Genomic DNA, 48,412 nt, shown 5'->3' with positions numbered 1-48,412 from the left:
CATCATGCTGAACCTCGCCGAGCAGTTCAACTCCTGGGACTACCGCCAGGGCGAGTACTACTGATCCGGTGAGGGATCGGATCGACGGCCGGGCCGGGGCGCGCCCCCGGCCCGGCCGTCGTCGTTGCACCGCCAGGACTCCAGCAGGCCGTGAGGGGTCGTCGACCCCTCGCTTCACCGGCGGCCGACGCTCGCCGGCCCCCTCGAGGACCTCGTGATCGACGTCTCCGATGGCGCGGAGCCACGCGCGCTGCGCGTTCTCGGGTGGGCCGCAGCCGTCTCCCTCCTCCCGGTCGGCGTGACGGCGGCGCTGGCGGGACTCGGAGCGCTCGTGGAACCCGGCTTCGCCTCCCTCCTCCTCTTCCTCGCGGCGGTCGGGCTCCTTCCTGGAGCGCTCGTCTTCGTCCTCCCGTGTGCGGCGCTGGCACTTCGGCGATCGACGTAGACACCGTCGCTCGCTCCGGCCCTCGTCCTGGTTCCAGCGTGGCTGGCAGCCCTAATCGTCGTGTCGCCGTCGATAGCGCTCGTGGTCGGCGTGGCCGACGGGCAGCCGAGCGCGAGCAGTGTCCTGCAGGCGGTCGCTCCGGGCCCGGCGCTCCTCGTCGCCGTCCCGCCGAGCATCCTCGCTCTGGGCCTCTCCCTGCTGCTTCTCGCGCTCGGGCGACGGCGGCTCCGCCGGTCCGGTGAGCCACGGCACGAGGAGCGGGCGCCCGGATGGTACGAGTGATCGCGGGCGAGTCCCGCCGTCAGAGCTCCAGCACGTCGCCCGGCTCGAGGGCGTGGTACTCGCCGCCGCCCTCGCGCACCGCCCAGCCGAGCCGGTCGTGGCCGAGCGAGCGCCCCGCCTCCGAGAGCACCTGCTCGTGGGTCGCGAAGGCGTGCCGCGGGGCGAGCTCGAGCACGTAGTCCATCGCCTCGGCGATCTTCATCCACGGTGCTCCCGAGGGAGCAGCGAGGATCTCGACATCGACGCCCTCCGGCACTGTGAACGAGTCGCCGGCGTAGTAGACCCGGCCGTTCACCAGGACGCCCACGTTGTCGATCACGGGGATGCTGCGGTGGATCACCGCGTGACGGGAGCCGAAGAAGCGCAGCTCGAACGGGCCCACCGTCACGACATCGCCGTCGGCGACCGTCTCGACGTCGAAGCCCTCGGCGGCGGCGGCGACCCCGGCCGGGCCGAGGATCCGCAGCGACGGGGCCGCGTCGCGCAGGCGCTGCAGCTGCTCCGGGGTCCAGTGGTCGGCGTGCTCGTGGGTGAGCACCACGGCGACGGTGTCGGTCGTCCCCTCGACGGGCCGGGTGAAGGACCCCGGATCGATCACCAGCCGGGCGCCGTCCTCCTCGATCAGGACGGCGGCGTGCTCGAGTTTCGTCAGTCTCATGCCCCGAGCCAACCGCCTCGGCGGGCGGCGGGCAAGGCCGGGGCCGAGCGGAGACCGGATGGGCCGGGCGCTCGATTTGCGTCGATGCGGATCCGTGTGCAACACTCTTCGAGTTGCAAAAACGCGGCCCCATCGTTTAGCGGCCTAGGACGTCGCCCTCTCACGGCGGTAACGCGGGTTCAAATCCCGCTGGGGTCACCACGGCAACACGAGAAGAACCCCCGGTCTGACCGGGGGTTCTTCTCGTTTAACACCCGGGTGCTCGCCACGCGGCACCCGCTCGACGCATCGCGCCGATCGCCTCGTTCCCGCTCCGCCTCCCCGGGGCCGCATCCCGCCGGATCGGCGCTAGGATCGCATCCGCGAAGGGGAGTATCCCGCCTTTCCGCTCCCGTCAGTACGCACCGCCCCTGCGCGGCGCCGGGGGCGGGACGGGTGACGCGGACCGGCACGGCCGTCCGCTCCCCGGGGAGAGACTTTCGGCCCCCACCCACTCGGAAGGCCCTCATGCTCGATCTGCCCGTCTGGTTCGTGATCGGCTCGTTCGTCGTCCTGAGCCTGATCCTCGCCGCCGACCTGCTGCTGGTCTACAAGCGCCCGCACGTGCCGAGCCTGAAGGAGTCGGGGCTGTGGGTCGGCTTCTACGTGTCGCTGGCGCTCGTGTTCGCGCTGCTGATGCTGATCCTCGGCGGCGGCGAGCTGGCCGGCCAGTTCGTCGCAGGCTGGCTGACCGAGTACAGCCTCTCGGTCGACAACCTGTTCGTCTTCGTCATCATCATGGGCCGCTTCGCGGTGCCGGCGAAGCTCCAGCAGGAGGTGCTGATGGTGGGCATCATCATCGCGCTGGTCTTCCGCGGCGTCTTCATCCTGCTCGGCGCGCAGCTCATCGAGAGCTTCAGCTGGATCTTCTACCTCTTCGGCGCGTTCCTGGTCTACACGGCCTGGAACCAGGCGTTCGGCGCGGAGGACGAGGACGAGGGCACCGACAACCTGCTCATCCGGCTCCTGCGCCGCCGCGTCAAGATCTCGGACTCGTTCGACGGCTCCAGGATCCGCACCACGATCGACGGCACGCGCCACTTCACGCCGATGCTGATCGTGTTCCTCGCGATCGGCTCGACCGACCTGCTCTTCGCGCTCGACTCGATCCCGGCGATCTTCGGCATCACCGAGAGCCCCTTCATCGTGTTCACCGCGAACGTCTTCGCGCTGATGGGGCTCCGCCAGCTCTACTTCCTGCTCGGCGGGCTGATCGACAAGCTCGAGTACCTCAAGTACGGGATCGCGTTCATCCTCGCCTTCATCGGCGTGAAGCTCGTCCTGCACGCCCTGCACGAGAACGACCTGCCCTTCCTCAACGGGGGCGAGCCGGTGCCGGTGTGGGACATCGACACGATCACCTCGCTCGTGGTCATCGTGCTGAGCATGACCGTGGCGACGCTGGCGAGCCTGGCGAAGATGCGCCGCGAGCACCGCCACATCCAGCTGCACGACGGGCACCCCGAGGTCGTCGCGGACGACGCCCGGTCCTCCGCCGAGGAGAAGTGATCCCGCGATGACGACGACCACGGTCGACCTGCCCCAGGGGGCGCTGCGGCTCGCCGTCAGCAGCAGCACCGACGTCGGCGCCGTCCGCCGCGTCAACGAGGACGCCCTCCTCGCCGACGAGCTGCTCCTGGCAGTCGCGGACGGGATGGGCGGGCACGCACGAGGGGACCTCGCGAGCGCAGCCGCCGTCGAGGCGCTGCGCGAGAACCGGCCGACGAGCCTGGGTCCGGTGGACGCGGTGTTCGACCTGGTGGAGGGCGCCAACACGGCCGTGCGCGCGCTCGACGTGGGCGGTGCGCTCTGCGGCACGACGCTGACCGGGCTGATGCTCGTGCTCCCCGAGCCCGCGGGCCCGGCCCGCTGGGCGCTGTTCAACGTCGGGGACTCCCGCGTCTACCGCTGGGACGGTGCCGAACTCCAGCAGCTGACGGTGGACCACTCCGCCGTGCAGGAGCTCGTCTCGGCCGGCCTGCTCACCCCCGAGTCGGCGGAGTCGCATCCCGACCGCAACATCGTCACCCGCGCCCTCGGCGCCGACGAAGAGGTCGAGACGGACGTCTGGACGCTGCCCGTCGTGCCGCGCGCCAGCTACCTGCTCTGCTCCGACGGGCTGACGAAGGAGCTCTCTGACCAGCGGATCGCCGCCCTGTTCGCCCGCCGCGACTCCGGCGACCCTGCCGACCTCGCTCAGGCGCTCGTGCGTGCGGCGGTCGAGGCCGGCGGACGGGACAACGTCACCGTCGTCGTCGTCGACGCCGTGCTCGACGCCCGCGCCTGAGCCGGGCGACTCCGTGCCGCGCCCGCCCGGGAGGCGGGGGAGCGCGGTGCTATTCTCGGTCCATGCTGAGTGGCCCGCACCTCCTTCCGTGCCGCGACGAGACCTCGAACTGACGGCCTCCCTCGTCGCGGTGCCTCGCCCGGCCGAGCAGCGACTCCAGGAGGAGAAGGAACCGTCATGATCGAGACCACACCCGGCACAGCCGCGCCCGCGTCGAGTGGAGCAGGGACCGGCAGGAGAGCCGAGAAGCCGCGCACCCTCGCCGAGAAGGTCTGGGACGACCACGTCGTCGTCGCGGGCGAGAACGGCGCTCCCGACCTGCTCTACATCGACCTGCACCTGCTGCACGAGGTGACCAGCCCGCAGCCGTTCGACGGCCTGCGTGCCGCGGGGCGCCCGCTGCGCCGGCCGGACCTCACCATCGCCACCGAGGACCACAACACGCCGACCCTCGAGATCGGACGCCCCATCGAGGATCCGATCAGCCGCACCCAGATCGACGCGCTGCGCCGCAACGCCGGCGAGTTCGGCGTCCGCCTGCACTCCCTGGGCGACGTCGAGCAGGGCATCGTGCATGTCGTCGGCCCCCAGTTGGGCCTGACGATGCCCGGCGTCACGGTGGTCTGCGGCGACTCGCACACCTCCACGCACGGCGCGTTCGGCGCGATCGCCTTCGGCATCGGCACGAGCGAGGTCGAGCACGTGATGGCGACGCAGACGCTGCCGCTGCAACCCTTCAAGACGATGGCGATCACGGTCGAGGGCACGCTGAAGGAGGGGGTGACGGCCAAGGACATCATCCTCGCGGTCATCGCCCGCATCGGCACCGGCGGCGGCCAGGGCTACATCCTCGAGTACCGCGGCTCCGCGATCCGCGCGCTCTCGATGGAGGGCCGGATGACGATCTGCAACATGTCGATCGAGGCGGGTGCGCGGGCCGGCATGGTCGCGCCGGACGAGACGACCTTCGCCTACCTGCACGGCCGCCCGCACGCTCCGGCGGGCGAGGACTGGGACGCCGCGGTCGCCTACTGGCGGACGCTGCCGAGCGACGAGGGCGCCGTGTTCGACGCCGAGGTCGTGATCGACGCCGACGCGCTCGAGCCGTTCGTCACCTGGGGCACGAACCCCGGCCAGGGCGTCTCGCTCTCGCAGGCGGTACCGGACCCTGACGTCCTCGACGATCCGAACGAGCGCGCCAGCGCTCTGCGAGCGCTGGAGTACATGGCGCTGGAGCCCGGCACGCCGATGAAGGAGATCCCGGTCGACGTGGTCTTCATGGGCTCCTGCACCAACTCGCGGATCGAGGACCTGCGGGCCTTCGCTGCCGTCGTCGAGGGGCGCACCAAGGCCCCCGGCGTCCGCGTGATGGTCGTCCCCGGCTCCGCCCGGGTGCGGCTCGAGGCCGAGGCCGAGGGGATCGACCGGATCGTCACCGCGTTCGGCGCGGAGTGGCGCTTCGCCGGCTGCTCGATGTGCCTCGGGATGAACACCGACCAGCTCGTCCTGGGGGAGCGCGTGGCCTCCACGTCCAACCGCAACTTCGAGGGTCGTCAGGGCAAGGGGGCGAAGACCCACCTCGTCTCGCCCCTCGTCGCCGCGGCCACGGCCGTGCGCGGCACCCTCTCCAGTCCCTCCGATCTGGAGCCGGTCCGCGAGAGAGCAGGAGTCTGACCGTGCAGAAGTTCGAGACCGTCACCGCGATCGCCGCGCCCCTGAAGCGCGCCAACGTCGACACCGACCAGATCCTCCCCGGCATCTACCTCCGCCGCATCACGAAGACCGGCTTCGAGGACGCGCTCTTCCACGGCTGGCGGCAGGACGCGGACTTCGTCCTCAACCAGGAGCGCTACCGCGGCGCCGGCATCCTCGTCGCCGGCCCCGACTTCGCCATCGGCTCCAGCCGCGAGCACGCCGTCTGGGCGCTGCGCGACTTCGGCTTCCGGGTCGTCATCTCCCCCCGCTTCGGCGACATCTTCCGGGGCAACGCCGGCAAGCAGGGACTGCTCGCGGCCGTCGTCTCGGAGCCCGACGTCGAGCGGCTGTGGGAGATCATCGAGGGCACCCCGGGAATAGAACCGACGGTGGATCTGGTTGCGCGTACGGTCACCGCCGGTGGCGAGACCTTCGACTTCGAGATCGACGACTACACTCGATGGCGCCTGATCGAGGGCCTGGACGACATCGGCCTGACCCTGCGCGACGAAGCGCTCATTTCCGAATTCGAAACCCGCCGCGAGAGCTGGCGGCCCAAGACATTGCCGGTGAAATAGCGTGAACACACTTCTTCAGGACGCCAAGGCCCTGCAGGACGCCAAGGCGTCGGGAGCACGGGTGGGAATGACGACCGAGCGGATCACCATCAACGGCGGGCGACCGCTGGTGGGCCGGATCGAGCTCAAGGGGGCCAAGAACCTGGTCACCAAGGCGATGGTCGCGGCGCTGCTCGGCGAGACCGCCTCCACCCTCCGCGACGTGCCCGACATCAGCGACGTCCGCGTCGTGAAGGGCCTGCTCGAAGTCCACGGCGTCAAGGTGAAGCAGGGCGCCGAGGTGGGCGAGCTGATCCTCGACCCCTCCAACGTCGAGTCCGCGCACTTCGCCGACATCGACGCGCACGCCGGCTCCAGCCGCATCCCGATCCTCTTCTGCGGCCCGCTGCTGCACCGCCTGGGCGAGGCGTTCATCCCCGACCTCGGCGGCTGCCGCATCGGCGACCGCCCGATCGACTACCACCTCGAGGTGCTGCGCAACTTCGGCGCCGTCGTCGAGAAGCTGCCCTCGGGCATCCGGATGTCGGCACCCGAGGGCCTGCACGGCGCCAAGGTGTCGCTGCCCTACCCGAGCGTCGGAGCGACCGAGCAGGTCCTCCTGACCGCGGTGCGCGCCTCCGGCATCACCGAGCTCTCGGGCGCGGCGATCGAGCCCGAGATCATGGACCTGATCAACATCCTGCAGAAGATGGGCGCCATCATCTCGGTCGACACCGACCGCGTGATCCGCATCGAGGGCGTGGACCGGCTCACCGGCTACTCCCACCGCGCGCTCTTCGACCGCAACGAGGCGGCCTCCTGGGCGGCCGCGGCCCTCGCGACCGACGGCGACATCTTCGTCGGCGGCGCCCGCCAGCAGGAGATGACCACCTTCCTCAACGTCTTCCGCAAGGTCGGCGGCGCGTTCGAGATCGCCGAGGACGGCATCCGCTTCTACCACCCGGGCGGCGAGCTCAAGCCGGTCATCATCGAGACCGACGTGCACCCCGGCTTCATGACCGACTGGCAGCAGCCGCTGGTCGTGGCGCTCACGAAGGCCAAGGGCGTCTCGATCGTGCACGAGACCGTCTACGAGCAGCGCTTCGGCTTCGTCGACGCGCTCGTCGAGATGGGCGCGACCATCCAGATCCACCGCGAGTGCCTCGGCGGGCAGGCCTGCCGCTTCGGGCAGCGCAACTTCATGCACTCGGCCGTGATCTCGGGACCCTCGAAGCTGCACGGCGCCGACATCGTCGTGCCGGATCTGCGCGGCGGCTTCTCGCACCTGATCGCGGCGCTCTCGGCCGAGGGCACCTCGACGGTCTCGAACGTCGGCATCATCAGCCGCGGCTACGAGAACTTCCTCACCAAGCTCGAGCTGCTGGGCGCCGACTTCTCGCTCGACGCGTAGCCGCCCACCGGGACCCCGGGCCGCTGAGGACGACCGTCCTCAGCGGCCCGGGGTCCTGTCGCGCCAGGGCGCGCCCCACGCGGGCGGTTCCGCGTCCTCCTCCAGGCGTCCCCGGATCCGCTTCTCGAGGAGCGCGAGCGTCGTCTCCGGCGCGGGCCGGAGGCTCAGCGGTCCGGGCGACTCGACCAGGACCAGCGTGAGGCGTCCGCGCCGCGTGCCGGCCAGGACGACCTCGAGGGCCTCGCGCGGACGCAGGCCCACCAGCACCCACCGCCGCTCCAGCCGCGCGATCCGCGCCCAGGGCACGACGACGCCCCAGTCGCCGAAGGAGACGGTCAGTCCCCGGCGGCGCGGCACGACCACCGCGTAGGGCCGCAGCGTCGGCAGCGGGAACCGCGGCTCGACACGACGGAGGCCCGCTCCGAGCCGGCCGCGTCCGAGGACCGCGACGCCGCCGGTCGCCTCCGCCTCGACGTGGGCGAGCGGTGCCACCGCCACGCGCCAGAGGGCGTCGACCCCGCCGATCACGAGGGCGACGGCCGCCGAGCCGCCGACGAGGACCGCGAGCGTCAGCAGGAGGCCGTCGCCGAGCGCGGCCGCGTCGCGTCCGGCCTGCGTGGCGAGCAGCACGACTCCCCACACGAGCAGGAGCACCAGGCCGGACTGCGCGATCGGCGAGTCGGCGAGGCGGCCGAGCGCTCGGCCGACGGCGTCCCACGGCGACGGGCGGCGACGCGGACGGGGCGTGCCGGTACCGTACCCGGCGGCCGGGCCGCTCCTCCCACCGCGGGGCCCCGCTGCTCCCGGGCGTGGGGACGCGGCCCCTCCGATGCGGGATGCGAGGATGGGCGGGTGTCTGAGCGAAGCCGTCCGTCCATCTTCTGGTTCCTCGCGGCGGCGGTGATCCCCGTGATGACCGCCTCGGTCGACCTGCGGATCCGGAACGGCGACAAGATCCCGAGCACCGGAGCCTTCGTGTTCGCGCCGAACCACTACAGCGAGATCGACCCGATCATCACGGGCTGGACCCTGTGGCGCGCCGGCCGCGCACCGCGCTTCCTCGCCAAGGCCTCGCTGTTCTCGGTGCCCGTGCTCGGCTCGATCCTGCGCGGCTCCGGGCAGATCCCCGTCGAGCGCTCGGGCTCGGTCCGCGGCAGCGAGCCGCTGAAGACCGCCAAGGCTCTCGTGGACGAGGGCCGCTCGGTCATCATCTACCCCGAGGGCACCCTCACCCGCGACCCCGAGCTCTGGCCGATGCGCGGCAAGACGGGAGCGGTGCGGATGGCGCTGCAGTACGGCCTGCCTGTCGTCCCGGTCGCGCACTGGGGCGCGCAGCAGCTGATGGGCCGCTACTCCAAGCGGATCACCCTCTTCCGCCGCAAGCGCGTCGACGTGATCGTCGGCGACCCCGTCGACCTGTCCGCCTTCCGCGGACGCAGCCTCGACTCCGCCACACTCAACGAGGCCTCCGCGGTCGTGATGGCGGCGATCACCGCCCTGCTCGAGGAGCTGCGCGGCGAGGCGGCGCCCGAGAAGCGCTGGAACCCCTCCGAGCACAACCAGAAGGGCACGGGTCGCTTTGAGTCCGAGCAGTAGGAAGGCGCCCATCCCCGTGCCCCGCCGCGTCGCCGTCCTCGGCGCCGGCAGCTGGGGCACCACGTTCGCGAAGATCCTCGCCGACGGCGGCTCCGACGTCGTGATGTGGGCGCGCCGCGCCGAGCTGGCCCGCGAGATCACCGAGGCCAAGCGCAACAGCGACTACCTCCCCGGCATCAACCTCCCGCGCAACATCCGGGCCACGCCGCGCATCGAGGAGGCGCTGGAGGGCGCGGACCACGTCTACCTCTCCATCCCGTCGCAGTCGCTGCGGAGCAACCTCGAGGCGATCACGCCGTTTCTCACCGAGCGCACGGTGCTGGTGAGCCTGATGAAGGGCGTCGAGAAGGGCACCGGCCAGCGGATGAGCGAGGTGATCGCGCAGATGCTGCCGGTCTCCCTCGACCGGATCGCCGTCGCCTCCGGGCCCAACCTCGCCCTCGAGATCGCCAAGGAGCAGCCGACCGCGGCGGTCATCGCCTCCGAGAGCCTCGTCACCGCGCAGGAGGTGGCTCTCGCGGCGACCAACCGCTACTTCCGCTCCTACGTCAACACCGACGTGATCGGCACCGAGTTCGGCGGCGTGCTGAAGAACCTCATCGCCGTGGCGATCGGCATCGTCGACGGCGTCGGCTACGGCGAGAACACGAAGGCGTCGATCATCACGCGCGGTCTCGCCGAGATGACGGACTTCGCGGTCGCGTACGGCGGACGGGCCGAGACGATGGCCGGACTCGCGGGGCTCGGCGACCTCATCGCGACGTCGAGCTCGTCCCTCTCGCGCAACAACACGGCCGGGCGCCTGCTCGGCCAGGGCTACAGCTTCACCGACGTGGTGAAGTCGATGCAGCAGACGGCGGAGGGGCTCGCCTCCGTCGCGCCGGTCCTCGAGCTGGCGCGCGCCAGGGGAGTCGACATGCCCATCGTCGAGCAGGTGTCGCAGGTGCTCGCCGGTACGCTCGATCCGAAGGACATCGCGCCGCACCTGACCACGGATTCGGACGAGCCACAGGGTGAGAGGAACCTCGATGACCAGCAAGCTCCGCGTGGCCGTTCTGTTCGGGGGGCGCTCCAGCGAGCACTCGATCAGCTGCGCAACGGCGGCCGGGGTGCTGCGGGCGATCGACCGTGACCGCTTCGAGGTGATCCCCGTCGGGATCACCTCCGACGGCGCCTTCGTGCTCGAGGAGGACCGTCCCGAGAAGTTCGCTCTCGACGCCGCGTCGCTGCCCCGGGTCGAGGACGACGGCTCCCGTGTGCGCTGGCCGGAGTCCGCCCTCTCGCGAGAGCTCACCGTGACGACCGAGGACGGCGCGACGTGCTCGCTCGGCGAGGTCGACGTGGTGCTGCCGATCCTGCACGGCCCGTGGGGCGAGGACGGCACCGTCCAGGGGATGCTCGAGCTCGTCGGGCTGCCCTACGTCGGCTCGGGCGTGCTCGCGTCGGCTCTCGGCATGGACAAGCACTTCACCAAGACGGTGCTGCGGGCCGCGGGCCTCGCGGTGGCGCCCTGGTACCTCGTGACCGAGGCGGAGTGGCGCGCCGACCCGGGCGACGCCTCCTCGGCCCTCGACGAGCTGGGCCTGCCCGCGTTCGTGAAGCCGGCGCGGGCCGGCTCGAGCGTGGGCGTCAGCCGGATCGACGAGCGCGAGCAGCTCGAGGCCGCGCTGGAGGAGGCGTTCGCGCACGACTCGCGGGTACTGATCGAGTCGGGCATCGTCGGCCGCGAGGTAGAGATCGGCGTGCTCGGCGGCCGCCGCGGTGCTCCGGCCCGCGCCTCCGTCGCCGGCGAGGTGGTCGTCACCGGCCGCGGCTTCTACGACTTCGAGGCGAAGTACCTCGGGGCGTCCGGCATCGAGCTGGTCTGCCCGGCCGATCTCACCGACGGCGAGCTCTCCGAGATGCGGTCACTCGCGATCCGCGCCTTCGACGCGATCGGAGCCGAGGGCCTCGCCCGGGTCGACTTCTTCCTCACCGCCGACGGCTTCGTCGTCAACGAGATCAACACCATGCCCGGCTTCACGCCGGTCTCGATGTTCCCGCGCATGTGGGGCGCGAGCGGCGTGGACTACCCGGACCTGATCAGCGAGCTGCTCGACTCGGCGCTCGACCGCGTCCCGGTCGCCGCCCGATGACGCCGGCGCTCGCGCTCCGCGTCGAGGCGGGCGCGGCCGCGGCGCCCTTCGAGCAGATCCGCGAGCAGATCACCGCTCTGATCGCCGCGGGCGAGCTGCCGGTCGGGATGCGGCTGCCGCCGGTGCGCGCGCTGGCCGAGACGCTGGGCGTCGCCGCGGGGACGGTCGCCCGCTCCTACCGGGAGCTGGAGTCGGCGGGCCTGGTCGAGACGCGCGGCCGGGCGGGCACGGTCGTCGCGGGAGGCGTGGATGCGCTGGAGCGTGAGCTGCAGGCTGCGGCCGCCGTGTTCGCGTCGCGCGCGCGTGAGCTGGGGGCGACCGCCGATGGTGCGCTCACCGCAGCGAGTCGAGCCCTCGGCGTCTGACCGCTGAGACTCAGCCGGTGGGCGTGTCCGTCGGATCGAGGGTGTCGGCGTCCGAGACGTCGGTGCACTCGCGCGTCTGCGGGACGTAGGAGACGGCGTTCGCCAGGTCGAGCGCCGCGGAGGATCCGGACGCGCGGCTCTGGTCGACGGTGATCTCCACCGCGGGATCGCGCCCGTAGGTGGTCAGCGTGTAGATGTCCTCGTCCTTCTGCGTCTCGTCGATGATCCAGTCGACTCCGCTGACGTTCACGCAGAGGTCCGTCGTCGGGCCGGGCACCTCGACTCCGCAGTGGAGGATGACGGCGGCCGGGGTGCCCCAGGCGGCGGTGCCCTGAGCGTTCGTCTCGCGCTCGGGCTGCTCCGCGACCACGTCGGGCAGGCGCACCGAGACCTCGGCGCAGCCGGTGCTCGTCGCATCGGCGGCGGGCTCGAGTGCGACGCTGGCCGAGCAGCCCGAGAGCAGCAGGACGGCGGCGGCGGCGAGGAGGGGGGAGCGGAGTCGGCGGGGGGACATCGCCGTCAACGCTAGCGTGTGAACCATGGCAGAGGATCGGAGTCCCACCCTGGCCGAGCTCAGCGAGGGCGAGGTGCTCGCGAGGGTGCTGGCCCGGCTCGGCGGCCCGGGCGCGGAGACCCTGGTCGGGCCCGGCGACGACTGCGCGGTGCTGCGGGCTCCCGACGGCCGCTTCGTGGTGACCACGGACATGATGGTGCACGGCCCCGACTTCCGGCTGGCCTGGTCGAGCCCGGCGGACCTGGGCTGGAAGGCGGCGGCCTCGAACCTCGCCGACGTCGCGGCGATGGGGGCCCGTCCCACCGGGCTCGTCGTCGCGCTCGCGGCGCCCCAGTCGCTGGGCGTCGACGTGCTGGAGGGGATCGCGGGCGGACTCGCCGCCGGCTGCGCCGCGATGGCGCCGGGATGCGGAGTCGTCGGGGGAGACCTGTCCGCCTCCGCGACACTGACGCTCTCGATCACGGCGTTCGGCTCGCTCGACGGACGACCGCCGGTGCTCCGCAGCGGTGCGAGGCCGGGGGACGTGCTCGCCGTGGCCGGCCCGCTGGGACGAGCGGGGCTCGGGCTGCGCCTGCTGTTCGAGCAGGCGCGGCGGGACGGGGAGCCGTCGGCCGACCTCGCCGACCGGCTCCGCGAGCGGCATCCGTCCCTCCTCGAGGCGCAGCTGCGCCCGACCGCGCCGATCTCCGCGGGCGAGGCCGCGGGCGGGACCGCCACCGCGATGATGGACGTCTCGGACGGCGTGGTGCTCGACGCCCGTCGGATGGCGCGTGCGAGCGGAGTGGCGATCGACCTCGATGCCGCGGCGGTCGACGTGCACGCGCGCGGGCTCACGGGGGTGGAGGGCGTGGACCTCGACCTGGCGAGGGCGCTGGTGCTGGGAGGTGGCGAGGACCACGCGATGCTCGCGTGCTTCCCGCCCGCCGCGGCGCTGCCGGAGGGCTTCGTCCCGCTCGGGGTCGTCCGCGAGGGGGGCCCGGAGGTGCGCCTGGGCGGGGTCGCGCTCGAGGGGCGCGGGGGCTGGGACCCGTACCTCGGCTGGGACGGCGCGGCGGGCTGAGGCCGGTCAGCCGGCCGGGGAGGAAGCGGGCGAGGCGGCCGGCGCGGGCGACGCAGGCGAAGCCCACCAGATCGTGGTCTCGCCGTAGTCCTTCCTCCGCTCCCGCTCCAGACCCGCGGGCCAGCGCGGCTCCGGGCTGCGGGAGCTCCGCTCCACGACGACCACCGCGTCCTCGCGCAGCAGCGGCAGGACGCCGGCGAGGTCGGCGGCGAGGTCGTCCTCGCCGAGGTCGTAGGGCGGGTCGAGGAACACCGTGTCCGTGTTGAGGGCCGGGGAGCCGTCGAGGAAGGAGCGGACCGAGCCGGTCACCACCTCGATCCGCGGGGCGGGCCGCTTGTTCTTGGCAGCCGCGGTCGCGATCGCCCGTGCGTTCTCGCCCGCGGTCCGGGCGGCCTTCGGGTCGCGCTCGACCAGGACGACCGCGCTCGCTCCGCGGCTGGCCGACTCGAGCCCGAGGGCGCCGGAGCCCGCGTAGAGGTCGACCACCGTCGCGCCGTCGAGGGCGTCCCGGGCCTCGAGGGCCGAGAAGACGGCCTCGCGCACGCGGTCGCTGGTGGGGCGGGTGCCCGCGCGCGGGACCCGGAGGGTGAGCGAGCCGGCGAATCCGGCGATGATCCTGGTCACCGGACCGAGCATAGGGCGGCACCCCTGCCTGCGGCGTCCGGTGGCCGCCGCGCGGCTCCTGCCTGGCGGCACACTGCGAACTCGCGGAACCTGGACCCTTTTCCCGTCAGGACTGCGAGAATCCGTAGCTATGACGTCGCTCGAAGACACCCGCTCCGCTGTCGGCCGCCGAGCGGCACCCGAGACGCCCCTGACCCGCGAGGAGTTCACGGCGCACTGCGGCGCCGTCCTCGGGAACCTCACCCGCGTGATCGACGGCAAGTCGGCCGAGGTCTCGATGGCGCTGACGGTGTTCCTCGCCGGTGGGCACCTCCTGATGGAGGACGTCCCCGGCACCGGCAAGACGGTCCTGGCGAAGTCGCTGGCGGCCTCGGTCGGCGGCAGCGTCGCGCGCATCCAGTTCACGCCCGACCTGCTCCCCTCCGACGTCACGGGGGTCTCGGTCTACAACCAGGCGACCCGCGACTTCGAGTTCAAGCCGGGCCCGGTCTTCGCGAACATCCTGATCGGCGACGAGATCAACCGGGCCTCGCCCAAGACGCAGTCGGCGCTGCTGGAGTGCATGGAGGAGCGCCAGGTCTCGGTCGACGGCACCACCCACCTCCTCCCGCGCCCCTTCGCCGTGATCGCGACGCAGAACCCGGTCGAGATGGAGGGCACCTACTCACTGCCCGAGGCCCAGCGCGACCGCTTCATGGCCCGCCTCTCGCTCGGCTACCCCGATGAGCGCGCCGAGCTCGAGATGATCCGCACCCGCGACTCGGCCAGCCCGCTCGAGGAGCTGCGGCCCGTCGTGGGCCTCGCCGAGCTCGAGCGGATGATGGCCTACGTGCGCTCCGTGTACGTCGCACCGCCTGTGCAGGAGTACGTGGTGGCGATCATGCAGGCCACGCGGGTGGACCCCGAGCTGCGGCTCGGGGGGAGCCCGCGCGCCACGCTCCAGCTGATCGCCGCCGCGAAGGCGCTTGCCGCCCTCAGCGACCGCGACTTCGTGGTGCCGGACGACGTGGACGCGCTCGCCGTCCCCGTGCTCGGCCACCGCCTCCTGCCCGCCACCCGCCTCCCCGGCCGCTCCGGCGCCGGATCCTCGCACTCGGTCACCGAGATCGTGCAGCGCATCGTCGCGGCCACCCCCGTCCCCTTCGGCAACCGTGGCGACTGAGGCCCGCCCCGCCGAGACGCCGTCGTCCCGTCTCGGCGGTCTGCCCGCGCTCCGCGGGGTCGCGCTGACGCTGCGCGGCTGGGCGCTCGTTCTGCTGGGCGTCGCGGGAGTGGTGATAGCGCCGCTGACAGAGTTCCGCGAGCTGCTGTTCGTCGGCCTGGTGCTGCTGGGCCTGCCCCTGGGCGCGCTCGTCTCCCTGCTCCTGGCGCCGGCGTCGTTCCGGGTGCAGCGCCGCTTCGCTCCCCAGACCGTCGCGGCCGGCGACGTGGTGGAGGTCGACGTGCTGCTCGAGAACCGCGGCCGCGCCGTCCGCAGCGGGGCGCGCGCCCACGACCGGCTCGAGCGCGTGGAGCGCGGGGTCGTCGTCGGCCGGCCGGTCGCCGAGGGCGTCTTCGGGCTGCCGGGCGTCCCGTCGGGCGGCCGCGTGCGCGCCCGCTACCGTCTGCCCGCCGAGCGGCGCGGGATCCACCGCATCGGCCCGCTGCGCCTGGTGCGCGGCGACGGCCTCGGGCTCGCGCTCCGCGAGAGCGTCGTGGGGGCTGCGCAGCCGTTCGTCGTGACTCCGCGGGTCGTGCCGCTCCAGAGCGACGTCCTGGACGCGCACGGAGCAGGCGGATCGAGCCCGGTCGCGCACGCGACGGCCGGCGCCGGCACGGACGACGTGATCCCGCGCGACTACCGCCCGGGGGACGCCATGCGCCGGGTGCACTGGCGGGCGAGCGCCCGCTCCGGTGAGCTCATGGTCCGCCAGGACGAGCAGAACACCGATCCGCACGCGTGGATCCTCCTCGAGACCCGGGCCGAGCGCGTGCTCGAGCGGCGCGGCGACGACCGGCTCGAGTGGGCGGTGTCGATGACGGCCTCCCTCGCCGTGCACCTGCTCGACCGCGGCTTCGAGACCCACCTCGTCGAGACGGGTGCGGACGGCGAGCCGGAGCACTCGGAGGACGAGCGCGAGGTGGCGCACGCCGTGCTGCTGCGCCTGGCCGAGCTGGCGCCCTCGCGCGAGTCGGTCGACGCGGTGACCCGGATCTCGGCCGACATGCGCGACACGGGGGGAGTACGCCCGGTCTTCGCCGTGCTCACCCGACTCCTCGAGTCGGACCTCGACGCCCTCGGCTCCCTGGCCGCGCAGTCGCGCCCCGCGATCGCCTTCGTCGTCGCCGGCACCGCTGAGGAGGAGGCGGCTCTCGCCTCGCTCGGCTGGTACGCCGTGTCCGTAGACCAGAGCGCCTCCGTCGAGGAGGCGTGGGCGCAGGCCCTCGCTCTGCGGGTGGTGGCGTGAGCCGCCGCGCCGAGAGCGATCCGCGCGCCGGGTCGGCTCCTCTGAGCGGTCTGCTCTTCCTCGCGATCACGGCCGCCGCCGCCGGGATCGGCCGGCTCCTCGTCGGCGTCGACTGGCTGGTGCTCCTCGCGAGCGCGGTCGCCGTGGTGCTCGGCGTCCCGGCCGCCGCCCGGGCTCTGCGCGTGCACCCCGTCGTCCCGCCGATCCTCGGCACGCTGACGATGGTCGGCGTGCTGACCGCGATGTTCGTGCCCGGTCGGGCCCTGCTGTTCGTGATCCCCACGCCCGGCGCCGTCGCGCAGGCGGAGGCGCTCGCGCAGGGCGGCTTCCAGTCCATCGCGCAGCAGGGGCTCCCGGCGGTCGCCGACGACGGCATCTCGTTCCTCCTGATCGGCGGGGTGGTCGTGCTCGCCTGGGCGGCCGACCTGTTCGCCTTCTCCGTCCGCCTCCCCGCCCTGGCCGGTCTGTTCCCCGCGGCGCTGCTCGCGGTGCCGGCGATCGTGGACCCCTCCGAGGTGTCCTGGGCGAGCCTCGTCGTCACCGCGCTCGCCTACGCGGGCGTGCTCGCCGCCACGGCCGCCCCCCGCCGCCCGAGCGGCCCGAGCGCGGCCTCGGCCGTGCTGCCCGCCTTCGCGGCCGTGACCGTCGTCGTCCTGGGCGCGGGAGTCGTCGCCGGCTCGGCGGCCGGCTACGCGCGCACCACCGCCCCCTCGGGCGTCTCCGGGAGCCTCTTCAACGGCGCGATCGACCCGGTGGTCGCCCTCGGCGCGGACCTGCGCCGCCCGAACCCCGTGACCGTGCTGCGCTACGCCACCGACTCCGACCTGCCCGTCTACCTCCGCGTGCTGACCGTCTCGGACTTCGACGGCGACGACTGGGCGCCGAGCGAGACGGAGCAGACCGCTCCGATCGACGCGCCGATCACGCCCGAGGGGCTCTCCGAGAGCGTGCCGCGCGAGGCGGAGGAGGTCGACGTCTCGGTGGAGACGCTGCGGAGCCAGTGGCTCCCCGTGCCGTATCCGGTCTCGTCGCTGACGGGCGTCGGCGACGGCTGGCTCCAGGACGTGCAGGACGGCTCGATCCGCGGCGACGCGACGACCCGCTCCGGAGACGACTACCAGGTGCAGGCGCTGCGGCTCGAGCCCGACCCGCAGCAGCTGCTCGCCGCGCCCGTGCCGTCCGGCGTCGACCGGTACCTCTCGCTCCCCGACGACGTGCCCGAGATCGTCCGCACCACCGCCGAGGAGGTCACGGCGGAGGCTCCGACCGCCTACGACCGGGCGCGCGCGCTGCAGACGTACTTCCGCTCGTCCGAGTTCCGCTACTCCGAGGACACCCCCGCGGAGGAGGGCTACGACGGCGACGGAGTCGGCGTGCTCTCGGCGTTCCTGACGACGAAGGAGGGCTACTGCGTCCACTTCGCCTCGGCGATGGCGGTGATGGCGCGCGAGCTCGGGATCCCGTCGCGGCTCGCCATCGGCTACCAGCCCGGCTCCGTCGTGCCCTCCGGCGGCAGCGACCTGACCACCTACCGCGTCCTCTCCTCCGACCTGCACGCCTGGCCGGAGCTGTACTTCGAGGGGGTCGGCTGGCTGCCCTTCGAGCCGACGCCCAGCCGCGGCGCTCCGGCCTCGTACACCCTGCCGAGCGCGACGGCGTCCTCGGGCCCCACCGCCCCGGGCTCGACCGCGACCACCGCGCCCGGTGCGACCAGCGCTCCCGCCGCGACACCCACTCCGACGGCCGCGTCGGCGACGCCGACCCCCGGCGCCGTCGGCGCCTCGAGCACCACGGCGGCTCCCGCGGCGACGCTCTGGGTGCTGCTCCTGCTGCTCGTGCTCGTCCCCTGGCTGATGCGCGCCGTCCAGCGCGCGCTGCGGCGCCGGTCCGCGCGCTCCGGCTCCGTCGAGGCCGCGTGGGCCGAGCTGCTGGCGACCGCCCGCGACCTGGGCGTCCCCGTGGAGGACACGGAGTCGCCGCGCGCGCAGGAGGCCCGCATTGCTCCCGCCCTCGACCCCGGAGCGGCGGCACGTCTGCAGGGGCTCCGGGAGCGCGTCGAGCGCCGGCGCTACTCGCCGTCCGCGAGCGAGTCGGAGGCGTGGGACGACGCGACCGCCGTGGCCGCCGCGCTCCGCGGCTCCGCGGGTGCCGGTCGTCGGGTGCTCGCGTCGGTCGTGCCCCGCTCGGCGCTGGACCCGGTCGCCCGGCTCGCGCGTCCGAGGTCCGACCTATGATCGCTAGGTGATCCCGGACCCCCTCGACGCCTCGCTCGCGCCGCTGATCGGGCCGCGCACGGCGAGTGCGGTCGAGAAGGCCTTCGGGTACCGCACGGTCGGCGAGCTCCTGGGCCACTACCCGCGCCGCTACGCGAAGCGGGGCGAGCTGACGGCGCTCTCGCGTCTCCCCGTGGGAGAGAGCGTGACGATCGTGGCGGAGGTGCGCGAGGTGCGCGAGCGGCCGATGCGCAACCGGCGCGGCACCCTGCTCGAGGTCGTCATCTCGGACGGCTCGGGCACGCTCTCGCTGACGTTCTTCGGACAGCCCTGGCGCGCGGCGAAGCTCCACCGCGGCGTGCGCGGGATCTTCGCGGGCACGGTCTCGATGTTCCGCGACACCCCGCAGCTCACGCATCCCGACTACCGCCTGTTCGACGACGAGGAGGCCGCCGCGACGGAGACGGGAGGCGGTGAGCTCGCGAAGGACTGGGCCGAGCGGCCGATCCCGATCTACCCGGCGACCAGCGCGATCTCGAGCTGGCAGCTCCAGGCCGCGATCGGCGTGCTGCTGGACGGCTTGCGCGACGTGCCCGACCCGATGCCCGAGCAGGTGCGCGCCGGCCGCTCGCTGCTGGGCCTCGGCGAGGCGCTGGAGCTGATCCACCGCCCGCAGCGGGAGGGCGAGGAGGCGCAGGCGCGCGAGACGCTGCGCTTCCACGAGGCGTTCCTCCTGCAGCTCGCCCTGCTCGAGCGCCGGGCCTCGGCGCTCAGCAGCCCCGCGACCGCCCGCGTGCCCGGCCCCGGCGGGCTGCTCGAGCGCTTCGACGCCGCGCTGCCCTTCGCCCTCACCGGCGACCAGACCGCGGTGGGGCACGAGATCGCCGCCGATCTGGCGGCCGAGAGCCCGATGACCCGGCTGGTGCAGGGCGAGGTCGGCTCCGGCAAGACCCTCGTCGCGCTCCGGGCGATGCTCGCCACGGCCGAGAGCGGCGGGCAGGCGGCGCTGCTCGCTCCCACCGAGGTGCTCGCGGGGCAGCACCTCCGCTCGATCGCGAGGACCCTCGGCCCGGAGCTCGCGGCCGAGCTGGTGCCGACCCTCCTCACCGGCGGGCTGGGGGCGGCGCAGCGCCGCGCGGCCCTCCTCCGGATCGTCTCGGGCACGGCGAAGATCGTCGTCGGCACGCACGCCCTCCTCGGCGACGCGGTCTCCTTCTACGACCTGGGCCTCGTCGTGATCGACGAGCAGCACCGCTTCGGCGTGGACCAGCGGGACGCCCTGCGCCGGAAGGGCGCCACCCCGCCGCACGTGCTGGTGCTGACGGCCACGCCCATCCCGCGGACCGTCGCCATGACGGTCTTCGGCGATCTCGACACCTCGACCATCCGCGAGCTGCCCGCCGGGCGCCCCGGCATCACGAGCCACGTGGTCCCGCTCGCCGACCATCCCGCGTGGATCGCGCGGGCGTGGGAGCGCGCCGAGGAGGAGATCCGCTCGGGCCACCAGGTCTACCTCGTCTGCCCGGCGATCGAGCCGGGGGAGCCCGCCGAGGGCGCGCAGCCGCCCGAGGAGGACGCCGCCGCGCCGCTCACGACCGTCGCGGCCACGCTGGAGGGCGTGCGCGCGCATCCGCTGCTCGGGAAGCGGCGGTCGGCCGCGCTGCACGGGCGGATGACGACGGAGGAGAAGGACGCCGTGATGCGCTCCTTCGCCGCGGGGGAGATCGACGTCCTGGTGTCGACGACGGTCATCGAGGTCGGCGTGGACGTGCCGAACGCCTCGATGATGGTCGTGCTCGACGCGGAGCGGTTCGGGGTCTCGCAGCTGCACCAGCTCCGCGGGCGCATCGGGCGCGGCGGCGTCGCGGGGGTGTGCCTGTTCGTGACGGCGGCGGAGGCGGGGACGGTCGCGCGCGAGCGGGTGGAGGCGGTCGCCGCGACGCTCGACGGCTTCGCGCTCGCCGAGGTCGACCTGGAGCTGCGCCGCGAGGGCGACGTGCTGGGCGACTCGCAGTCCGGCGGGCGCTCGTCGCTCCGCCTGCTGCGGGTGGTGCAGGACGCCGACGTGATCGTGGAGGCGCGGGCGCTGGCCGAGCGGCTCCTCGCGGAGGACCCGTCGCTCGCCGCGCACGACCGGCTCCGTGCCGCGCTCGAGCGCCGCGTGCAGGACCGCGACCGGGAGTTCCTCGCCAAGAGCTAGGCGGTGCCCGCCCGCTACTCTGTCGGCATGGCCCGCATCGCCGTCGTCCCCGGCTCCTTCGACCCCGTGACCCTCGGTCATCTCGACGTGATCGAGCGGGCCGCGCGCCTGGTCGACGAGCTGCACGTCGTGGTGGTGCACAACCCCGCCAAGACGGCGCTGCTGCCGATCGCCCAGCGCGTCTCGCTCATCGAGCAGTCGATCGCGGAGGCGGGGGTCGAGGGGCGGATCGTCGTCGCCTCGTGGAGCATGGGCCTGCTCGTCGACTACTGCACCGACGTCGGGGCGAGCATCCTGGTGAAGGGCATCCGCTCGCAGGTCGACGTGGCGTACGAGACCCCCATGGCGATCGTGAACCGCAACCTCGCGCACGTCGAGACGGTGTTCCTCCTGCCCGACCCCGCGCACGCCCACGTGTCGAGCTCGCTGGTGCGGCAGGTCTCCTCCCTCGGCGGCGACGTCGCCCCCTACGTGCCGCCCGCGGTCGCCGCGTACCTCGCCGCCGGCTGAGGCGCCGCCGATCGCCTGCCCGGGCGATCTCGGGCCGTGGACCCGTGCGCCCGCGGCAGCCGGGAGAATGGACCGGTGAGCGAGACGCGCGTGCAGGCCTGGGCCCTCGACGGCATCCCGGAGGTGACTCCCGGTGACGACCTGCTCGAGCTGATCCTCGCGGCCGTCGCCGCCGCCCTCGAGGAGGACCGGCCCGCGGACGGCGACATCCTCGTGGTCACGAGCAAGATCGTCTCGAAGGCGGAGGGGCGCGTCGTCGCCGCGACCGACCGCGAGGACGCGATCACGGCCGAGACCGTCCGCGTCGTCGCCACCCGGGCGCACGGGTCCGGCGTCACCCGCATCGTGGAGAACCGCCTCGGGATCGTGCAGGCGGCGGCCGGAGTCGACGCCAGCAACGTCGCGGAGGGGACGGTCCTCCTCCTCCCCGTCGACCCGGACGCCTCGGCACGGGCCCTCTGCGCGGGCCTCCGGGAGCGGCTCGGCGTGGAGGTGGGCGTGCTCGTCAGCGACACCCTGGGCCGCGCGTGGCGGGTCGGGCAGACCGACGCGGCCATCGGAGCCGCGGGCGTCCTCGTGATCGACGACCTCCGCGGCGGGGTCGACGCCCTGGGGCGCACGCTGGGAGTGACCATGCCGGCCGTGGCGGACGAGATCGCCGCGCTCGGCGACCTGGTGAAGGGCAAGGCGAGCGGTCGCCCCGTCGCCGTCGTCCGCGGGCTCGCCCGCCTGGTGACGGGAGTCGAGAGCCCGGGCGCCCGCACGCTGACCCGCACGGGCCCCGACGACATGTTCCGCCTCGGCGCCGACGAGGCCTTCGCTGAGGGCTTCGCGGCCGGAGCCGCCTCGCGCGAGGAGCGCGCGTGACCGGCTGGAGCGCGGTCGTCGTGTTCAAGGGCCGCGGCGGCTCGAAGACGCGCCTCGACGTGCCGGGCCGCGCGGCGCTGGCCGAGGCGTTCCTCCTGGACACGCTCGCCGCGGTGGCCGCCGCGGAGGCGGTGACGAGCCTTCTCCTGGTCACCTCCGACGCCGGTGCGGCCGACCGCGCACGGGCGGAGCACCCGCAGCTGGTGGTGGTGCCCGACCCGGGGACCCTCGACACCGCCGTGTCGGGGGGAGCCGAGGCCGCCCTGCACCGCCGGCCGGGCGCCCCGGTGATCGTGCTGACCGGGGACCTGCCCGCCCTGCTGCCGTCGGACCTCTCCGAGGCGCTCGCGACGCGGTCGCTCCCGGCCGTCGTCCCGGACCGCGAGGGGAGCGGCACCACGGCGCTCCTGCTGGCGGCCGGAGCCCTCGTCGCTCCGGCGTTCGGCCCGGGCTCGCTGGCCCGGCACCGCGACGCGGGCTGCGCCGTCGTCGTGCTGCCCGGCTCGTCGACGCTGAGGCTGGACGTCGACACGCTCGCCGATCTCGGAGACGCGGAGGAGGCCGGCGTCGGCCCGCACACCTCCCGCGCGCTGGCCGCAGCGGCCTGACGCGCAGGGAGTCCGAGCCGCGGACGCGGTCAGCCGGCGAGCAGCCCCGCCTCGAACGCCGCCGTCAGGCCGGCGTCGATCGCGAGCGGTGCGCCGTCGACCGAGCGGACGGGGATCGCCCGCCGGGTGCTCGACACCAGCCACGCCGCATCGGCACCGGTGAGCGCCGAGACCGGCAGCTCGCGGCGCGACGACGCGAGCCCGCGGCGCTCGCCCAGCGCGAGGACCCGCTCGACCGTCGTGCCGGCGAGCACGCTGCCCGAGAGCGGCGTCGCGAGCACCCCGTCGCCGAGGAGCACCAGGCTCGACGTCGCTCCCTCGAGGAGCAGCCCGTCGCTCGTGCGCCAGACCACGTCGTCCGCGCCCCGGGATGCCGCCTCGCGCAGCGCCGCCCGGGTGACGGCGCCCGAGGTGGTCTTGACGCCCGGGAGCAGCCACGGCGCGAGCGGACCGCTCTCGTACCCGCGGTCCAGCACGACGACGGCCGCGCCCTTCTCCCGGAGCGCGCTCGAGTCGGGAGTCGGAGCCGCGCGCACGGTGCACCGGGCGGAGTCGCCCGAGCCGTGGGCGGCGATGAAGCGGACTGTCAGGTCGTCGACCCGGTCGTGCTCCGCCACGGCGAGGTCGACCGCTCGGGACCAGAGCGGCGCCTCCGGGATCGTCAGCCCGACGGCCCGGGCCGATCCGGCCAGCCGCTCGAGGTGCTCAGTGAGCGCGCGGGGACGTCCGTCGAGGACCGCGACGGTCTCGAAGACGCCGTCGCCGCGGAGGTAGCCCGCCTCGTCGACGCGGACGAGCGGACCCTCCGGGTCGCGGAGGACGACGGCGCCGGAGGTGATCTCGACCAGGACGGGGGTGCTCATCCGCCCATCCTGCCCCCGGCGGAGCCTCAGCGGGGGAGGAGGCCGCTCGCCACGTCGGACGGCTCGACGATCTCGCGCCACGGCTCCGGCCGGAGTCCTGCCGAGCCGAGCACGTCGGCCCCGGCGAGGAGGTCCACGTCGAGACCTGTCAGCTCGCCGATCGCGGCGACCGGCAGCTGGAACGTCCTGAAGCCGCCGAGCGGCACCAGGCCCTCGCGCACGCGCTCCACGAGCTCGCTCTGGTCGAGCAGGTACGCGCTCGTCGCGAGCGTCGATCCGTCCGGGCTCCACGCCGCGATCTTCCAGAAGCGGCGGGGGATGCCCGTACCGCGGTAGACCGGGTCGTCGTCCGCGAGCACGGGCCCGGTGAAGACGCTCAGGCGCGTGCGCCAGGTCTGCGCGTACTCGAGCACCAGCGTCTCGAGCCCGAGCCACAGCTCCTGCGACTGGTTGAAGCCGCTCGCCTGGGGCGCGGCGTTCGTGTAGCAGAAGCTGTCGCGGTTGGCCGCGGCGGCCTCGTCCCGGTCGCCCCAGACGGGGTCGCGGCGGCGGACCAGGTGGCCGCGGTCGAGGTCGTTGCGGGCGTACACCTCCGGCCCGGTCTGCTCGGAGGCGGGGATGCGGTCGTCGAGGTGCCAGTCGTCGCCGCGGCCGAGCTCGACCAGGCGCGCGCCGTCGATGTTCACGGCCGTCGAGACGGCCAGGCGCCGCTCCGGATCCAGCAGCACCTCGAAGTGCGTGTACGGCAGGAGCCGCACCGGGCGCTCGACCCTCAGGAGCGGCGCACCCGCGGGGACGCCGAGGAAGTCCGCGTCGAAGCTCACTCCTCGACCTCCGCCGTCGGAGTCGCCGTGGCTGTCGCTGTCGGGGTCGCCGTGGGCGTCGCCGGGGGAGCCTCGGTCGCGGGGACTCCCGTGCCGGTCGGAGCCGGAGCCGGTGCCTGGGTGGCGGGAGCCGGGACCTGCGAGCCGTTGCTGATCAGCAGGGCGATGTCGGAGTAGCGCGCGACGGTCGTGCCCGCGGCCGGGTCGGTGCCCGCCACCACGCCGGCCGGGAGCGACGAGTCGATGGTCGCCCCCTCCTCGACGTCGAAGCCGAGGTCCTCCAGCGCCTCCGTGGCGTCGTCGACCGAGCGGCCGGAGACGGTCGGCACGGCGATCTGGCGGCCGTTCAGCAGGGCGCTGCTGGGCTCCTCGAAGTCGTCTCCGCCGTACTTCTGGTCGGCGCGGGTCATCACCGAGTTCCAGATGTAGTGGCGGATGTTGGAGGCGTACGGGCGGCTCTCGAGCTCCGAGTTCGGGAAGCGGACCTCGCGCATCGAGGTGTGGCCGTCGATGTTGCCCACCCAGACCACGGTCGCGACGCGCGAGCTCGCCCCGTCCATCCAGGTCGACTCCGCGTTGTCGGTGGTGCCCGTCTTGCCGATGTGCTCGATGCCGTCGTCCGGGTCGGACTGGGCGGCCGTGCCGCCGGTGACGACGCGCTGCAGGGCGTAGTTCGCGACCGCCGTCAGCTCGGGGCTGAGGGCCTGGTTGCAGGTGGAGGTCGGCGGCTGGACGGCGGCGCCGGTCGCGTCGGTGATCGAGTCGATGGCGATCGCGGAGCAGGCGGTGCCGTTGTTGGCGAAGCCGGCGAAGGCGGTGACCATCGAGAGGGGGGAGATGAGCGTGTCCGAGCCGAGGACGGCGGACGGCTTGTAGTCGACCTCGCCGCCGTCGGCCGCCTTCACGCCGAAGCCGACCGCGCGGTCGCGGATCGCGCAGAGGTCGAGCTGCTGCGCCATCGAGACGTAGACGGTGTTGATCGACTGCATCGTGCCGGTCAGCACGCTGTAGCTGCCGTTCTCGCTGTCGTCGTTGTTGACCTCGTAGGAGGTGTCGAGCTCGCCGCCCGGCGCGCAACTGGCGGGGAAGCCCGAGAAGGTGCGCTCTCGGCCGTTGATCGTCTCGTTCAGGGTGCGTCCGCTCGCGAGCCACTGCGCGAGCGTGAACACCTTGTAGGTCGATCCGACCTGGAACCCGGCGGAGCCGCCGTAGGCCGTGTCGGTGTTGAAGTTGACGGCGGAGAAGTTCGCGCCGTTCACGGCGCCGGCCGCGTCGTAGTCCTTGTTCTGCACCATCGCCAGGATCCGGCCGGTGCCGACCTCCATCGAGACGGTCGCGCTGCCGATGTTGGTGTCGAGGGTGGGGACCTTGGGGACGGCGTTGTTCGTCGCGTTGGCCGCGGTGTCCTGCAGGTCGCGGTCGAGCGTCGTGTAGATCTTGTAGCCGCCGCGCTGGAAGTTCGCGAGGCGGGTGTCCGCGTCGTCGCCGAACGCCGGGTCGTTCTGGACGACGCGGGTGATGTAGTCGCAGAAGAAGGCCGCGTTGCCGGCGGTCTGGCAGCCGGTGGGCGTCTGCGTGATCGCGGGGACGACCTCCTCGGCGACGGCGGCGTCGTGGTCGGCCTGCGAGATCTTCCCCTCCTGCAGCATCTGGTCGAGGACGTAGTCGCGGCGGACCTTGTTGTCCGGGATGTTCTCGGGCTGGTCGATCCTGAGGCCGTTGGGGTTGTTGACCGTGGCGATCAGGCTCGCGGCCTGCGCCAGGCTCAGGTCGGCCGCGGTGGTCGAGAAGTAGTACTCGGCCGCCGCCTGGATGCCGTAGACCTGACCGCCGAAGCCCGCGATGTTGAGGTAGCCGAGGAGGATGTCGTCCTTGCTGTACTTCTTCTCGAGGTCGACGGCGAGCTTCATCTCCTTGAGCTTCCGACTCGGAGTGGTCGCGGTCGCCTCCTCGTAGGCGGCCTCCGAGGCGGCCTCGTCGGTCGCGCTCAGCGACTCCGCCTTCTGCACGAGGACGTTCTTGACGTACTGCTGGGTGATGGAGGATCCGCCCTGGAGGTCCCCGCCGACGATGTTGCTGAGCACCGCGCGGATCGTGCCCTGCAGGTCGACGCCGCCGTGGTCGTAGAAGCGCGGGTCCTCGGTCGAGACCGCCGCGTCCTTCACGGACTGGCTGACCTGGTCGAAGGCCACCTCCTCGCGGTTCTGCGCGTAGAAGGAGGCGAGCAGCTCGTCCGAGCCGTCGGTGCGCTTGGCGTAGATCTCGGTCTTCTGGGCCAGCTGGCCGAGCTCGAGGTACTCCGGCACCGTCTCGAACAGCCCGATCGGGTTGTTCTCGGCGAGACCGGTGACGGCGAGGGCGGGAGTGACCCCGACCGTGATCAGCAGGCCCCCGGCGAGGCTGGCTCCGACGATCCCGAGGACCCGGGCGAGCACGCCGCCGCGGGCGGTTCCTTGCGCAGACATGGCTACGAGAGTATGCGACGAGTCTGGATCCGTCGTGCGGCCGCGCTCGGGGGCCCGGATGCCCGCCCTCCCGGCCCCGGGAGCGGCGGCCGCCGGTACGGTGAGCGGGTGACCAGAGCCCGAGCATGACCGCCTCCGCCGACCCCGCCGAGACGCGCCGCCGCGCGGTGCTCGTGGTGGCCGTCCTCGCCTCCTTCGTCGCCTTCCTCGACGGCACCGTCGTCAACGTCGCCCTGCCCGCCATCACCCGCGAGCTCGGCGGCGGGCTCGCGGTGCAGCAGTGGGTGGTCGACGGGTACCTGATCACGCTCGGCGCGCTGATCCTCGTGGCCGGCTCGCTCGCCGACCGCATCGGCCGGGCCCGCAGCATGACCATCGGCCTGATCGGCTTCGGTGTCACCTCGCTGCTGTGCGCGCTGGCCCCCACCGCCGAGGTCCTCATCGTGGCGCGGATGCTCCAGGGCGCCGCCGGCGCGATCCTCGTGCCCAGCTCGCTCGCCCTCATCATCGCGACCGTCCACGGCGCCGCGCAGGCCCGGACCATCGGCGCGTGGACGGCCTGGACCGGCACGGCGACGATCGCCGGCCCCGTGCTCGGCGGCCTGCTGGTGGACGCGGGCTCGTGGCGGTACGTCTTCGCGCTCAACCTGCTGCCGATCGCGGTGACGCTGGTCCTGCTGGGCAGGCTCGGCGCGGTCGACTCGGGGACCCGGGTGCCGATCGACGGCGTCGGCGCCGTGCTCGGGGTGATCGGCCTGGGAGGGCCGGTGTTCGCGCTGATCGAGCAGGAGCGGCTCGGGATCCAGCATCCGCTCGTGCTGACCGCCCTGATCGGGGGAGTCGCCGCCCTCGTCGCGTTCGTCGTGTGGGAGCGGCGAGCGGCGCATCCGATGCTGCCGCTGTCGCTCTTCGCGTCGCGGAACTTCACCGTCGGCAACGTCTCGACGGCGTTCGTCTACGGCGCGCTCTCCTTCGGCTTCTTCGCGCTGGGCCTGTTCCTGCAGCAGACCCTGGGCTTCTCGGCGACCCTGGCCGGGCTCGCGACGCTCCCGCCGACGATCCTGCTGCTCCTGCTCTCGCAGGTCTCCGGGTCGCTGTCGGCGCGGTTCGGCCCGCGGCTCTTCATGGGCGTCGGACCGCTGATCGCCGCGGCCGGGTTCCTCCTGCTCTCCTTCGTCGACGAGGGCGCCGACTACGCCACCCAGCTGCTGCCGGGGATCCTCCTCTTCGGCTTCGGCCTCGCGGTGACGGTCGCTCCGCTGACCTCGACGATCCTCGGCGCGGTGGAGGACGGGCACAGCGGAGTCGGCTCCGCCGTGAACAACGCCGTCTCGCGCATCGCGGGGCTGGTCGCCATCGCCGCGACCTCGCTCGTGGTCGGCGACTCGCTCGACGTCGAGGGCTTCTCCCGTGCCGCCGTCGCGACCTCCGCCCTCCTGGTCGCCGGCGGCGTCGTCTCCCTCCTCGGCATCCGCAACCCGGCTCCCGCCGACCGCTGACGACTGCTCGGGGAGCGTCTCCGACCCCCGTCCGGGGTGCGGCGCTCCGTGTTCACGCGGTGTCCGCCGATCCTTCGACGGAACGTGGATGAAATAGTTGTCGCTACATGGAATACTGATCGACGTCGATGCGCTTGCATACATCGGACGGGGACGCTCTCCCCGCGACGACCGTCACACTCGAGGAGAAACCATGACCGACACCGTCACCATCCCCGGCTACAAGGCCGGCACCTGGGTCATCGACCCCACCCACAGCGAGGTCGCGTTCAGCGTCCGCCACCTGATGATCAGCAAGGTCAAGGGCAAGTTCGAGCGCTTCACCGCCACGTTCACCACCGGCGAGAACCCGCTCGACTCCAAGGTCGAGGCCACCGCCGAGGTCGCCTCCGTCAACACCAACGAGCCCAACCGCGACGGCCACCTCCGCACCGGCGACTTCTTCGAGGCCGAGCAGTACCCGGAGATCCACTTCGTCTCGACCGCCGTCCGCCCGAACGGCGACGACTTCCTCGTCGACGGCGAGCTCACCATCAAGGGCACCACCAAGCCCGTCACCTTCGAGGTGGAGTTCGGCGGCTTCGGCACCGACCCCTACGGCAACTACAAGGCCGGCCTCACCGCCAAGGCCACCATCGACCGCACCGACTTCGGTCTGACCTACAACGCGGCCCTCGAGACCGGTGGCGTGCTCATCGGCGAGAAGGTCACCATCACCCTCGACCTGCAGGCCGCCCACCAGGCGTAGTCCGAGCCGATCGACCGGAGCCGTCCCTCCCCCCGGGGAGCGGACGGCTCCGTCGTTCCCGGAGCCGGTCCGGGATCAGAGGATGCCGAGCTCCGTCAGCTGCTCGGAGATGCCCGCGCCGTCGGGCGCGAAGACCCAGGTCGTGCCGCTGGTCAGGGAGCGGTCCTCGGCCTTGGAGCGGCCTCCCGCGAGCACCGCCTCGCCTGTGGAGAGCTGGCGGATCGCGATCGCCGCGACCTTGTCGGGGTGCTCGTCCGCGAAGTCGGAGTAGATCTCCTCGTCGTGCTGCCCGTCGTCGCCGACCAGCAGCCAGCGCACGTCCGGGAACTCGGCCGCGAGTCGGCGGAGGTTCATCTCCTTGTGCTGCTTGCCGCTGCGGAACCAGCGGTCGTGCGTCGGGCCCCAGTCGGTCAGGAGGAGCGCTCCGGCCGGGTACAGGTGCCGCGACAGGAAGCGGGTGAGCGCCGGGGCGACGTTCCACGCGCCGGTGGAGAGGTAGATGACCGGGGAGCCCTCGTACTGCCGGGCGAAGCGGTCGAGGAAGACCGCCATGCCGGGCGTGGGCATCCGGGCGTGCTCGTCGAGCACGAAGGTGTTCCAGGCGGCGACGAAGGGGCGGGGGAGCGCGGTGACCATCACCGTGTCGTCCACGTCCGACACGACGCCCAGCCGCGACTCCGGACGCACGATGAAGACGGGCGCCTCGACGGGCTTCGAGCCCGCGGTCGAGAAGGTGATGGTGTGCCAGCCGGGCTCGAGCGTGATCGGGAGGTCCGCGTCGACGACTCCGCCGCGGTCGGCCGTCACCCGGTGGGTCTGCCCGTCGGCCTCGACGGTCACGACGGCCCCGCTCACGAAGACGCTGGTGAAGCTCCGCCAGCCGCGCACGCCCTCGACGGGGCGGACCTCCTCGACCCCGGGAGGGGTCGGCCGCGTGTAGAGGACGCGGGCCAGGACGCGCAGCTGCGTCGTCGAGCCGTAGCCGGTGTAGGGGATGACCCTCGGGACGTAGCCCTTGCGCTTCACGCGCCTCATCCGGAAGGAGTGGAGTCGGTCCTCGAGGCGGGCGGCGCGGTGCATGACCTCCGCCTTGCCTGCGCTCAGGGGCTTGCTCTCGGGCGTCAGCGGCATCCGCCCAGTCTGTCAGACCGGATGCCGGACCGCGGATCGCGCTCTCACGCGATCGTCAGGCTCCGGTGGGCTCGATCAGCTCGGGGCCGTTCGCCGAGACGGAGCCCACGGCCGCGCCGACGCCGTGCACCTCGAGCTCCTCGGCCAGCTCGGCCGCGCCCTCGGCGGCCGCGCGCAGCAGCTCGCCGTCCCCGGGGGACGCCGGGTCCAGCCAGTCCTCGATCAGCTCCGGCTGCAGCAGCACGGGCATCCGCTCGTGCACCTCGGCGAGCGGCCCGGCGGAGGGGCGGGTGAGGACCGTCGCCGAGAGCAGCCACGGAGAGCCCGGCTGGGCCGAGCGCCACCACTCGTAGAGACCGGCGAACAGGAGGAGCGAGCCCTCGCCCGGCGAGACGTAGACGGGTGCCTTCGCCCCGTCCGCGCCGACCCGCCACTCGTACCAGCCCGAGGCGGGCACGATCGCGCGCCGGGAGGCGTAGGACTCGCGGAACGACGGCTTCTCGGCGACGGACTCGATCCGCGCGTTGAACAGCGGCGGCCCCGCGGACGGGTCGGCGGCGGAGCGGGGCACCAGGCCCCAGCGGGCTCCGGCGAGCCGGCGCCGCGGCGGGCTGCCCTCCTCGACCCCCTTCATCGACTCCGCGACGACGGCGATCCGCTGGGTCGGCGCGATGTTCCAGGACGGCTCCGGAAGGTCGGCGCCCGGCCCGTCGATGTCGAAGAGCGCCACCAGGTCGGCGGTGGTCTGCGAGAGGACGAAGCGTCCGCACATGGTTTCTCCCGGGTGTATCGGACCCGCGGAGCCGTCGCCCTTCCGGGGGCGCGAAACACGAGGGACTTTCGATGAGACGACCCCGACCGGCGGTCGCCGTGCGTACGATTGTAGGAACCACGACCGAAGGAGCCCGCCGTGCCTCTTGGAAACCTCGTCGATCGACCGTTCGGTGAATCGTCCCAGGTCCGCAACGAGCCGGTGCAGGTGCGCAGCGCCGCCCGTCTCGCCTCGCTGCTCGACGCGGCGGCCGCCGTCGTCGACGAGGTCGGCTTCGACCGCCTGACCACGGCGATGGTCGCCGAGCGCGCGGGAGCCGCGATCGGCACGGTCTACCGCTACTTCCCGGACCGCATCGCCGTCCTCCAGGCGCTGCGCGAGCGGGCCCTCGAGCGCTTCCGCCGCCGCGTCATCACCGAGATCCGCGACACCCACCCGGGCAACTGGTGGGGCGCGGTCGACTGCGCGATCGACGCCTTCTGCGAGATGCACCGCAACGAGCCGGGCTTCCGCTCCATCCGCTTCGTCGACACGATCCACGCCCCCGAGGTCGCGGGCGAGGCGTTCGAGGCCGGCTTCTTCGCCCGCCGCTTCGCCGAGATCCTCGCGTCCGAGTACGGCCTCCCGGGCGGCGCGCAGCTGTCCTTCCGCCTCGAGGTGACCATCGAGGTCGCGGACGCGCTGCTCACGCGCGCGTTCCTCATCGACCCCAACGGCGACCAGCGCTTCATCGACGAGAGCCGCTCACTGCTGCGCCACTACATGACCTCGCACTACGGAGCGGTCGAGGAGTCCTGACGCGCCCGGGCTGTCAAGGCCCTAGTCGCTCTCGGAACATCCCGCAACACTTCGCGGTCCGGGTTGGCAGGCGGCTGCTATTGGTGTTTTCCTTGCCGCCTGGCCCCGTTCGGGGCCGCGGGCCGTGCAACGGCCGGACGCGCGGAGCGAGAGCGGGCACAGTCGTGGACCAGGGACAGATCGGCGCGCACACCGCCGGACGGCGGGCGGCCTCGTGATCGAGTTCCGCAACGTCAGCAAGCAGTACCCGGACGGCACGCGGGCGGTCGACGACTTCTCGCTCGTGCTGCCCTCCCGGCAGACGACGGTCTTCGTCGGCTCCTCCGGCTGCGGGAAGACCACGATCCTCCGCATGATCAACCGGATGATCGAGCCGACCTCCGGCACCATCGAGATCGACGGCGAGGACATCTCGTCCCTGCCCGCCGTCGCGCTCCGCCGCCGCATCGGCTACGTGATGCAGAACTCCGGCCTCCTGCCGCACCGCAAGGTCATCGACAACATCGCGACCGTGCCGAGGCTGAACGGGGTCGCCAAGAAGCAGGCGCACGCCCGCGCGCTCGAGCTGATGGACACGGTCGGACTGGACCGTGCGCTCGCCGCCCGGTACCCCAGCCAGCTCTCAGGCGGCCAGCAGCAGCGCGTCGGTGTGGCGCGCGGCCTGGCGGTCGACCCGAACATCCTGCTGATGGACGAGCCGTTCGGCGCGGTCGACCCTCTCGTGCGCGCCGACCTGCAGCGCGAGACCCTGCGGCTCCAGGACGAGCTCGACAAGACCGTGGTCTTCGTCACCCACGACATCGACGAGGCGTTCCTCCTCGGCGACCAGGTCGTCATCCTCGAGAAGGGCGGCCGGATCGCGCAGAAGGGCTCGCCCGCCGAGATCCTGGCGAACCCCGCGAGCGAGTTCGTCGCCGGCTTCGTCGGTGCCGACCGCGGCAAGCGCTCGCTCCGGATCGAGGAGCGCGACGGCGCCCGCATCGTGGTCGACGGCGACGGGCGCCCGACCGGAGTGCTGCGCGCGCAGGACGGCCCCGCCGCGTGAACTGGGTCGTCAACAACACGGACGCGATCGTCGCGAACCTGCTGGCGCACCTGGCCCTGTCGGTCCCGCCGATCCTGCTCAGCTTCCTCGTCTCGCTGCCGTTCGGCTGGTTCGCGAACCGCTACCGCTGGAGCCGCGGCACCCTGCTGACAGGGCTCGGCGTGCTCTACGCCATCCCCTCGCTGGCCATGTTCATCCTGCTGCCGGTCCTGCTGGGCATCCCGCTCCGCTCGACCGCCAACGTGATCACGGGCCTCACCCTCTACGGCGTCGCGCTGATGGTCCGCACCACCTCGGACGCACTGGGCGCGGTGTCGGACGACGTCCGCCAGTCGGCGACCGCGATGGGCTACTCCGGCTGGGCGCGCTTCTGGCGGGTCGAGTTCCCGCTGGCCGGTCCGGTCCTGCTCTCGGGCCTGCGCGTGGTCACGGTCAGCACGGTCAGCCTGGTGACGGTCGGCGCGGTGCTCGGGATCCAGAGCCTCGGCCTGCTCTTCACCGACGGCTTCCAGCGCGGCATCACCGGTGAGATCGTCACGGGCATCGTCCTGACGATCGTCCTCGCGCTGGTGCTCGACGGACTGCTGGTGCTGATCGGCCGTCTCCTCATGCCCTGGACGGCTCTGGACCGCACGCGCCGCTCGCGCAGACCGGTCGCGGTCGAGAGGGCGGTGACGTCGTGAACCTCATCGCCGAGGCCTTCGCCTGGATCGCCGACCCCGCGCACTGGACCGGGGTCTACGCGATCCCGACCCGTGTCGCCCAGCACGTCGGCATCAGCCTGCTGGTGCTCGTGATCGCGGCCGCGATCGCGATCCCGATCGGCTACCTGATCGGGCACACCGGGCGCGGCAAGGGCATCGCCGTGCCGGTCGCAGGCGGCCTGCGCGCCCTGCCGACACTGGGCGTGCTCGTCCTCGCGGCGATGAGCCTGGGGCTCGGCCTCGGCGCTCCGGTGATCGCCCTCGTCGTGCTCGCGATCCCGTCGGTGCTCGCCGGCGCGTACTCCGGGCTCGAGGCGGTCGACCGCCGCACGGTCGACGCGGCGCGCTCGATGGGCATGACCGAGTGGCAGATCCTGACGAAGGTCGAGATCCCGCTGGGGCTGCCGCTGCTGATCGGCGGGCTCCGCTCGGCGGCGCTGCAGATCATCGCGACCGCCACGCTCGCCGACTACATCGGCGCCGGCGGCCTCGGGCAGTACATCTTCCGCGGAGTGAAGTCGGGGGACTACCCGCAGATGCTCGCCGGCTCGATCCTGGTGATCGTGCTGACGCTCCTCAGCGAGGTCCTGTTCGCCCTCCTCCAGCGGCTCGCCGTGCCGCGCGGAGTCGTGCTCGGCCTGGCCGGCACCGCCGGCCGCACAGGTTCCCGCGCTTCGTCGCCCCGACGACGCGCGGTGATGGGAATCCCCATCGAAGAAGGGAAATAGCAATGTTCACAGCACATTTCACGAAGGGCCGTGTCGCGCTCAGCGCACTCGCGGTCGGTGCCGTCGTGGCACTGGCAGGGTGTTCCTCGAGCGATCCGCTCGATGAGGGATCGGGTGCGACTGCGGGCAGCGAGACCATCGTGGTCGGCTCGCAGGACTACTACTCGAACGAGATCCTCGCCGAGATCTACGCGCAGGCGCTGGAGAACGACGGCTTCACCGTCGACCGCCAGCTGCGCATCGGCCAGCGCGAGATCTACCTGCCCGAGATCGAGAGCGGATCCATCGACGTCTTCCCGGAGTACGACGGCAGCCTCCTGCAGGCGCTCGAGCCCGACGCGACGGCCACCACCGCCGACGACGTGTACTCCGCGCTCGGCGACGCGCTGCCCGACGGCCTCCGCGCCCTCGACGCCGCTGAGGCCAGCGACCAGAACTCGTACACCGTCACCCAGGCCTTCGCCGACAAGTGGGACCTGACCGACATCGCGTCGCTCAAGAACGTCACCGACCCGATCGTGGTCGGCGGCAACTCCGAGCTGCAGACGCGCCCCTACGGGCCCGACACCCTGCAGTCGAAGTACGGCATCACGACCACCTTCCAGGCGATCGAGGACAGCGGCGGATCGACCACCGTCGACGCGCTCACCAGCGACCAGATCCAGCTGGCGAACGTCTACACGGCCGACCCGAACATCCAGAAGAACGACCTCGTCGCTCTCGAGGACCCGTACGGACTGTTCGTGGCCGACAACGTCGTGCCGATCGTCTCGAGCAAGATCACGGACGACGCGGCCGAGGTGCTGAACGCGGTCAGCGCGAAGCTCACGGCGGACGACCTCGTCGCCCTCAACTCCGAGAGCGTCAACGAGCAGAAGTCCGCGTCCGCGATCGCGGGCGAGTGGCTGAAGTCGGCGGGTCTCGTCGACTGATCCTCCCCGGATCCACGCCCGGAGGCGCGTCACTCGTCGAGGTGACGCGCCTCCGCTCTGTTCAGGAGCTTCTTCCCGAGGAGCACGAGCAGGGCGAAGACGACGATGACGCCCACGAAGACGTAGCCGGCGCCGTGCAGGCTCTCCGAGAGCTCCCGGTAGCTGCCCGCCGCGGCCGCGCCGACGCCGACGTAGGCGGACGACCAGAGCACGCACGCCGGGATCGTCCAGGCCATGAAGGTCCGATAGCGCATCCCGCTCATCCCCACCGTCAGCGGGATCAGCGAGTGCAGCACCGGCAGGAAGCGCGAGAGGAACACGGCGAACCCGCCGCGCCGCGCGAGGTAGCGCTCGGCCTTCAGCCAGTTCTTCTCGCCGAGCCGGCGTCCCAGGCGCGACGCGCGGATCCGCGGCCCGAACCAGCGGCCGAGGTAGAAGCCGACGGACTCGCCGCAGAGGGCGCCGATGACGACCGTGACGGCCAGCGCCGCGAACTGCAGCGGGCTGGTCACGCCGGTCGCGCTGACGATCACGATCGTGTCGCCGGGGACGACGAGGCCCGCCAGGATCGTGGTCTCGAAGAAGATCGCGAGTCCGGCGAGGAGCGTCCGCCAGACCGGGGGGACGCTGACGACGAAGTCCAGGATCCCGGTGAGGGTGTCGTTCACCGGGCGCCCCCGCCCGCCGGGGACTCGATCGGGGGCTGGGGCCGACGGCGGCTCCGGATGCTCGGCATGGCTCGATCGTAGGGGCGCACGGCTGGGCGGCGGCAGGGCTGCGCCCGGGATGCCGGTGGACGCCGAGCGGTCAGGGGACGGCGACGAGCGCAGAGGCCGCCGGGCCGGTGCCGTTCGCCGTGACCGCCTGCACCGAGAGGGTGTAGCTGCGGCCCGGGACCAGCTTCGTGAAGGTCTGCGAGCGCTTGGTCGCGGCGACCACGGCGCTCCAGGCTCCGGCTCCGCTCGTGTCGGACCCGTCGCGCGACACCCGGTAGCCGGTGACCGCCGAGCCACCGGTCCCCGCGGGGGGCGACCACGCGAGCGTCGCCGTGCCGTCCGAGCCCGCCGTGGCGGTGACCGTGGTCGGCGCGCCGGGGAGCCCGGCGGCGACGAGGGTCGCCGTCAGCGTGGTGCTGCTCCCGGGAGTGACGACGCTGTGCGAGGCGGCGCCGCCGTCCGACCAGGACGAGAACCGGTAGGCCGTGCCCGACGCGTCGGTCTGGTCCGGGACCTCCAGCTGGAGGGCCGAGCCCGCCCACGAGACGACGGTCGTGCCTCCGGCGACCTCGGTGCCGTTGACGACGACCGTCCGGCCGGCGGGAGCGGTGGCCAGGGTGACGGAGACCTTCTGCGGGGAGAACGTCCGCGTCGCCGTCGTCGACACTCCGCTCGAGTCCGTCGCCGTGACGCTGATCAGGAGGTCGCTGTCCGCGGCGGCGGCGAGGTCCTCCGGGCCGGGGGCGACGAAGGAGAGGTCGTTCCCCGTCAGCGGCCCGAGGAAGGGATGCGTGTGCTGAGCGTGGCGGCGCTGGACGGTCCAGGTGAGCGCCGAGGCGGGCAGGACGCCGTCCTCGGCGTCGGTCGCCGTGGCGCGGAGGCCGTAGCTCCGGCCCGTCACGAACACCCCTCCGTCGGCGGGTGCGGTGATGCTCACCGTCGGGGCACTGTCGCCCGAGGTGATCCTCGTCGTCGCGGGTGCGGAGACGGCTCCCTTCGGATCGCGGACGCGGAGGGACGCGGTCCAGCTGCCGGCGGCGTAGCTGTGGGTGAAGGTCGGGCCGGTCGTGATGCGGTCGGGGGTGCCGTCGCCGAACGACCACAGGTAGGTCAGGGCACCGCCCTCCGGGTCGCTGCTGCCCGAGCCGTTCAGCCGCGCGGCGAGAGGAGCCGCGCCGGAGGAGGGGGCGGCGGTGAGGGTCGCGGTCGGGGCGCGGTTCGCCGCGGCGGTGTAGGCGAGGCGCCGGACCTCGCCGCCGTTCGCGTAGCTGGTGTAGAAGAGGTCCTGGGTCCCGCGCGAGGGACCGAAGGCCATGGCGACGGCGCTGCTGCCGCCGAGGCCGGTCACGAGGTCGCCGGCCGCGCCGGTGCGGCCGAGGGTCCGGATCTTCCCGCACACGTAGTCGCCGAAGAGGTACGCGCCGTCGTAGGCGGCCGGCCAGACGCCGCGGGGGACGTAGGCGCCGCCCGTGATCGAGGCGCAGCCGCTGCTGTGCGCGTAGTCGTGGACCGGGTCGGTGAGACCGGCGGGCGCCGCGGCTCCGCAGTTCGAGGCCGAGCCGGTCTTCGCGCAGTGGCCCTCACGGGTGTTCCAGCCGTAGTCGGCGCCGGCGACGCCCTGGTCGATCTCCTCCCAGGCGTCCTGGCCCACGTCGTTGATGCGGAAGACGGTGCCGGTCGCGTTCGGGTCGAAGGCCATCCGGAACGGATTGCGCAGGCCGCTCGCGAAGGTCTCGCGGCAGCGCACGCCCGCGGCGGCCGGGGCGAGCCGGCAGGAGGCGGTCCCGGTGCCCAGGTAGGGGTTGCCGGCCGGGACGCCGCCGGTGAGGGTGATCCGGAGGATCTTGCCGTTCAGGATGTTCGGGTCGCGGGCGGCGTCGTTCCGGCCGCCGCAGCCGCTGCCGCCCGGCGAGCCGACTCCGCCGCGGTAGTCGCAGCCGCCGTCGCCGACGCTGACGTAGAGCAGGCCGTCCTTGCCGATGGCGAGGTCGCCGCCGTTGTGGTTGCTCGCGGGGGAGTAGATGCCGTCGAGGAGGACGCGCTCGGAGGCCGGGTCGATGCGGTCGTCGGTGCCGAGCTGGAACGAGGAGACGCGGTTGCGCGGGGCTCCCGCGGGGTTCACCGTGCCGCCGGCGTTGGTCGGGCAGGAGGAGTCGGAGCCCTTCGCGGTGTAGTAGACGACGACGGTGCGCGAGCCCGGTGCCGGGTCGACCGCGAGGCCGAGCACGCCGCGCTCGCCGTTGGCGCAGACCTTCGAGCGCAGGTCGAGGGCCGGGGTGGCGACCAGGCCGCCGGCGCGGATCACCCGGATCGCGCCGGTCTGCGAGGAGACGAGGGTGCGCCCGTCGGTCGTGAAGGCGAGGGCGGTCGGCGCGGGGACGGCCGCCACCCGCGAGTCGGTGAAGCCGGCGGGCACGACGGGAGCGGCGGACGCCGGACCCGCGGGCCCGGCGACGAGCGCGGCGGCCGTGATCGCCAGGACGGTGAGCAGGGCGAGACCACGGGGGCGGATCCTCGAGCGGGGCATCGGTGACTCCGAGACGGTCGGCGCTGCTGAGCGAGCGGCGGTCTGCGGCGGTGCAGAGGGCGCTGTCGGCGATGACGCGGGGCCAGGATAGGCGCGCGCGACGGAGGGGCCGTGTCCCCCTTCAGGGTCAACACTGGGGGCTCCGGACCCTGTGTCCCCGGGCCGCTCACGTCGCGCGGGGCTGCTGTGCGGCGGCCCGCCGGCTCACTCCAGAGCGGGCAGGACCACCGCGCGGACCGCCTCCGAGAACCGGGCGTAGCCGGCCTCGTCGAAGTGCAGGCCGTCGTCGACGAAGAGGGAGGGGTCGACAGAGCCGTCGGAGGTGACGAGCGCGTCGGCGGTGGGGACGAAGGTGACGCGGTCGTCCGTCTCGGCGTAGGCGCTGACCGCGGTGTTGGCGGCGCGGACCTCGGCGCCGACGGAGGCGCGGGCGGGCGTCTCCGCGATCTCGACGTAGAACAGCTCGGCGTCGGGGGCGACCTCCTCCACGCGCTGGAGGTACTCGACGACGGCGCCGGCGGTCTGGGCGCCGGTGCGCGAGCCCTCCTCGCCGCTGATGTCGTTCGCTCCCACGTACACGATCACGGCGCGGGGATCGAAGGGGGCGACCATGCGGTCCAGCCACGCGAGGTGATCGGCGACGGTCGTGCCGCCGATCCCGATGTTGTAGGTCTCGAGCGGGCGCAGGTCCTCCTTGGAGGTCGTCCAGCGGCCGATCGTGGAGCTGCCCGTGAGGACGATGCTGTGCTGCGGGAACCCGGCGGCGAAGCGCTTCTCGAGACCGGCGACGCGCTCGGCCATGTCGACGGAGGAGGTCGGGCCGGGGTCGGGGGAGCTCGCGGCCGGAGCGCCCGCGCCTCCGCTCCGCGAGGCGAGCGAGAGGGCGATGCCCGCGCCGGCGAGGACCAGCGCGAGCACCAGCAGCGCGACCAGGAGGCGGAGGCGGATGCGGCGGGGGCCGGGGGCGGAGCCGGAGGGCGTCGCTCGAGTCATGGCTCGATCCTCGGGCATCGGCGGGGGCGCGTCGTCCACGAGGAGGCCGTCCGAGGACCCGCGCACCCGGTGGCCGTCTCTCCGTCACCGGATCGCCGTGATCGGATCCGCGCAGAACATCACAGAGGATGCACAGCCGTGCAACACTTGCACATCGCCATCGTCATCGTCGCCGCCGGCCGACTTCCGATGGACGATCACGACGAGGACTCATGGCACGCGCACGCATCACCTGGGTGGACACGGCGAAGGGCATCGCGATCATCCTGGTCGCCCTGGCCCACTCCGTACAGTGGACCACGACGGCCGGGATCGCCCCCGACTCGTGGAACGAGATCAACCTCCTCCTCATCACCTTCCGGATGCCGCTGTTCTTCCTCGCCTCGGGGCTGTTCGCCGGCTCCGTGCTCACCCGGTCGTGGCCGGAGCTCTGGCGTTCGCGGCTGAGCCTGCTGGTCTGGGCCTTCCTGCTCTGGTCCGTGGTGCGGTTCCTCTTCTTCCTGGTGGTGCCCAACCCGGGCGGCACCGACGAGTCCGACCCGCTCGCGCTGCTCCTCCAGCCGGTGATGCCGCACAACGGGCTCTGGTTCCTCTACGCGCTCACGATCTTCTTCGTGGCCGCCAAGCTCGCGCAAGGCCGGATCGACTGGCGGGTGCAGATCGGCATCGCGACCGCGATCGCCGTGGTCTGGTACGCCGTCCGCTCCAGCACCTCCGAGGGCACCGGGAACATCGCCTGGGACGGCATGGCCCGCTACCTGATGTTCTTCCTGCTCGGCCTCTACCTGCGGAACGCGGTGATCGCGTTCGTGGAGCGCCGCGGGATCCTCAGCGGAGTCGGCTTCGGCGTGCTGTTCCTCGTGCTCGCCGGCGTGATCCTCGCCGTCCGCGCCCGCTTCCCGCTGCTGACGATCGGGCTGGTCCTGGTGAGCGTGCTGGCGGTCCTCGCCGGGCTCGTGGTCGCCCGCTTCCTCTCGAACCGGCGCGGCGCGGGCTGGATCACCTTCATCGGCCGCAACACGCTCCCGGTGTACGTGGTGCACGTCCTCTTCGTCTCGCTCGCCACGAGTGCCCTGCTGCTCTTCGACGGAGAGCGCTGGCTCGACGTCATCGGACCGGTCGCGCCGCTCCTGGTCTGCGGGATCGGCGTCGCGGCGGCGCTGGGTTACTGGCGCCTCACCCGCGACCTGCCCGTGCTGAAGTACGGCTTCCAGGCGCCCGCCTGGTTCTCCGGCTCCCGCTCGCGCGTCGACGCCGGCTGACCGCGGGGCGCCCGCCGACGGCACATCGGCATCGGCTCCGGGAGTCTCTTCACCGGGCGAGTCCGTCGATGGCGTCGCGCAGTGAACGGATTCCCAGAGCCGATCTCGCGGATGTGCGCCTGGGAATCCGCTGAAGGCCCGTGAGAGGAAGTCTCAGCGCTCCGTCGCCCGCCTGATCGCTCGGCGTCGAGAGGTCGCCGGCGGCGGGTCCGACGGAGGCGAGCCCCGCTCGGCAGTCGCCGCGCGGGGGACTCCCTCGACGTCGAGAGGGACTGTCTCGACGTCGAGCGACCGGTCGGCTGGAGCGCTCGGAGGGGCGTCCGGGGCCACCCCGGAAAGGGTGCCGCCAGGAGCTCGCGGAAGGCCGCACATCCGCCCCAGTACTGGGATCGGAGGCCGTCGGACCCCTTCCGCCGACCTACTCTCGGAGCTGTGAACGAACTCCTGGACCCGCTCCTGCTGTCGAGATGGCAGTTCGGTCTGACGACGATCTACCACTTCCTGTTCGTGCCGCTCACGATCGGCATGGCGCTCACCGTCGCGATCTTCCAGACCTGCTGGGTGCGCACCGGGAAGGTGCACTACCTGCAGCTGACGAAGTTCTTCGGGAAGCTCTTCCTGATCAACTTCGCGATGGGCGTCGTGACCGGGATCGTCCAGGAGTTCCAGTTCGGGATGAACTGGAGCGACTACTCTCGCTTCGTCGGCGACGTCTTCGGGGCCCCGCTGGCGTTCGAGGGCCTGCTCGCCTTCTTCCTCGAGGCGACCTTCATCGGCCTCTGGATCTTCGGCTGGGACAAGCTGCCCGAGAAGCTGCACCTGGCCACCATCTGGCTGACCACGCTCGGCACCACGCTCTCGGCCTACTTCATCATCGCCGCGAACGCGTTCATGCAGAACCCGGTCGGCTTCCGCATCAACGAGACCAAGGGCCGCGCGGAGCTCACCGACATCTGGGCGCTCCTCACCAACAAGGTCGCTCTCGCCGCGTTCCCGCACACGATCTTCGCCTGCTTCATGGTCTCGGCCGCCGTCATCATCAGCGTCGCGGCCTACCACCTCTCCCGGAACCAGCACCTCGAGACCATGCGCCCCGCGCTGAGGTTCGGCGCCTGGATGATGCTCGTCAGCGGCGGCCTGACCCTGTTCACCGGCGACTCGCTGGGCCTCGCGATGGTCGACACGCAGCCGATGAAGATGGCGGCCGCGGAGGCGCTCTACAGGACCTCCACAGGCGTCGACGCCTCCTTCTCCGTCTTCACCTGGGGCACGCCGGACGGCTCGAGCGAGCTGTTCTCGATCCGCATCCCCTACCTGCTCTCCTTCCTCTCGACGCACACCTTCACCGGCACGGTCGAGGGCATCAACGACCTCCAGGCCCAGTACACCCAGGTCTACGGACCCGGCGACTACACGCCGATCATCTGGGTCACCTACTGGTCGTTCCGCTGGATGATGGCGCTCGGCGTCCTGGCCATCGGCGTGGCCGCGGCCGGCCTCTGGTTCACCCGGAAGGGCCGCGAGCCGAAGCAGTGGATGTGGAAGGTCGCGATCTGGGCCGCCCCGCTGCCGCTGATGGCGATGATCGTGGGCTGGGTCTTCACCGAGATGGGCCGCCAGCCGTGGCTCGTGTTCGGACTGCTGAAGACCGCCGACGGAGTCTCGCCCGGAGTGAGCGGCCTCGAGGTCCTGATCTCGCTGCTCGCCTTCACCGCGATCTACGGCACGCTCGCCGTGGTCGAGTTCCGCCTGATCAAGCGGGCCGCGCAGGCCGGCCCCGACGACGCTCCCGATGTCGACGAGGAAAGCGGTCGCCCGCAGCTCGTCGGCACCGTCTACTAGGAGGCACCCCTCATGGATCTCGCCGTTCTCTGGTTCTGGATCGTCGCGTTCTTCTTCATCGGCTACTTCGTCCTCGACGGGTTCGACTTCGGCGTCGGCATGTCGCTCCCGTTCCTCGGGCGCGACGACACCGACCGCCGCGTGCTGATCAACACGATCGGCCCGGTGTGGGACCTCAACGAGACGTGGGTGATCGTCGCCGGCGCCGCCCTGTTCGCCGCGTTCCCGGAGTGGTACGCCACGCTCTTCAGCGGGTTCTACCTGCCGCTTCTGCTCATCCTGCTCGCGCTGATCGCCCGCGGCGTCTCGTTCGAGTACCGTCACCAGCGTCCGGAGGCGCAGTGGAAGCGGCGCTTCGACACGATGATCGTCGTCGGCTCCGCGGTGCCCGCCTTCCTCTGGGGCGTGGCCTTCGCGAACATCGTGCAGGGCGTCCCGATGGACGCCGACCACAACTTCACCGGCACCGTCCTGGACCTGCTGAACCCCTACGCCCTGCTGGGCGGAGCGACGACCCTCCTGCTCTTCTTCACGCACGGAGTCGTCTTCGTCGCCCTGAAGACGGAGGGGGAGATCCGCGAGCGTGCGCGCCGCCTGGCGACCCGTGCGGGGCTGCTCACCGTGGTCGTCGCCGCGGTCTTCCTGGCCTGGACCAACCTCGGCCAGGGGAGCACCGCCTCCTGGGCGCTCTCGGCGGGCGCGGCCGCGACCCTCGTCGGCGGCTGGCTCGCGATCACGCGGGGCCGGGAGGGACGCGCCTTCGCGCTGCTGGCCGGCACCATCGCGCTCGCCGTGCTCGCCCTCTTCGCGACGCTGTTCCCCGCGGTGATGCCGGCCTCGAACGTCCCCGCCTACGGGCTGACGATCGAGAACGCCTCCAGCACGCCCTATACGCTGACGGTCATGAGTTGGACCGCCCTGGTGTTCGTGCCGCTCATCGTCGGCTACCAGGCCTGGACCTACTGGATCTTCCGCAAGCGCATCAGCCGCGCGCACATCCCGGTCGACGCCCACTGACGTGAAGCCCCTCGATCCGCGCCTGCTCCGCTACGCCCGGGCGGCCCGCGTGTTCCTCCTGCTCGGCGGGGTGCTCGCGCTGGCGAGGACCCTGGCGATCGTCGCCTTCGCGTGGCTCGTGGCGCAGCTGGTGGCCGGTGCGGTCGACGGGAGGAGCGCCGACGATCTCGCGCCGCTGCTGGCCGCCCTGCTCGCGGTCGTCGCGGCGCGGGCGGCTCTCGCCTGGGCGACCGAGGTGAACGCTGTGCGCGGAGGAGCAGGAGCGAAGGCGCAGCTGCGGCAGGCGGTCCTCGCCGCACTGGTCGAGCTCGGCCCGGCGGGCCGCTCCGAAGGGGGCTCGGGCGGGGTCGTCGCGCTGCTGGGCGGCGGACTGGACTCCCTCGACGGCTACTTCGCCCGCTACCTCCCGCAGCTGATCGCCACCGCGGTGGCGACGCCGCTCCTGACACTCGTGGTCTTCCTCGCCGATCCGCTCAGCGCGGTGTTCCTGGTGGTGACCCTGCCGCTCATCCCGGTGTTCATGGTGCTGATCGGCTGGGCGACCCAGGCCGTGCAGGCGCGGCAGTGGGAGCGGCTGCAGGCGCTCGCGTCCGGCTTCGTCGACACCGTCGGCGGACTCGCGACGCTCAAGATCTTCGGGCGGGCCGAGCGGCAGGCGACGCGGATCCGCGCGCTGACCGAGGACTACCGCGTGCACACGATGAAGGTGCTGCGGGTGACCTTCGTCAGCGGCTTCGTGCTGGAGCTCGCCGGCTCGCTCTCGGTCGCACTGGTCGCCGTCTCGGTCGGGCTGCGGCTCGTCGACGGCTCGCTGGGGCTGGCCGTCGGGCTGTTCGTCCTGGTACTGGCGCCGGACGTGTTCCTGCCGGTGCGCCAGGTCGGTGCCGAGTTCCATGCGGCGGCCGACGGGGTGCAGGCGGCGGACCGCGCCTTCGCCGTCCTCGAGCGCGCGGCGGCGCTGCCCGCTCGCGGGACGGCTCCGGCGGCGACGGGGGCGCTCGAGCTGCGGGGTCTCGCGGTCGACGACGGACGCGGGCGGGCGCTCGCTCCTGTCGACGCGGTGTTCCCCGTCGGGTCGATCACCGTGGTGACCGGGCCCAGCGGGTCCGGGAAGTCGACGCTGCTCGCCGCGCTCGCGGGCTTCGTGCCCTTCTCGGGCACGCTGCTGCTCGGCGGGTCGCCGGTCGCGGATCTGCGGTCGACGCTCGCCTGGGCGGGCCAGCGGCCCGACCTGCTCCCGGGGAGCGTCGCCTCCGCCGTCGGGCTCGGAGCACTCTCGCCGGACCCCGAGCGCGTGCGGCGGGCCCTGGCGATCGCCGCGGTCGACGTGGACCCCGAGCGCCGGCTCGACGCCGAGGGGACGGGCCTCTCGGGCGGGCAGAGCGCCCGCGTCGCCGTCGCCCGCGCCGTGCACCGCCTGCTCGAGCGCGGGAGCGCGGTGCTGGCCCTGGACGAGCCGACCGCCGCCCTCGACGACGAGTCCGAGCGGGCGCTGCTCGCCGGACTCAGGTCGCTGGCGGAGAGCGGGACGATCGTCGTCGTCGCCAGCCACCGGCCCGCGACCGTCGCGGCGGCCGACGCCGTGATCGCCCTGGCGCCGGCGGAGGCGGTCGCGAGGTGAACCGCTCCGACGTCCTCCGCGCCGCGATGCCCGGGCCGCGCCGCTTCCTGCCGGGTCTGTCCTTCGGGCTGCTCTCCTCCTCCGCCGTCGTGGCGCTGCTGGCCTGCTCCGCCTGGCTGATCGTCCGCGCGGCCGAGCAGCCGCCGATCCTGTTCCTCTCCATGGCCGTCGTGGGCGTGCGGGCCTTCGCGCTGGCGCGGGCCTTCTTCCGCTACCTCGAGCGGCTGACCGGCCACGACGCCGCCTTCCGCGCGCTCGCGGAGCTCCGGGCGGGCGTCTACGAGCGCCTGGTGCCGGTCGCGCCGGACGGGCTGGGCCGCGTGCGCCGTGGCGACCTGGTCTCCCGGGTGGTGGCGGACGTCGACGCCCAGCAGGACGTGCCGCTGCGCGTCGTGCAGCCGCTGGTCGTCGCGGCGCTGGTCGCTGCGGTCTCCGTGGTCGGCGTCTGGCTGCTACTGCCGGCGATGGGCGCCGTGCTGCTGGCGCTGCTGGTCCTCGCCTTCGCCGGTGGGGCCCTGGGCGCCGGCCGGCTCTCCGCGCAGGCGGACCGCGAGCTGGCGCCGCTGCGCGGGGAGCTCGCCGAGCGCCTCAACCTGCTGGTCACCCGCCTCGACGTGCTCATCGCCTTCGATGCCGCGGGTGACGCTCTGGCGGACGTGGCACGCGCGGAGGAGTCGCTCGCCCGGGCGGCGCGTCGACGGGGGGCCTCCGCCGGACTGGCCGCGGCCGTCCTCGCCCTCTGCTCGGGTGGTGCGGTCTGGGCGGGCCTCGCGCTCGGGATCCCGGTGATCGGCGACCTCGGCGGTCCGGCGCTGGGAGTCGTCGCGCTCGTGCCGCTCGCGGTGTTCGAGGTCGCCGCCGCCGCGCCGCTCGCCGTGCAGGCGGCACGCACCGCGCTCTCGAGCGCTCAGCGCCTGGCTGATCTGGACGCCGAGGCGGCGTCGCCGGCGCTCGCGACCGACGCGGACGTGGACCCGGACGCCCCGGCTCCCCGGGGCGCCGGCATCGTCCTGCGCGACCTGTCGGTGAGCTGGCCCGGCGCGCACACGCCCGCGCTGCGCGGCGTCTCGCTCGACCTGCCGGAGGGCGCCCGCGTGCTCGTCACCGGCGGCAGTGGGTCCGGGAAGACGACGCTCGCGCACGCTCTGGTGCGCTTCCTCGACCACTCCGGCAGCTACCTCCTGGGCGGGGTCGAGGCGCGCACGCTGCCCCAGGCGGAGGTGCGGAAGCGGGTCGGGCTCGTGGAGCAGCAGCCGTACCTCTTCGACGACACGATCCGGCAGAACCTCCTCTTCGCGCGGCCCGAGGCCGACGCCGCCGTGCTCGAGGCGGTGCTGGAGCGGGTCGGGCTCGGGCCCTGGGTCGCTGCACGCGGCGGGCTCGACGCGCGGGTGGGGGAGCGGGGCTCGCTCGTCTCGGGCGGCCAGGCTCAGCGGATCGCCCTCGCACGTGCACTTCTTGCCGATTTCCGCGTCCTGGTGCTGGACGAGCCGACGGCGTCGGTGGACGCTCCCGTGGCCGACGCCCTGCTCGGGGATCTGCTCCGCGCCGCCGAGGGGCGGACGGTGGTCCTGATCGCGCACCGGGTCGATCCGGGCCTGGAGTTCGACACGCGGATCCGGGTGGCGGACGGCACGGCGGCTCAGGAGTACCGGGCCGCCTGAGCAGGCGTCCGGCTCCGCGGGGCGGTCGGTCCGAGCGGCCGTTCAGCCGTGCTCCGTCGGGACCGAGGCCCGCGCCAGGGAGGCCGCGCGCGCCAGGCGCCCGCCCTCCGCCTCCCAGCGGTCGAGGACCGCGTCCGCCCGGGTCCGCGCCGCACCACGCAGCCCTGCCAGGAGCGGAGCGACGACGTCGCGGGCCAGCGGGTCGCTCAGCTCGTCCACGCGGGAGTCGCGGACGAAGCCCTCGAGCCGGGTGAGGTCGGAGCCGCGCAGCCACTCGGCTCGGGACTGCAGCAGCACGACGGCCGCCAGCCGCGGCTCGAACACCGCCGGCTCCCACAGCTCGGAGGAGAGGGCTGTCACGTCGTCGTGCTCGAGCGAGCGGAACTTCCTCAGCGCGTCGCGGACGGTGCCGCGGACCGCCCCGACCGAGGCGCCCGTCGAGTCGAGCCCTGCTCCCAGGCGCTCGCGCACGTCCTGCGCGCGCCAGACGTCGCCCTCGTACTCCAGGGCCGAGCGGATGAAGTCGCCGGGGTCGCTCACCCCTCCATCATGCGTCGCGCGTCAGCCCCGGCTGGCCCAGACGGCCCGTCCGATGCCGTCGTACTCGACGAGGCGGCCGTCGTCCTGCAGCACGAGGCGGTAGGGCGCGACGACGCCGGTCTGGCCGATACCGAAGGAGATCCTCGGGAACCGCAGCCAGAGGATCCGGGAGTCGGCCACGTCGAGCCGGCCCTCGGAGCTCATCGAGAAGGCGGCACCGGAGGCGGAGGAGGTGTTCGTCGCCCAGTCCGCGCCGTTCGGCCCGTAGACGACGAAGTTGCCGTCGCGCTGCATCTCGGCCCGCCACTGCCCGCTCGCCGAGGTCAGCCGCGTGCCCGCGACGACGAGGCCGCTCGGGGAGAGCGAGTCGCGCACGACGAGCGCGGCACTGCTCCAGAGGACGCCGGAGTCGTCCGCGATCCGGAGATCGCCCTCGCGGAGGACCATCGTGGCGCCCGGCTCGCCGGACGTGTCCGAGGCCCACAGGGGCGCGCCGTCCGCGGTGTAGACCACGGCGTTCCCGTCGTCCTGCATCCGGAGGACGTTGCCCCGGCCGCGGGTGCCGCTCGCCCAGAGAGCCCCGCCCTGCCCGTAGATGACGAGGTTACCGTCCGCCTGCATCACCGCCGTGGTGCCTCCCTGGGTGGCGAGCCGGTTCCCCGCGTAGAGGGTGCTGCCGCGGCGGAGGGTGTCGGTGCGCGGCTCGTCGATCCGGCCGCCGATGCTGCTGGCCCAGGCCGCCGAGCCGCTGCGGCGGTAGATCACGATATTGCCGTCGTCCTGCATCCGCAGCTCGCCGCCCGGGTCGGCCACCGTGCCGCTCGCCCAGACCGGGCGCCCGTCCGCGGCGTACACGACGAGGTTGCCGTCGTCCTGCATCCGCAGGCTGTCGCCGCGCCCCTGCGTGCCCGAGGCCCAGGTGGGACGGCCGCCGGCGGCGTAGACCACGGCGTTGCCGTCGGTCTGCATCACGAGGGAGGAGGCGCCGTCGGGGGACACCAGGCGCTCGCCGCGCGCGAGCTGCTCGCCGGCACGGAGGACCGCGGCGGAGGCGACGGCGGAGGACGCCGAGGGCGGGGCCTCGACCGCGGCGGCGGGCAGCGAGCTCAGCAGGAGCGCGCCCGTGGCGGCGAGCGCCGCGAGGGAGGCGGTCAGGGAGCGGCCGGAGGGGAGGTGCGTCATCGCAGGAGTCCTGTCGGGGAGGGCGG

General features: G+C 73.0%; 43 protein-coding genes, 1 tRNA gene and 1 pseudogene. 31 read left to right on the top strand and 14 right to left on the bottom strand.

The features are described 5' to 3' along the window. Nucleotides 1–505: 505 nt before the first annotated feature. The gene (locus C5D04_RS08825; protein ID WP_146087850.1) at nt 506–727 is read left to right on the top strand and encodes a hypothetical protein; all 222 of its coding nucleotides are present in this window, start codon (nt 506–508) and stop codon (nt 725–727) included. Between the two features lie 19 nt (nt 728–746). Here C5D04_RS08825 and C5D04_RS08820 read toward each other — a convergent pair whose 3' ends face one another. Then, nucleotides 747–1,385, bottom strand: a complete 639-nt coding sequence (locus C5D04_RS08820; RefSeq protein ID WP_104225619.1) for an MBL fold metallo-hydrolase — start codon at nt 1,383–1,385, stop codon at nt 747–749. Between the two features lie 125 nt (nt 1,386–1,510). Here C5D04_RS08820 and C5D04_RS08815 point away from each other — a divergent pair. The 6 genes from C5D04_RS08815 (at nt 1,511) to murA (ending at nt 7,374) form a co-directional block, all read left to right on the top strand. Continuing rightward, a tRNA-Glu gene (locus C5D04_RS08815) sits at nt 1,511–1,586 on the top strand. A 306-nt stretch (nt 1,587–1,892) separates the two neighbouring features. After that, entirely contained in the window at nt 1,893–2,933 is a 1,041-nt protein-coding gene (locus C5D04_RS08810; RefSeq protein WP_104223086.1) for a TerC family protein, read from the top strand. A gap of 7 nt (nt 2,934–2,940) precedes the next feature. Beyond that, nucleotides 2,941–3,711, top strand: a complete 771-nt coding sequence (locus C5D04_RS08805) for a PP2C family serine/threonine-protein phosphatase (RefSeq protein ID WP_104223087.1) — start codon at nt 2,941–2,943, stop codon at nt 3,709–3,711. Nucleotides 3,712–3,888: 177 nt separating this feature from the next. Then, entirely contained in the window at nt 3,889–5,385 is a 1,497-nt protein-coding gene (gene leuC / locus C5D04_RS08800) for a 3-isopropylmalate dehydratase large subunit (RefSeq protein ID WP_104223088.1), read from the top strand. Nucleotides 5,386–5,387: 2 nt separating this feature from the next. Beyond that, nucleotides 5,388–5,984, top strand: coding sequence for a 3-isopropylmalate dehydratase small subunit (gene leuD / locus C5D04_RS08795; protein WP_104223089.1), 597 nt, complete (start codon nt 5,388–5,390; stop codon nt 5,982–5,984). Nucleotides 5,985–6,051: 67 nt separating this feature from the next. After that, nucleotides 6,052–7,374, top strand: coding sequence for a UDP-N-acetylglucosamine 1-carboxyvinyltransferase (murA, locus tag C5D04_RS08790; RefSeq protein ID WP_181067970.1), 1,323 nt, complete (start codon nt 6,052–6,054; stop codon nt 7,372–7,374). Between the two features lie 39 nt (nt 7,375–7,413). Here murA and C5D04_RS08785 read toward each other — a convergent pair whose 3' ends face one another. Next, entirely contained in the window at nt 7,414–8,028 is a 615-nt protein-coding gene (locus C5D04_RS08785) for a hypothetical protein (protein ID WP_104347590.1), read from the bottom strand. A 198-nt stretch (nt 8,029–8,226) separates the two neighbouring features. On the opposite strand from C5D04_RS08785, the gene C5D04_RS08780 reads away from it, so the two are divergent. The 4 genes from C5D04_RS08780 to C5D04_RS08765 are packed head-to-tail and all read left to right on the top strand — an operon-like array spanning nt 8,227 to nt 11,470. Next, nucleotides 8,227–8,970, top strand: coding sequence for a 1-acyl-sn-glycerol-3-phosphate acyltransferase (locus tag C5D04_RS08780; RefSeq protein WP_244229445.1), 744 nt, complete (start codon nt 8,227–8,229; stop codon nt 8,968–8,970). Nucleotides 8,971–8,986: 16 nt separating this feature from the next. Continuing rightward, nucleotides 8,987–10,102, top strand: a complete 1,116-nt coding sequence (locus tag C5D04_RS08775; RefSeq protein ID WP_181027083.1) for an NAD(P)H-dependent glycerol-3-phosphate dehydrogenase — start codon at nt 8,987–8,989, stop codon at nt 10,100–10,102. Next, on the top strand, nt 9,999–11,105 hold the full coding sequence (locus C5D04_RS08770) for a D-alanine--D-alanine ligase family protein (RefSeq protein ID WP_104295026.1): 1,107 nt from the start codon (nt 9,999–10,001) through the stop codon (nt 11,103–11,105). Before C5D04_RS08775 ends, C5D04_RS08770 begins: the two co-directional genes overlap by 104 nt. Next, on the top strand, nt 11,102–11,470 hold the full coding sequence (locus tag C5D04_RS08765; RefSeq protein WP_104249623.1) for a GntR family transcriptional regulator: 369 nt from the start codon (nt 11,102–11,104) through the stop codon (nt 11,468–11,470). The genes C5D04_RS08770 and C5D04_RS08765 overlap by 4 nt, the downstream gene beginning before the upstream one ends. A 10-nt stretch (nt 11,471–11,480) precedes the next feature. On the opposite strand, the gene C5D04_RS08760 is transcribed toward C5D04_RS08765, so the two are convergent. After that, complete coding sequence (locus C5D04_RS08760) at nt 11,481–11,984, bottom strand: DUF3515 family protein (RefSeq protein ID WP_104223096.1); 504 nt, start codon at nt 11,982–11,984, stop codon at nt 11,481–11,483. A gap of 25 nt (nt 11,985–12,009) precedes the next feature. On the opposite strand from C5D04_RS08760, the gene thiL reads away from it, so the two are divergent. Then, nucleotides 12,010–13,044: a thiamine-phosphate kinase gene (gene thiL / locus C5D04_RS08755; protein ID WP_104295027.1), complete on the top strand. Its 1,035-nt coding sequence runs from the start codon at nt 12,010–12,012 to the stop codon at nt 13,042–13,044. Nucleotides 13,045–13,050: 6 nt separating this feature from the next. Here thiL and C5D04_RS08750 read toward each other — a convergent pair whose 3' ends face one another. Further along, nucleotides 13,051–13,668, bottom strand: a complete 618-nt coding sequence (locus C5D04_RS08750; RefSeq protein ID WP_104325389.1) for an RsmD family RNA methyltransferase — start codon at nt 13,666–13,668, stop codon at nt 13,051–13,053. A 130-nt stretch (nt 13,669–13,798) separates the two neighbouring features. Here C5D04_RS08750 and C5D04_RS08745 point away from each other — a divergent pair, with 130 nt between their 5' ends. The 7 genes from C5D04_RS08745 to cofC all read left to right on the top strand — a co-directional run bounded on the left by C5D04_RS08745 (nt 13,799) and on the right by cofC (nt 22,513). Further along, nucleotides 13,799–14,830: a MoxR family ATPase gene (locus C5D04_RS08745; RefSeq protein WP_104225624.1), complete on the top strand. Its 1,032-nt coding sequence runs from the start codon at nt 13,799–13,801 to the stop codon at nt 14,828–14,830. Continuing rightward, nucleotides 14,820–16,115 (top strand): DUF58 domain-containing protein, encoded by a 1,296-nt coding sequence (locus tag C5D04_RS08740; RefSeq protein ID WP_104347589.1) that lies wholly within the window; start codon nt 14,820–14,822, stop codon nt 16,113–16,115. Before C5D04_RS08745 ends, C5D04_RS08740 begins: the two co-directional genes overlap by 11 nt. After that, nucleotides 16,112–18,349 (top strand): DUF3488 and transglutaminase-like domain-containing protein, encoded by a 2,238-nt coding sequence (locus C5D04_RS08735; RefSeq protein ID WP_104347588.1) that lies wholly within the window; start codon nt 16,112–16,114, stop codon nt 18,347–18,349. The genes C5D04_RS08740 and C5D04_RS08735 overlap by 4 nt, the downstream gene beginning before the upstream one ends. 7 nt (nt 18,350–18,356) lie before the next feature. Further along, nucleotides 18,357–20,528, top strand: coding sequence for an ATP-dependent DNA helicase RecG (locus C5D04_RS08730; protein ID WP_374953764.1), 2,172 nt, complete (start codon nt 18,357–18,359; stop codon nt 20,526–20,528). 27 nt (nt 20,529–20,555) lie between these two features. Next, entirely contained in the window at nt 20,556–21,038 is a 483-nt protein-coding gene (coaD, locus tag C5D04_RS08725; protein WP_104223138.1) for a pantetheine-phosphate adenylyltransferase, read from the top strand. A gap of 75 nt (nt 21,039–21,113) precedes the next feature. After that, the gene (locus C5D04_RS08720; protein ID WP_258062832.1) at nt 21,114–21,905 is read left to right on the top strand and encodes a coenzyme F420-0:L-glutamate ligase; all 792 of its coding nucleotides are present in this window, start codon (nt 21,114–21,116) and stop codon (nt 21,903–21,905) included. Then, nucleotides 21,902–22,513, top strand: coding sequence for a 2-phospho-L-lactate guanylyltransferase (gene cofC, locus C5D04_RS08715; RefSeq protein WP_104291481.1), 612 nt, complete (start codon nt 21,902–21,904; stop codon nt 22,511–22,513). The genes C5D04_RS08720 and cofC overlap by 4 nt, the downstream gene beginning before the upstream one ends. 29 nt (nt 22,514–22,542) lie before the next feature. Here the strand turns inward: cofC and C5D04_RS08710 are convergent, their stop codons facing one another. The 3 genes from C5D04_RS08710 to C5D04_RS08700 are packed head-to-tail and all read right to left on the bottom strand — an operon-like array spanning nt 22,543 to nt 26,665. Beyond that, nucleotides 22,543–23,376, bottom strand: a complete 834-nt coding sequence (locus C5D04_RS08710) for an aminotransferase class IV (RefSeq protein WP_104291480.1) — start codon at nt 23,374–23,376, stop codon at nt 22,543–22,545. Between the two features lie 26 nt (nt 23,377–23,402). Next, entirely contained in the window at nt 23,403–24,200 is a 798-nt protein-coding gene (locus C5D04_RS08705) for a DNA/RNA non-specific endonuclease (protein WP_104246547.1), read from the bottom strand. Further along, nucleotides 24,197–26,665 (bottom strand): transglycosylase domain-containing protein, encoded by a 2,469-nt coding sequence (locus C5D04_RS08700; RefSeq protein ID WP_104291479.1) that lies wholly within the window; start codon nt 26,663–26,665, stop codon nt 24,197–24,199. The genes C5D04_RS08705 and C5D04_RS08700 overlap by 4 nt, the downstream gene beginning before the upstream one ends. A gap of 125 nt (nt 26,666–26,790) precedes the next feature. On the opposite strand from C5D04_RS08700, the gene C5D04_RS08695 reads away from it, so the two are divergent. Both C5D04_RS08695 and C5D04_RS08690 read left to right on the top strand, forming a co-directional pair. Then, on the top strand, nt 26,791–28,164 hold the full coding sequence (locus C5D04_RS08695; protein WP_104325299.1) for a DHA2 family efflux MFS transporter permease subunit: 1,374 nt from the start codon (nt 26,791–26,793) through the stop codon (nt 28,162–28,164). Between the two features lie 193 nt (nt 28,165–28,357). Then, on the top strand, nt 28,358–28,912 hold the full coding sequence (locus C5D04_RS08690) for a YceI family protein (RefSeq protein ID WP_104237910.1): 555 nt from the start codon (nt 28,358–28,360) through the stop codon (nt 28,910–28,912). A gap of 75 nt (nt 28,913–28,987) precedes the next feature. Here the strand turns inward: C5D04_RS08690 and C5D04_RS08685 are convergent, their stop codons facing one another. Further along, entirely contained in the window at nt 28,988–30,043 is a 1,056-nt protein-coding gene (locus tag C5D04_RS08685; protein WP_244230626.1) for an App1 family protein, read from the bottom strand. A 55-nt stretch (nt 30,044–30,098) separates the two neighbouring features. Continuing rightward, nucleotides 30,099–30,815: an SOS response-associated peptidase gene (locus C5D04_RS08680; RefSeq protein WP_104291477.1), complete on the bottom strand. Its 717-nt coding sequence runs from the start codon at nt 30,813–30,815 to the stop codon at nt 30,099–30,101. Nucleotides 30,816–30,953: 138 nt separating this feature from the next. On the opposite strand from C5D04_RS08680, the gene C5D04_RS08675 reads away from it, so the two are divergent. The 5 genes from C5D04_RS08675 to C5D04_RS08655 all read left to right on the top strand — a co-directional run bounded on the left by C5D04_RS08675 (nt 30,954) and on the right by C5D04_RS08655 (nt 35,022). Beyond that, entirely contained in the window at nt 30,954–31,613 is a 660-nt protein-coding gene (locus C5D04_RS08675) for a TetR/AcrR family transcriptional regulator (RefSeq protein WP_104223107.1), read from the top strand. A gap of 214 nt (nt 31,614–31,827) precedes the next feature. After that, nucleotides 31,828–32,658: an ABC transporter ATP-binding protein gene (locus C5D04_RS08670; protein ID WP_104225631.1), complete on the top strand. Its 831-nt coding sequence runs from the start codon at nt 31,828–31,830 to the stop codon at nt 32,656–32,658. Next, the gene (locus C5D04_RS08665) at nt 32,655–33,341 is read left to right on the top strand and encodes an ABC transporter permease (protein ID WP_104223109.1); all 687 of its coding nucleotides are present in this window, start codon (nt 32,655–32,657) and stop codon (nt 33,339–33,341) included. Before C5D04_RS08670 ends, C5D04_RS08665 begins: the two co-directional genes overlap by 4 nt. Continuing rightward, nucleotides 33,338–34,090 (top strand): ABC transporter permease, encoded by a 753-nt coding sequence (locus tag C5D04_RS08660; protein ID WP_104225632.1) that lies wholly within the window; start codon nt 33,338–33,340, stop codon nt 34,088–34,090. Before C5D04_RS08665 ends, C5D04_RS08660 begins: the two co-directional genes overlap by 4 nt. Before the next feature lie 2 nt (nt 34,091–34,092). After that, on the top strand, nt 34,093–35,022 hold the full coding sequence (locus tag C5D04_RS08655) for an ABC transporter substrate-binding protein (RefSeq protein WP_104347587.1): 930 nt from the start codon (nt 34,093–34,095) through the stop codon (nt 35,020–35,022). Nucleotides 35,023–35,051: 29 nt separating this feature from the next. Here C5D04_RS08655 and C5D04_RS08650 read toward each other — a convergent pair whose 3' ends face one another. The 3 genes from C5D04_RS08650 to C5D04_RS08640 form a co-directional block, all read right to left on the bottom strand. Beyond that, nucleotides 35,052–35,690 (bottom strand): DedA family protein, encoded by a 639-nt coding sequence (locus C5D04_RS08650; protein WP_104223112.1) that lies wholly within the window; start codon nt 35,688–35,690, stop codon nt 35,052–35,054. Between the two features lie 139 nt (nt 35,691–35,829). Then, the gene (locus C5D04_RS08645; RefSeq protein ID WP_181068283.1) at nt 35,830–38,265 is read right to left on the bottom strand and encodes a PQQ-dependent sugar dehydrogenase; all 2,436 of its coding nucleotides are present in this window, start codon (nt 38,263–38,265) and stop codon (nt 35,830–35,832) included. A 204-nt stretch (nt 38,266–38,469) separates the two neighbouring features. After that, nucleotides 38,470–39,258 (bottom strand): GDSL-type esterase/lipase family protein, encoded by a 789-nt coding sequence (locus C5D04_RS08640; RefSeq protein WP_146083679.1) that lies wholly within the window; start codon nt 39,256–39,258, stop codon nt 38,470–38,472. 212 nt (nt 39,259–39,470) lie between these two features. On the opposite strand from C5D04_RS08640, the gene C5D04_RS08635 reads away from it, so the two are divergent. The 5 genes from C5D04_RS08635 to cydC all read left to right on the top strand — a co-directional run bounded on the left by C5D04_RS08635 (nt 39,471) and on the right by cydC (nt 46,664). Next, nucleotides 39,471–40,520, top strand: a complete 1,050-nt coding sequence (locus C5D04_RS08635) for an acyltransferase family protein (protein WP_181068282.1) — start codon at nt 39,471–39,473, stop codon at nt 40,518–40,520. Between the two features lie 432 nt (nt 40,521–40,952). Then, entirely contained in the window at nt 40,953–42,362 is a 1,410-nt protein-coding gene (locus C5D04_RS08630; protein ID WP_104291475.1) for a cytochrome ubiquinol oxidase subunit I, read from the top strand. 12 nt (nt 42,363–42,374) lie between these two features. Continuing rightward, nucleotides 42,375–43,379 carry a cytochrome d ubiquinol oxidase subunit II gene (gene cydB / locus C5D04_RS08625; RefSeq protein ID WP_104263596.1) on the top strand — a complete coding sequence of 335 codons (1,005 nt, stop codon included), beginning with the start codon at nt 42,375–42,377 and terminating at the stop codon, nt 43,377–43,379. 1 nt (nt 43,380) lies between these two features. Then, a complete protein-coding gene (cydD, locus tag C5D04_RS08620) occupies nt 43,381–45,000 on the top strand; it encodes a thiol reductant ABC exporter subunit CydD (RefSeq protein ID WP_104325296.1) in 1,620 nt (539 codons plus the stop codon). Then, complete coding sequence (gene cydC / locus C5D04_RS08615; RefSeq protein ID WP_104325295.1) at nt 44,997–46,664, top strand: thiol reductant ABC exporter subunit CydC; 1,668 nt, start codon at nt 44,997–44,999, stop codon at nt 46,662–46,664. Before cydD ends, cydC begins: the two co-directional genes overlap by 4 nt. Nucleotides 46,665–46,706: 42 nt before the next feature. Here the strand turns inward: cydC and C5D04_RS08610 are convergent, their stop codons facing one another. Both C5D04_RS08610 and C5D04_RS08605 read right to left on the bottom strand, forming a co-directional pair. After that, entirely contained in the window at nt 46,707–47,204 is a 498-nt protein-coding gene (locus tag C5D04_RS08610; protein WP_104325294.1) for a DNA alkylation repair protein, read from the bottom strand. Nucleotides 47,205–47,225: 21 nt separating this feature from the next. After that, a pseudogene (locus tag C5D04_RS08605) lies at nt 47,226–48,412 on the bottom strand (hypothetical protein); the annotation flags it as partial.

The sequence above is a fragment of the Rathayibacter sp. AY1D2 genome, assembly GCF_002932695.1.
GTDB lineage: Bacteria > Actinomycetota > Actinomycetes > Actinomycetales > Microbacteriaceae > Rathayibacter.
Note: the sequence above shows the minus strand (reverse complement) of the source record. Positions and strands in the feature narration are given on the sequence as shown.

What these genes read in the sequence shown, in the direction of transcription:
- C5D04_RS08820 (WP_104225619.1), bottom strand. Translation starts at nt 1,385, where the DNA reads ATGAGACTGACGAAACTCGAGCACGCCGCCGTCCTGATCGAGGAGGAC.
- C5D04_RS08810 (WP_104223086.1), top strand. Translation starts at nt 1,893, where the DNA reads ATGCTCGATCTGCCCGTCTGGTTCGTGATCGGCTCGTTCGTCGTCCTG.
- C5D04_RS08805 (WP_104223087.1), top strand. Translation starts at nt 2,941, where the DNA reads ATGACGACGACCACGGTCGACCTGCCCCAGGGGGCGCTGCGGCTCGCC.
- leuC (WP_104223088.1), top strand. Translation starts at nt 3,889, where the DNA reads ATGATCGAGACCACACCCGGCACAGCCGCGCCCGCGTCGAGTGGAGCA.
- murA (WP_181067970.1), top strand. Translation starts at nt 6,052, where the DNA reads ATGACGACCGAGCGGATCACCATCAACGGCGGGCGACCGCTGGTGGGC.
- C5D04_RS08770 (WP_104295026.1), top strand. Translation starts at nt 9,999, where the DNA reads ATGACCAGCAAGCTCCGCGTGGCCGTTCTGTTCGGGGGGCGCTCCAGC.
- C5D04_RS08765 (WP_104249623.1), top strand. Translation starts at nt 11,102, where the DNA reads ATGACGCCGGCGCTCGCGCTCCGCGTCGAGGCGGGCGCGGCCGCGGCG.
- C5D04_RS08760 (WP_104223096.1), bottom strand. Translation starts at nt 11,984, where the DNA reads ATGTCCCCCCGCCGACTCCGCTCCCCCCTCCTCGCCGCCGCCGCCGTC.
- thiL (WP_104295027.1), top strand. Translation starts at nt 12,010, where the DNA reads ATGGCAGAGGATCGGAGTCCCACCCTGGCCGAGCTCAGCGAGGGCGAG.
- C5D04_RS08745 (WP_104225624.1), top strand. Translation starts at nt 13,799, where the DNA reads ATGACGTCGCTCGAAGACACCCGCTCCGCTGTCGGCCGCCGAGCGGCA.
- coaD (WP_104223138.1), top strand. Translation starts at nt 20,556, where the DNA reads ATGGCCCGCATCGCCGTCGTCCCCGGCTCCTTCGACCCCGTGACCCTC.
- C5D04_RS08710 (WP_104291480.1), bottom strand. Translation starts at nt 23,376, where the DNA reads ATGAGCACCCCCGTCCTGGTCGAGATCACCTCCGGCGCCGTCGTCCTC.
- C5D04_RS08700 (WP_104291479.1), bottom strand. Translation starts at nt 26,665, where the DNA reads ATGTCTGCGCAAGGAACCGCCCGCGGCGGCGTGCTCGCCCGGGTCCTC.
- C5D04_RS08695 (WP_104325299.1), top strand. Translation starts at nt 26,791, where the DNA reads ATGACCGCCTCCGCCGACCCCGCCGAGACGCGCCGCCGCGCGGTGCTC.
- C5D04_RS08690 (WP_104237910.1), top strand. Translation starts at nt 28,358, where the DNA reads ATGACCGACACCGTCACCATCCCCGGCTACAAGGCCGGCACCTGGGTC.
- C5D04_RS08685 (WP_244230626.1), bottom strand. Translation starts at nt 30,043, where the DNA reads ATGCCGCTGACGCCCGAGAGCAAGCCCCTGAGCGCAGGCAAGGCGGAG.
- C5D04_RS08680 (WP_104291477.1), bottom strand. Translation starts at nt 30,815, where the DNA reads ATGTGCGGACGCTTCGTCCTCTCGCAGACCACCGCCGACCTGGTGGCG.
- C5D04_RS08655 (WP_104347587.1), top strand. Translation starts at nt 34,093, where the DNA reads ATGTTCACAGCACATTTCACGAAGGGCCGTGTCGCGCTCAGCGCACTC.
- C5D04_RS08645 (WP_181068283.1), bottom strand. Translation starts at nt 38,265, where the DNA reads ATGCCCCGCTCGAGGATCCGCCCCCGTGGTCTCGCCCTGCTCACCGTC.
- C5D04_RS08640 (WP_146083679.1), bottom strand. Translation starts at nt 39,258, where the DNA reads ATGACTCGAGCGACGCCCTCCGGCTCCGCCCCCGGCCCCCGCCGCATC.
- C5D04_RS08635 (WP_181068282.1), top strand. Translation starts at nt 39,471, where the DNA reads ATGGCACGCGCACGCATCACCTGGGTGGACACGGCGAAGGGCATCGCG.
- cydB (WP_104263596.1), top strand. Translation starts at nt 42,375, where the DNA reads ATGGATCTCGCCGTTCTCTGGTTCTGGATCGTCGCGTTCTTCTTCATC.